General features: G+C 60.4%; 48 protein-coding genes, 1 tRNA gene and 6 pseudogenes (1 of these 55 running past the window's edge). 32 read left to right on the top strand and 23 right to left on the bottom strand.

Going from position 1 to position 57,671, the window contains the following annotated elements:
- The 11 genes from rfbF to IB262_RS11955 form a co-directional block, all read left to right on the top strand.
- A protein-coding gene (gene rfbF / locus IB262_RS12005) for a glucose-1-phosphate cytidylyltransferase (RefSeq protein WP_051659417.1) crosses the window boundary here: on the top strand, positions 1–321 show its 3' end. 504 nt of this gene lie to the left of the window's left edge; only the last 321 of its 825 coding nucleotides appear in the window; its start codon lies beyond the left edge, outside the window; the stop codon is at positions 319–321.
- 3 nt (positions 322–324) lie between these two features.
- Positions 325–1,482 carry a CDP-glucose 4,6-dehydratase gene (gene rfbG, locus IB262_RS12000; RefSeq protein WP_112772855.1) on the top strand — a complete coding sequence of 386 codons (1,158 nt, stop codon included), beginning with the start codon at positions 325–327 and terminating at the stop codon, positions 1,480–1,482.
- Positions 1,472–2,722 (top strand): aminotransferase class I/II-fold pyridoxal phosphate-dependent enzyme, encoded by a 1,251-nt coding sequence (locus IB262_RS11995; RefSeq protein ID WP_192493590.1) that lies wholly within the window; start codon positions 1,472–1,474, stop codon positions 2,720–2,722. The genes rfbG and IB262_RS11995 overlap by 11 nt, the downstream gene beginning before the upstream one ends.
- Before the next feature lie 2 nt (positions 2,723–2,724).
- The gene (locus tag IB262_RS11990; RefSeq protein ID WP_090427312.1) at positions 2,725–3,948 is read left to right on the top strand and encodes a class I SAM-dependent methyltransferase; all 1,224 of its coding nucleotides are present in this window, start codon (positions 2,725–2,727) and stop codon (positions 3,946–3,948) included.
- 93 nt (positions 3,949–4,041) lie between these two features.
- Positions 4,042–5,022 carry an NAD(P)-dependent oxidoreductase gene (locus IB262_RS11985; RefSeq protein WP_192493589.1) on the top strand — a complete coding sequence of 327 codons (981 nt, stop codon included), beginning with the start codon at positions 4,042–4,044 and terminating at the stop codon, positions 5,020–5,022.
- 14 nt (positions 5,023–5,036) lie between these two features.
- Positions 5,037–6,050 carry a glycosyltransferase family 2 protein gene (locus tag IB262_RS11980; protein WP_112772870.1) on the top strand — a complete coding sequence of 338 codons (1,014 nt, stop codon included), beginning with the start codon at positions 5,037–5,039 and terminating at the stop codon, positions 6,048–6,050.
- On the top strand, positions 6,022–6,459 hold the full coding sequence (locus IB262_RS11975; protein ID WP_162731905.1) for a GtrA family protein: 438 nt from the start codon (positions 6,022–6,024) through the stop codon (positions 6,457–6,459). Before IB262_RS11980 ends, IB262_RS11975 begins: the two co-directional genes overlap by 29 nt.
- Positions 6,460–6,570: 111 nt before the next feature.
- Positions 6,571–7,470: a sulfate adenylyltransferase subunit CysD gene (cysD, locus tag IB262_RS11970; RefSeq protein ID WP_112772859.1), complete on the top strand. Its 900-nt coding sequence runs from the start codon at positions 6,571–6,573 to the stop codon at positions 7,468–7,470.
- On the top strand, positions 7,470–9,359 hold the full coding sequence (gene cysN, locus IB262_RS11965) for a sulfate adenylyltransferase subunit CysN (RefSeq protein ID WP_112772860.1): 1,890 nt from the start codon (positions 7,470–7,472) through the stop codon (positions 9,357–9,359). Before cysD ends, cysN begins: the two co-directional genes overlap by 1 nt.
- Before the next feature lie 53 nt (positions 9,360–9,412).
- Positions 9,413–10,222 (top strand): 3'(2'),5'-bisphosphate nucleotidase CysQ, encoded by an 810-nt coding sequence (gene cysQ / locus IB262_RS11960; protein WP_112976840.1) that lies wholly within the window; start codon positions 9,413–9,415, stop codon positions 10,220–10,222.
- A gap of 75 nt (positions 10,223–10,297) precedes the next feature.
- Positions 10,298–11,671, top strand: a complete 1,374-nt coding sequence (locus tag IB262_RS11955) for an O-antigen ligase family protein (protein ID WP_034798297.1) — start codon at positions 10,298–10,300, stop codon at positions 11,669–11,671.
- On the opposite strand, the gene IB262_RS11950 is transcribed toward IB262_RS11955, so the two are convergent.
- The 4 genes from IB262_RS11950 to IB262_RS11935 form a co-directional block, all read right to left on the bottom strand.
- Positions 11,637–12,227: a sugar transferase gene (locus IB262_RS11950; protein ID WP_060520987.1), complete on the bottom strand. Its 591-nt coding sequence runs from the start codon at positions 12,225–12,227 to the stop codon at positions 11,637–11,639. The two genes, IB262_RS11955 and IB262_RS11950, sit on opposite strands and share 35 nt — an antisense overlap.
- Positions 12,228–12,305: 78 nt before the next feature.
- Positions 12,306–13,514: a DegT/DnrJ/EryC1/StrS aminotransferase family protein gene (locus IB262_RS11945; RefSeq protein ID WP_112772863.1), complete on the bottom strand. Its 1,209-nt coding sequence runs from the start codon at positions 13,512–13,514 to the stop codon at positions 12,306–12,308.
- A 37-nt stretch (positions 13,515–13,551) separates the two neighbouring features.
- Positions 13,552–14,235, bottom strand: coding sequence for a PIG-L deacetylase family protein (locus tag IB262_RS11940; protein WP_090427293.1), 684 nt, complete (start codon positions 14,233–14,235; stop codon positions 13,552–13,554).
- Positions 14,236–14,396: 161 nt separating this feature from the next.
- On the bottom strand, positions 14,397–15,716 hold the full coding sequence (locus IB262_RS11935) for a polysaccharide biosynthesis/export family protein (protein ID WP_090427291.1): 1,320 nt from the start codon (positions 15,714–15,716) through the stop codon (positions 14,397–14,399).
- A 310-nt stretch (positions 15,717–16,026) separates the two neighbouring features.
- On the opposite strand from IB262_RS11935, the gene IB262_RS11930 reads away from it, so the two are divergent.
- A complete protein-coding gene (locus IB262_RS11930; RefSeq protein ID WP_090427288.1) occupies positions 16,027–17,367 on the top strand; it encodes an oligosaccharide flippase family protein in 1,341 nt (446 codons plus the stop codon).
- Positions 17,368–17,744: 377 nt separating this feature from the next.
- Here the strand turns inward: IB262_RS11930 and IB262_RS11925 are convergent, their stop codons facing one another.
- Entirely contained in the window at positions 17,745–19,877 is a 2,133-nt protein-coding gene (locus tag IB262_RS11925) for an exopolysaccharide transport family protein (RefSeq protein ID WP_162728857.1), read from the bottom strand.
- A 315-nt stretch (positions 19,878–20,192) separates the two neighbouring features.
- Entirely contained in the window at positions 20,193–21,320 is a 1,128-nt protein-coding gene (locus tag IB262_RS11920; protein ID WP_146749593.1) for a pectate lyase, read from the bottom strand.
- 603 nt (positions 21,321–21,923) lie between these two features.
- Here IB262_RS11920 and IB262_RS11915 point away from each other — a divergent pair.
- The gene (locus IB262_RS11915) at positions 21,924–23,129 is read left to right on the top strand and encodes a glycosyltransferase family 4 protein (protein ID WP_143106254.1); all 1,206 of its coding nucleotides are present in this window, start codon (positions 21,924–21,926) and stop codon (positions 23,127–23,129) included.
- A 31-nt stretch (positions 23,130–23,160) separates the two neighbouring features.
- The gene (locus IB262_RS11910) at positions 23,161–24,006 is read left to right on the top strand and encodes a sulfotransferase (protein WP_192493588.1); all 846 of its coding nucleotides are present in this window, start codon (positions 23,161–23,163) and stop codon (positions 24,004–24,006) included.
- A 9-nt stretch (positions 24,007–24,015) separates the two neighbouring features.
- Here the strand turns inward: IB262_RS11910 and IB262_RS11905 are convergent, their stop codons facing one another.
- The 3 genes from IB262_RS11905 to IB262_RS11895 all read right to left on the bottom strand — a co-directional run bounded on the left by IB262_RS11905 (position 24,016) and on the right by IB262_RS11895 (position 27,468).
- The gene (locus IB262_RS11905; RefSeq protein WP_192493667.1) at positions 24,016–25,200 is read right to left on the bottom strand and encodes a TCR/Tet family MFS transporter; all 1,185 of its coding nucleotides are present in this window, start codon (positions 25,198–25,200) and stop codon (positions 24,016–24,018) included.
- Positions 25,201–25,717: 517 nt separating this feature from the next.
- On the bottom strand, positions 25,718–26,902 hold the full coding sequence (locus IB262_RS11900; protein ID WP_192493587.1) for a GGDEF domain-containing protein: 1,185 nt from the start codon (positions 26,900–26,902) through the stop codon (positions 25,718–25,720).
- 116 nt (positions 26,903–27,018) lie between these two features.
- On the bottom strand, positions 27,019–27,468 hold the full coding sequence (locus IB262_RS11895; protein ID WP_192493586.1) for a helix-turn-helix domain-containing protein: 450 nt from the start codon (positions 27,466–27,468) through the stop codon (positions 27,019–27,021).
- A gap of 95 nt (positions 27,469–27,563) precedes the next feature.
- Here IB262_RS11895 and IB262_RS11890 point away from each other — a divergent pair, with 95 nt between their 5' ends.
- The 5 genes and pseudogenes from IB262_RS11890 to IB262_RS35705 form a co-directional block, all read left to right on the top strand.
- On the top strand, positions 27,564–28,829 hold the full coding sequence (locus tag IB262_RS11890) for an MFS transporter (protein WP_192493585.1): 1,266 nt from the start codon (positions 27,564–27,566) through the stop codon (positions 28,827–28,829).
- 175 nt (positions 28,830–29,004) lie between these two features.
- Entirely contained in the window at positions 29,005–32,712 is a 3,708-nt protein-coding gene (locus tag IB262_RS11885; RefSeq protein ID WP_192493584.1) for a response regulator, read from the top strand.
- Positions 32,713–32,870: 158 nt separating this feature from the next.
- On the top strand, positions 32,871–34,916 hold the full coding sequence (locus tag IB262_RS11880) for a PAS domain S-box protein (RefSeq protein ID WP_167550719.1): 2,046 nt from the start codon (positions 32,871–32,873) through the stop codon (positions 34,914–34,916).
- Positions 34,913–35,056 carry a hypothetical protein gene (locus tag IB262_RS11875; protein ID WP_156553069.1) on the top strand — a complete coding sequence of 48 codons (144 nt, stop codon included), beginning with the start codon at positions 34,913–34,915 and terminating at the stop codon, positions 35,054–35,056. The genes IB262_RS11880 and IB262_RS11875 overlap by 4 nt, the downstream gene beginning before the upstream one ends.
- An 868-nt stretch (positions 35,057–35,924) precedes the next feature.
- Positions 35,925–36,158: pseudogene (locus IB262_RS35705) on the top strand (ATP-binding protein); the annotation flags it as partial.
- Here the strand turns inward: IB262_RS35705 and IB262_RS36460 are convergent.
- The 3 genes from IB262_RS36460 to IB262_RS11865 are packed head-to-tail and all read right to left on the bottom strand — an operon-like array spanning position 36,130 to position 37,083.
- Complete coding sequence (locus tag IB262_RS36460) at positions 36,130–36,255, bottom strand: hypothetical protein (RefSeq protein WP_257785209.1); 126 nt, start codon at positions 36,253–36,255, stop codon at positions 36,130–36,132. The pseudogene IB262_RS35705 and the gene IB262_RS36460 sit on opposite strands and share 29 nt — an antisense overlap.
- Before the next feature lie 21 nt (positions 36,256–36,276).
- Positions 36,277–36,780: a GNAT family N-acetyltransferase gene (locus IB262_RS11870; RefSeq protein WP_034798314.1), complete on the bottom strand. Its 504-nt coding sequence runs from the start codon at positions 36,778–36,780 to the stop codon at positions 36,277–36,279.
- 3 nt (positions 36,781–36,783) lie between these two features.
- Complete coding sequence (locus IB262_RS11865) at positions 36,784–37,083, bottom strand: DUF1778 domain-containing protein (protein ID WP_034798315.1); 300 nt, start codon at positions 37,081–37,083, stop codon at positions 36,784–36,786.
- Between the two features lie 158 nt (positions 37,084–37,241).
- Between IB262_RS11865 and IB262_RS11860 the strand changes: the two are divergent.
- Positions 37,242–37,424: pseudogene (locus IB262_RS11860) on the top strand (transposase family protein); the annotation flags it as partial.
- A gap of 65 nt (positions 37,425–37,489) precedes the next feature.
- Here IB262_RS11860 and IB262_RS11855 read toward each other — a convergent pair.
- Positions 37,490–37,723, bottom strand: a complete 234-nt coding sequence (locus IB262_RS11855) for a DUF6429 family protein (RefSeq protein WP_034798317.1) — start codon at positions 37,721–37,723, stop codon at positions 37,490–37,492.
- Positions 37,724–37,955: 232 nt separating this feature from the next.
- Between IB262_RS11855 and IB262_RS11850 the strand changes: the two genes are divergently transcribed.
- Together IB262_RS11850 and IB262_RS11845 are read left to right on the top strand one after the other, a co-directional pair.
- Positions 37,956–38,216, top strand: coding sequence for a hypothetical protein (locus IB262_RS11850; RefSeq protein ID WP_051659426.1), 261 nt, complete (start codon positions 37,956–37,958; stop codon positions 38,214–38,216).
- A 45-nt stretch (positions 38,217–38,261) separates the two neighbouring features.
- Positions 38,262–38,633, top strand: a complete 372-nt coding sequence (locus IB262_RS11845; protein ID WP_034798318.1) for a hypothetical protein — start codon at positions 38,262–38,264, stop codon at positions 38,631–38,633.
- A gap of 238 nt (positions 38,634–38,871) precedes the next feature.
- Here the strand turns inward: IB262_RS11845 and IB262_RS11840 are convergent, their stop codons facing one another.
- The 5 genes and pseudogenes from IB262_RS11840 to IB262_RS11820 all read right to left on the bottom strand — a co-directional run bounded on the left by IB262_RS11840 (position 38,872) and on the right by IB262_RS11820 (position 44,064).
- On the bottom strand, positions 38,872–39,084 hold the full coding sequence (locus tag IB262_RS11840; protein WP_034798320.1) for a hypothetical protein: 213 nt from the start codon (positions 39,082–39,084) through the stop codon (positions 38,872–38,874).
- Positions 39,081–40,235: a DUF2092 domain-containing protein gene (locus IB262_RS11835; RefSeq protein ID WP_034798322.1), complete on the bottom strand. Its 1,155-nt coding sequence runs from the start codon at positions 40,233–40,235 to the stop codon at positions 39,081–39,083. The genes IB262_RS11840 and IB262_RS11835 overlap by 4 nt, the downstream gene beginning before the upstream one ends.
- Positions 40,236–40,539: 304 nt before the next feature.
- Complete coding sequence (locus IB262_RS11830; RefSeq protein ID WP_034798324.1) at positions 40,540–40,962, bottom strand: hypothetical protein; 423 nt, start codon at positions 40,960–40,962, stop codon at positions 40,540–40,542.
- A gap of 219 nt (positions 40,963–41,181) precedes the next feature.
- A pseudogene (locus IB262_RS11825) lies at positions 41,182–41,988 on the bottom strand (aspartate-alanine antiporter); the annotation flags it as partial.
- Between the two features lie 445 nt (positions 41,989–42,433).
- A pseudogene (locus IB262_RS11820) lies at positions 42,434–44,064 on the bottom strand (SulP family inorganic anion transporter).
- Between the two features lie 519 nt (positions 44,065–44,583).
- On the opposite strand from IB262_RS11820, the gene IB262_RS11815 reads away from it, so the two are divergent.
- From IB262_RS11815 to IB262_RS11775, 9 genes are all read left to right on the top strand, one after another.
- A protein-coding gene (locus tag IB262_RS11815) for an IS630 family transposase (protein ID WP_192493583.1) occupies positions 44,584–45,644 on the top strand; the annotation gives its coding sequence in 2 pieces (ribosomal slippage) (positions 44,584–45,076 and positions 45,076–45,644; 1,062 coding nt in all).
- Between the two features lie 157 nt (positions 45,645–45,801).
- Entirely contained in the window at positions 45,802–46,332 is a 531-nt protein-coding gene (locus tag IB262_RS11810) for a carbonic anhydrase (RefSeq protein ID WP_051659427.1), read from the top strand.
- Complete coding sequence (locus IB262_RS11805; protein ID WP_060529438.1) at positions 46,320–46,730, top strand: hypothetical protein; 411 nt, start codon at positions 46,320–46,322, stop codon at positions 46,728–46,730. The genes IB262_RS11810 and IB262_RS11805 overlap by 13 nt, the downstream gene beginning before the upstream one ends.
- A gap of 328 nt (positions 46,731–47,058) precedes the next feature.
- Entirely contained in the window at positions 47,059–48,177 is a 1,119-nt protein-coding gene (locus tag IB262_RS11800; protein ID WP_034805409.1) for an IS110 family transposase, read from the top strand.
- A gap of 313 nt (positions 48,178–48,490) precedes the next feature.
- Positions 48,491–48,886: a transposase gene (locus IB262_RS11795; RefSeq protein WP_034804356.1), complete on the top strand. Its 396-nt coding sequence runs from the start codon at positions 48,491–48,493 to the stop codon at positions 48,884–48,886.
- Positions 48,887–49,110: 224 nt separating this feature from the next.
- On the top strand, positions 49,111–50,664 hold the full coding sequence (gene istA / locus IB262_RS11790; RefSeq protein ID WP_127891008.1) for an IS21 family transposase: 1,554 nt from the start codon (positions 49,111–49,113) through the stop codon (positions 50,662–50,664).
- 12 nt (positions 50,665–50,676) lie between these two features.
- A complete protein-coding gene (gene istB, locus IB262_RS11785; protein WP_192493582.1) occupies positions 50,677–51,453 on the top strand; it encodes an IS21-like element helper ATPase IstB in 777 nt (258 codons plus the stop codon).
- A 108-nt stretch (positions 51,454–51,561) separates the two neighbouring features.
- Entirely contained in the window at positions 51,562–51,855 is a 294-nt protein-coding gene (gene tnpB / locus IB262_RS11780) for an IS66 family insertion sequence element accessory protein TnpB (protein ID WP_192493581.1), read from the top strand.
- A 45-nt stretch (positions 51,856–51,900) separates the two neighbouring features.
- The gene (locus tag IB262_RS11775) at positions 51,901–53,592 is read left to right on the top strand and encodes an IS66 family transposase (RefSeq protein ID WP_348646904.1); all 1,692 of its coding nucleotides are present in this window, start codon (positions 51,901–51,903) and stop codon (positions 53,590–53,592) included.
- Positions 53,593–54,315: 723 nt separating this feature from the next.
- Here the strand turns inward: IB262_RS11775 and IB262_RS36685 are convergent.
- From IB262_RS36685 to IB262_RS11760, 4 genes and pseudogenes are all read right to left on the bottom strand, one after another.
- Positions 54,316–54,957: pseudogene (locus tag IB262_RS36685) on the bottom strand (recombinase family protein); the annotation flags it as partial.
- A gap of 44 nt (positions 54,958–55,001) precedes the next feature.
- Positions 55,002–55,301, bottom strand: a complete 300-nt coding sequence (locus tag IB262_RS36680; protein ID WP_348646903.1) for a recombinase family protein — start codon at positions 55,299–55,301, stop codon at positions 55,002–55,004.
- A complete protein-coding gene (locus tag IB262_RS11765) occupies positions 55,288–55,467 on the bottom strand; it encodes a hypothetical protein (RefSeq protein WP_034803546.1) in 180 nt (59 codons plus the stop codon). The genes IB262_RS36680 and IB262_RS11765 overlap by 14 nt, the downstream gene beginning before the upstream one ends.
- A 436-nt stretch (positions 55,468–55,903) precedes the next feature.
- Positions 55,904–57,042 (bottom strand): IS3 family transposase gene (locus tag IB262_RS11760; protein ID WP_167550716.1). Its coding sequence is split into 2 segments (ribosomal slippage): positions 55,904–56,784 and positions 56,784–57,042, totalling 1,140 coding nucleotides; the frame shifts between segments, so codons are not numbered across the junction.
- Between the two features lie 81 nt (positions 57,043–57,123).
- Here IB262_RS11760 and IB262_RS11755 point away from each other — a divergent pair.
- Positions 57,124–57,294, top strand: a pseudogene (locus IB262_RS11755) (transposase domain-containing protein); the annotation flags it as partial.
- A gap of 156 nt (positions 57,295–57,450) precedes the next feature.
- Here the strand turns inward: IB262_RS11755 and IB262_RS11750 are convergent.
- Positions 57,451–57,527 (bottom strand) — tRNA-Met (locus tag IB262_RS11750).
- Positions 57,528–57,671: the final 144 nt, after the last annotated feature.

Genomic DNA, 57,671 nt, shown 5'->3' with positions numbered 1-57,671 from the left:
CAGGTCGTCGAGTTCACCGAGAAGGTGCAGAAGAAGGAAACCTGGATCAACGGCGGCTTCTTCGTCTTTGAACCCGGCGTCCTCGACTACATTCCGAGCCTTTCCGAACCGCTCGAAATGTCGCCGCTGACCAATCTCGCCAGGGCCGGTCAACTGTTTGCCTACAAGCATCACGGCTTCTGGCATCCGATGGATACGATCCGCGATCGCGATTACCTGAACGGGCTGTGCGAAAGCGAAGATCCGCCGTGGCTGCACTTTGAACGCGATCACCTTTCCGCCGCGACAGCCGCACCCTCCACCCATCACGTACGGATGTAGGACATGGCTTTGATCACCAGCGAGGTCGACCTTGCCGAGGCGTTCCGTGGCCGAAAGATCCTGATCACGGGACACACCGGCTTCAAGGGAGGCTGGCTCTCGCTTTGGCTAAGGCGACTGGGCGCATCGGTGGTCGGCCTCTCGCTGCCACCGTCGATACCGTCCTTCTACCTGGCGACCGGCCTCGGCGACGTCATCGACGGCCATGAGGGCGACATCCGGTCTGCCGCCGACGTGGCGAGGGCAATCGGCGGACAGGATTTCGATCTCGTCATTCACATGGCCGCGCAGGCCGTGGTTCGCGCCTCCTTCGAGAACCCGGTCGACACCTATGCGACCAATGTCGTCGGCACCGCCATCGTGCTTGATGCGGCAAGGCGCATGAAATCCCTGAAGGGCGTGATCGTCGTCACCAGCGACAAGTGCTACGAGAACCGCGAATGGGTCTGGGGCTATCGGGAAAACGACCCGATGGGCGGGCGCGATCCTTATAGCTCATCGAAAGGCTGCGCTGAACTCGTCGCAGCGGCCTATCGATCCTCGTTCTTCAATGACCCCAACGGGCCTCAGCTCGTCAGCGTGCGCGCCGGCAACGTCATCGGCGGCGGCGACTGGGGTGCCGACAGGCTCGTGCCCGATCTGGTCCGGTCGGTGGAAGGCGGCAGCCCCGCGCGGCTGCGCAATCCGTCAAGCATCCGGCCGTGGCAGCATGTCTTCGAACCGCTTCGCGGTTACATGATGCTGGCGGCGCACCTGCTTCACGGCAGAACGCGCTTTGCCGGCGGCTGGAATTTCGGCCCCGACCAGGAAGCGACCGTCAATGTCGGAACGCTTGCCGACATGGTCGTTGCCCAATGGGGTGACACGCCGCCGAGATACATCGTCGAACCGCAGGTAAACGCGCCGGTGGAATCGACCATCCTGCGCCTCGACAGCACCAAGGCCCGCACGGAACTCGGCTGGAAGCCGGTGCTGCGCCTGCGCGACACCGTGGCCACGACTGTCGCCTGGTACCGCAAGCATCGGGAGGATCCGAGGAACATCCGGTCGTTCTCGGAGCATCAGATCGAGCAATACGCCGCCGCCTGGAAACAGGAAGTCGAACACGAAGCAAGACCATTGCCATTGCGCGACATCGGAGATTGGAAAGATGCGAGTTAATTACGGACAGTCCGTTTACGGTCAGGAAGAGATTGATGCCGTCGTGGCAGTCCTGCGCTCATCGACACAGATGGGCACGGCCGTCAGGACGATGCAGGAACGTGTCGCGATGCTCTTTGCGAAACGGCATGGCATCATGGTGAATTCAGGTTCGTCAGCGAACCATCTCGCCGTCGAAATCGCCGACCTTCCGAAGGGATCGGAGGTCATCACGCCCGCATTGACCTTTGCGACGACCGTCGCCCCGATCGTGCGCGCCGGTCTTATCCCGGCTTTCGTCGACGTCGTCGAAGGCACCTACAATATCGATGTCGATGCGATCGAGCGGATGATTACCAGAAAGACGAAGGCGGTGATGATCCCTTCGCTGATCGGGAACCTGCCCGATTGGGATCGCATTCGCGAAATCGCCGACGCGCACAAGCTGCTGGTTATCGAAGACAGCGCCGACACGCTGGGCGCGACGATCAGGGATACAAGCACCGGCGCGCGTTCCGATATCAGCACGACCAGCTTCTACGGCTCGCATGTCATTACCGCGGCGGGCAACGGAGGCATGGTCTGCGTCAACGACGACGAGCTGGCGCGCAAGGCGATGCTCTATCGCTCCTGGGGCCGCACATCCTCGCTCTTTGTCGAATCCGAGACCATCGAGAACCGCTTCAACATCGATCTCGACGGCTTCGACTATGACGCCAAGTTCGTGTTCGAGGTGCTGGGCTTCAACATTGAACCGTCCGAAATGGGCGCAGCGTTCGGGCTTGTCCAGCTCGATCGGCTGCAGCAAAACATCGATGCGCGCGAGCGCAACTTCGCCAAGCAGCGCGCCTTCTTCGAGACCTACGAGGACTGGTTCGTCCTGCCGGAGCAACTGCCGCTTTCGCGAACCGGGTGGCTGGCCTACCCGATGACCGTGCGCGCCGATGCGCCGTTCACCCGCCGGGAGATGCAGATCTTCCTGGAACAGCGCGACATCCAGACCCGTCCGGTGTTTACCGGAAACATCCTGCGCCAACCGGCGATGAGCGGCGTCCATAGCAAGGTCGAGCCGCGCGGCTATCCGGTCGCCGACGACGTGATGCGCGGCGGCATTCTGCTCGCCTGCCACCATGGCCTGACACAGGCGCACCTGGACCATATCCACCAGTCGTTCCGCGATTTCGCCACGCAATTCGCGAGCTCGGGCGCCAGCAAGCGCCGCCAGCAGCAAACAGCCTCCTTTGAGCAACCTGGAGCTTGAAAATGACACGCCTTTTGAGATGCCGCGCCTGCCTTGCAGCCGACCCACTGACGTTTCTCTGCATGGGCGATCACCCACCGGCAAACAGCTTCGTGCGCCCGGAAGATGTGCCCGAGAACCAGCCCATGTATCCGCTAGACTCGCAGGCCTGCCTGACCTGTGGATTGATCCAGGTCTCCGACCAGGTTCCCGACGGATTCTTTGAGCACTATCTCTACGTCCCATCGAGCGCTACATCCATGCATGACCATTTTGCTGGACTGGCCGGAATTTTGAAGAAGGCCGCCGGCGACGGGCTCATCGTCGACATCGGCTGCAATGACGGACTCCTGCTTTCGGCGTGCAACAAGGTGGGTGGAAAGACGCTCGGCGTCGACCCGGCGGCGAACCTGGCCGAGATCGCCCGCTCGCGCGGTGTCGACGTCGACGTCGGCTACTTTACCCATAGCGGCTCAGGCCGACTGATCAGTGAGTACGGTTCGGCAAAAGCGATCGTCACCACAAACACGTTCAACCACATCGGCGATCTTCATGACTTCATGGCTGGCGTCAAAGGCTGGCTGGCCGATGATGGCGTCTTCGTCATCGAAGTGCCCTGGGCGAAAAATCTTCTCGAAAACAACGAGTTCGACACGATCTATCACGAGCATGTATCCGAGTTCAGCCTACTATCGCTCGTCAAGCTCGGCGGGTACTTCGACCTTGACGTCGTCGATGTTCATCGTCTCGGCGTGCATGGAGGCTCGATGCGCGTTTTCCTCAAACACGCCGCCACAGCCACGCCCCCGACTGCGATCGTCAGCGAGATGCTTGCGGAAGAGCTCAAGGCAGGGATGCTCGAGGCGGATACCTATCTTGCCTTTGCCGAGCGCATCCGGAAGATCGGCGTCGACCTGATCGCCATGCTGGACCAGCTCAAGAAAGACGGCGTCACCGTCGCAGGTTACGGTGCACCTGCCAAGGGAAACACCTTGCTCAACTATTTTGGGATCGGCCCGGACAGGCTCGATTACCTGGTTGACCGGAATGCCTTGAAGCAGGGCCTATATTCGCCGGGCATGAAAATACCAATTCGCTCCCCGGACGTGTTGCGGGAGGATGCGCCCGGCGTGCTTCTGGTGCTCGCGTGGAATTTCTTCGATGAGATCCGCGCGCAGCAGGCGGACTTCGCCGCGCATGGCGGCCGCTTCCTCGTGCCGTTGCCGTACCCGGCCATGGTCAACTGAAAACGACGGAGGTGAGGCGTTTCCACCCGTCGCGGTGGAAGCGCACTCGACCGGGGCTTCAATCCGACTGTCCTGCGCAAATAGGAATGGGCGATGTCGAGGGTTCTGATTACGGGCGCTGCTGGCTTCATTGGTTCGCATTTGACGCGAACCTGCCTTGATGTCGGCCACGAAGTCCATGTCGTGGTTCGGCCCGGCTCCGACGACAGCCGACTGGACGCGCTCGATCAGTCGATTGAACGACACAACTTCGACCTCCAGTCGGAAGACGCCATGAAGTGTTGCCTGTCTAAGATCTCACCTGAGTTCGTCTTCCATCTCGCCGCACGCCCGAGGAGACGCGAGGAAGCGGAATTGAGCGACGCCAAGGCAGGCATCAAAGAACACTTCGCCGCTTTGTTGAACCTTCTCGGCGCCGCAAGCAGCGTTCCCCATCCGCCCTTGAAAATCATCCGGACCGGATCGATTGCCGAATACGGCACCGCGCCCAGACCCTATGAGGAAGAGAGCCGGGAAATGCCCGCCACCGCCTATGGTGCCGAACTCGCTGCTGCGACCCACCTCATCGGCGGATTGCAGAGACGCTTGCCCTTCCCCGTGATCACCACCAGGCTGGCTCTGGTCTATGGCCCAACGCAGTCGACCGAATTCATGATCCCTCTGTTCATCGAACGTTGCCTTGCCGGTCAGCCCTGCGTTGTCCACCATTCCGGCGACCGTCGCGATCTGCTTCATGTGAGCGACGTTGTCGACGCACTGCTTCGCATCGCCGACGCGCCGGTCAGCACGCGGCTTGTCAATGTCGCAAGTGGCATCGCACCAACCATGCGGGAGGTCGCTGAACTCATCGTCGAGCGGACGGGCGCCGACCCTGATCTCATCGAATATCGTCTGGGAGGAATGTCGGCGGGCGCAAACGAGCTGCGCGCATCGACGGCGCGCGCCAAGGACCTCTTCGGTTGGAGTGCGCGCATCGCCTTGCGCGAGGGAATAACCCGCACGGTCGAGTGGCACCGGCAGGCCCCCGCGCTGCCCAGTTCGAACGCCGGCCGTTGGTCTCGAGAAACGGCGTGAAGATGGTGGTGGCGATGAAGCAGAGACCCAAAATCTCGATCCTGGTGCCGGCTTTCAACGAAGAGTCCAATGTTCGGCGCGCCCATGAGGCGATCGTTGACGTGTTTCGAAGCCTGCCTGGCTACGACCGCGAGATCATCTTCATGGACAACCATTCCACCGACCGCACATTCCCCATTCTGACCGAGATCTCCCGCGAGGATCCGACCGTCCGGGTGATCCGTTTCAGCCGCAACATCGGCTATCAACGCTCGCTTCTCGTGGCTTACAAGTCTGCCACGGGCGACTGCTCGGTCCAGATCGACTGCGACCTACAGGATCCGCCCCATCTCATTCCGGGGATGCTGGAGCTTTGGCACCACGGACACCAGGTGGTTTACGGCATCCGTCGCACGCTCAAGGACGGATGGCTGACGACGCGCATCCGCCGTGCCTTCTACTGGTGTATCAATGCGCTCAGCGAGGACGACCTGCCGCTCAACGCCGGCGAATTCCGCCTTGTCGACCGACGCATCCTCGACGAACTGCGGAAGGTCGACGACACCTCGCCCTATCTGCGCGGACTCATCAGTGCGATGGGTTTCTCGCAGGTGGGCTTCGAGTATGACCGTGAGGCCCGTGTCGCGGGTGAAAGCAAGTTCCCATTCAAGGCCATGCTGTCGCTTGCGGTCGATGGGATCCTCAACCATTCGTTGACACCCTTGCGACTGGCCTCGATGGCAAGCCTGGTGATGGGCACAGCAACGCTGCTGCTGCTGTTCGGCTACCTCGTCGGCAAGCTTCTGTTCGGCCAGGACTGGCCGGCGGGCTTTGCAACGACAACGATCCTGCTTCTGATTTCGATCACCTTGAACGCGATTTTTCTCGGCATCATGGGTGAGTATGTGGGCCGTATCTTCATGCAGTCGAAACGCCGGCCCGCCCCGATTATCGAAGCGTCGCTCAATGACGACGAACACCGGCGGCCGGCTCCGGCGATGCCGGATTGGAGGCACGGCGATGTCGTTGCCGACAACAAAAGACGCTAGCTCCCGGCAGCGTGCCGGCGAAACGCTTGCACGGTTTGCGGCTGTGGGAGCCGTGACGACCCTGCTCGACATGGTGTTGTTCAACACGCTCTATTTCCTGGGGGCTCGGCCAACGCTGTCCAACCTCGTTTCCTATTCCTGCGGCATCGCGGTCAGCTACATGCTCAATCGCACCTGGACCTTCCGCGCTGCCCACAGCCATGTGCAGGCGGTGAAATTTGTCGCTGCCACCCTGACGGGTCTCTTGATATCGACGGGGATCGTCACCGGCCTTGCCCTAACGATCCCGGCACCGGTCGCCAAGGTGATCAGCGTCCCGATCGTCTTTGTCTGGAATTATCTGGCGTCGCGATTGTGGGTCTTTCGCGGCTCAGAGGCGCCAACTACGACCACAAGAACTAACGCCTAGAACAATAAGTATAGTTAAGATCTAAATTTAAAAAATACATAACCTTCCAAAAGGAACGCAATATATAATTGAGGGTTCAAGTTTTTTTGCAATATTGGAGCATTAGCACCGATGTCCTTAACTCATTTGCAGCGCCTGGAAGCCGAGGCGATCCACATATTCCGAGAGGTCGCCGCGACCTTTGCGAAGCCGGTCATGCTCTATTCGGTGGGCAAGGACTCCTCCGTCATGCTGCATCTGGCGATGAAGGCATTTTATCCCGGCAAGCCGCCTTTCCCGTTCCTCCACGTCGACACCACCTGGAAATTCCGAGAAATGATCGAGTTTCGCGACCGGACTGCGGCCGAACTCGGCATCGACCTGCTTGTTCATATTAATCGCGACGGCCTCGAGCAGCAGATTAACCCCTTCACCCACGGCTCCAACGTGCATACGCATGTGATGAAGACGATTGCGCTGCGCCAGGCACTCGACAAATACGGCTTCGATGCGGCCTTCGGGGGGGCGCGGCGGGACGAGGAAAAGAGCAGGGCAAAAGAGCGCATCTTCTCCTTCCGCAACGCTCAGCACGCCTGGGATCCGAAGAACCAGCGGCCCGAGCTCTGGAAGAGCTACAACACGCGCGTCGGCCCATCCGAATCCATTCGTGTCTTTCCCCTGTCCAACTGGACGGAACTCGACATCTGGCAATATATCCTCAAGGAAAACATCCCGATCGTGCCACTTTACTTCGCCGCACGCCGTCCGGTCGTCGAGCGGGACGGCATGCTGATCATGGTGGATGACGAGCGCATGCCGCTCCATGCGGACGAGAAGGTCGAGCAGCGCCTGGTGCGGTTTCGCACGCTTGGCTGCTACCCGCTCACCGCTGCGATCGAATCCAACGCCACGACACTCCAGGACATCGTCCGCGAAATGCTGACCGCCCGCACGTCGGAAAGGCACGGCCGCCTGATCGACGCGGACGAAACCGCGTCGATGGAGAAGAAGAAGCGGGAGGGGTACTTCTGATGACCGCCAGCATTCCCGCAACACCGGGCAGCGTGCTCGAATATCTGGCCAAACAGGAGAAGAAATCGCTTCTGCGTTTCATGACCTGTGGTTCGGTCGACGACGGCAAGTCGACGCTGATTGGCCGCCTGCTGTACGATAGCAAGCTGCTCTTCGACGACCAGCTCGCAGCACTTAAGCGCGAGACCAAACGCACCAGCGCAAACAACGGCGACATCGACTTCGCACTCCTGATCGACGGCCTGGAGGCAGAAAGAGAACAGGGCATCACCATCGACGTTGCCTATCGCTTCTTCGCTACCTCGCGCCGCAAGTTCATCGTGGCCGACGCGCCGGGGCACGAGGAGTATACCCGCAACATGGTCACTGCGGCGTCCACGGCGGCCCTTGCAGTCGTGCTCGTCGACAGCCGCAAGGGTATTCTTCAGCAGACGCGGCGCCATTCCTTCATCGCGTCCTTGCTCGGGGTGCGCCATGTCGTACTTGCCGTCAACAAGATCGACCTCGTCGGTTTTGACCGCAGGGTCTTCGACACGATCGTCGCCGACTACAGGGCCTTTGCCGAGAACCTCGGCTTCTCGACGATCACGCCGATCCCGATTTCGGCGCGCTTTGGCGACAACATGACGAGCCGTTCGCCAAACATGCCCTGGTATGGCGGTCCAACATTGCTGGAGCATCTCGAGACGGTGCCGATCGAGGAAGAGGCAGCCGAAGCGGAATTCCGTTTCCCGGTGCAACTGGTCCTTCGCCCAAATCTCGACTTTCGCGGCTTTGCCGGCCAGGTGGCATCGGGCAGCATAGCTGTCGGCGATCCGCTCGCGGTGGCAAAATCCGGCCAGCTCACCCGGGTCAAGGAAATCGTCACCTATGACGGCAAGCTTGCGCGCGCGGTCGAGGGCCAGTCTGTCACGCTCGTGCTGGAGGACGAACTTGATATCTCACGCGGCAACATGCTCGTGCCGCCGGAAAATCGGCCGCATGTCGCCGATCAGTTTATGGCGCACGTGATCTGGCTTCATCCGGATGCGATGCTTCCCGGACGCAGCTACATCCTGCGCACGGAAGTCGACAGCGTCAGCGCGACGATTACCAGCCTCAAACACCAGATCGACGTCAACACCTTCGCCGAGGAAGCGGCAAAATCGCTGCGCATGAACGAGATCGGCGTTTGCAATCTCTCCACCCAGGCGCCGATCGTCTTCGACAGCTACAAGGACAACCGGACCACCGGCAACTTCGTGCTGATCGATCGTTTCACCAACGCCACGGTCGGCGCTGGCATGATCGACTTTCCGCTGCGTCGCGCGCTCAACGTGCATTGGCAGGCCCTCGACATCAACAAGAAGGCCCGCTCCGCGCTCAATCATCAGACGCCGCGGGTGCTGTGGTTCACCGGTTTCTCCGGCTCGGGCAAATCGACGATCGCCAACACTGTCGAGAAAATGCTGCACGCCCGGGGCAAGCACACGTTCCTGCTTGACGGCGACAATGTCCGTCACGGCCTCAACCGCGATCTCGGCTTCACCGAAGAAGACCGCGTCGAGAACATCAGACGCGTGGCCGAAGTCGCGAAACTCATGACCGAAGCGGGCCTAATCGTGCTCGTTTCGTTCATCTCGCCGTTCCGCTCGGAGCGCCGCATGGCCCGCGAATTGTTCGGCCCGGGCGAATTCATCGAGATTTTTGTCGACACCCCGATCGAGGAATGCGCGCGCCGCGATCCCAAGGGCCTCTACAAGAAGGCGCTCGCCGGCGAGATCAGCAACTTTACGGGCATTAGTTCGCCTTACGAGCGCCCGGAGAGGCCGGAAATCCACCTGCACACCGTGGGCCGCGAAGTCACGGCGCTTGCAGGCGAAATCGAGGCCTACCTGGACAATCAATAACGACCAGTCCGGCGCGGCAGACGACGCTCCCAGCGGCAGTACGGAGAAAGATAATGATCGATACGCTCACGGCCGCAGCGATAGAGGCTGGCAAGGCCATTCTAGACGTCTATGCGCGTGATATCACGGTCGATGAAAAAGCCGACCGTTCGCCGGTCACCGAAGCGGACCGGCGTGCCGAAGAGATCATCCTTGCCATTTTGGCTCGAGCATTCCCCGATATCCCGGTGGTCGCCGAGGAAGCCGTCGCGGCAGGCTCAGTGCCCGAGATCGAGGGCCGGCGCTTCTTCCTCGTCGACCCGCTCGACGGAACGAAGGAATTTATCAACCGGCGAAGTGACTTCACCGTCAACATCGCCTTGATCAGCGACGGCGAGCCGGTGGCTGGCGTCGTCTTTGCGCCCGCTCGGCTCGTTGGCTATGTCGCAGAAGGGGGACGGGCGAAGAAGTTTCAGGTGACCGCCGACTTTGCCATCACCGGGACCACGGAAATACGGTGTCGAGAACGGCCTGAAAATCTGACCGCGGTTGCCAGCCGTTCGCACAGCGATGCCGAGACGGCGGATTTTCTGGAGCAGAACGCAATCCGCGACTGCACGTCGGTCGGCTCGTCGCTCAAATTTTGCCTGCTGGCCGAGGGGCTCGCCGATGTCTATCCCCGTTTCGGTCGCACGATGGAATGGGATACGGCCGCCGGTGATGCCGTGCTGCGCGCTGCCGGCGGGCGCGTCACGACGCTTGACGGGCAACCGTTCCGCTACGGAAAGCGGCGTCAGGCAAATGATTGCGATTTCGCCAATCCAGGGTTCATCGGCTGGGGGCGTGATTGCGGGCCGGAAGCCTGCGAAAAGGAAGCAGACTAAAGGGAGAAAGTCTAGAATGCCTGAAGACGACGTTCGAGCGCACGGCCTTGTGTTGGTTGAAGGTGACGGCATGCCATGAACATGTTCAACCATACCCTTTCGGCCGGATTGGCTGCTCGCCGCGAAGCCGCTCGCCGCGATGCGCCAGGCATCGTGCTCACCAAAAAGATCGAGTTCCTTCTGCTGGTCGGCGCCGTCTTTTTTTGCTCGATGAACTATTTTCGCTACGGCGATACGAACTTTACGGTCGCCGATTTCCTCGCCTTTCTTTGCTTCTGCTTTGCGCTACTCAACCGCAATATCGATCTTCAGCTCTTCGGGCGTGTTAGCAGCGGATTGTGGTGGCTGGGGCTGACAATGCTGGTCTCCGGCCTGCTGGTAAGCAGCATCGCGGGCCCGGATCCGATGCGCGGCATCGTCGTCGTCACCCAATATCTCTACGCTTATCTCTTTGTAGTGCTATTGTTCAGCGGTCGTACGCTCGATCAGCTCGTGCTGCTCGCGAAGACCTATGTGTTCTCGATCCTCGTCCTTTGTTTCCAGGGCATCTATCTCATCCATATTGATGGCCGCACGAACACGAACTTCGTCAGCGGCAACGGCCGCTTCAGCGGCCTTATGGAGCGTGAAAACGAGTGCGCGGCGGTGATAGCGCTCGCGGTCCCGATCCTGCTTGTGTTGATCACGACGAAGCGGCTCAACCGAATCTATGCCGTCTTTGCCCTATTTATCCTGATCTACGGGATCGTGCTGACCGGCTCCAACACTGGCCTCATCGCCCTTGTCTTCGGCATGAGCGTATTTGCTATCATCGGCGTCAACTGGAAGCGGCTGATCATCAACGTCGTCCTTTTGGCCGGCATCGTTCTCGCAGTCTTCACATCCGCCCGCGACTATCTTCCGGCCGCATTCCAGAAACGCGTGCTCGGAGCGCTCGAAAGCGGCGACATCGGCCAGGCCGGCACGTTCGATCATCGCGTCGATCTGATCTATGAAGCGATGAACATGACCGACAGCACCTTGCTGCTCGGCGTCGGCGCGGACCAGTACCGGATCGCGAGCGCCATTCACCAGCCGGTTCATAATCTCTATCTGCTCCTGTGGACGGAAGGCGGGCTGATCTCGGCGGTGGGTCTTCTGGTGATGCTGCTTTCGGCCTTCGGTCCGGCGCTGGCCGTGGCGCGGCTTCCCGGCGGGCGACCGTTTGCAGGCTGCATCGTCGCCAACGTCTCCATGCTGCTGTTGGTCGCGAATGCCGTGCCGCACGCCTATAGCCGCTTCTGGCCCTTCCCGCTCGTCTTGCCCGTGGCCCTTGCCTGCGCCTACATCGCGCTCTCAGCTTCGGCAAAAGCGACGTCGGACGCCTTTGCCCAACCCGAACCGGCGCCACAACCCGAACTGCGGCAGAAGGATCTTATCGCTCAGGCACGCTCTGGCGTGCCGCGCTGAGCCGGCGTTCGCTGATCCGATCCCCGAGGATCATCACCAGAACAGTTTCGGCGATGATCTTGAGATCGACCCAGGCTGATCGGTTGGCAATGTACCAGAGATCAAGATCGAGCTTGTCGTCGTTCGAAAGAATGGCGTTGCCGCTGATCTGAGCCCAGCCGGTGAGCCCCGGCCGAACGCTGCAGCGACGAACCCCGCGCTCGCCCAGCGCGTCGATCGTCTCCGGAAGGATCGGCCGCGGGCCGATGAGGCTCATGTCGCCGATAAGGATGTTCCAGAACTCGGGCAACTCGTCCAGGCGCGTCCGGCGAAGCAGAAGCCCGAACCGTCCCGTGCGCTCGGCGTCGCTGAGGGGGCGGCCTTCGGCGTCTCGCGCATCCGACATCGACCGAAACTTCATCATGCGAAACGGACGCCGGTCGAGCCCCGCCCGGGTCTGGTAAAACAACACGGGCCGCCCAAGCCAGATGGCGACCGCAATCCCGACCACCAGCATGATCGGCAGGCTCAAGAGGCCCGCGACCAACGCAAAGACGATGTCAAAGCACCGCTTCATCTTCAACTCCCATGCACCGGTCGGCACATGGCCGGGCAACCGCGTCGCGGCTGCTCGACCGTTTCCGAAATCGCGGTTCTATGCCCGCGCTTCCATTTCAAGCACCGGCGCGCGTTGACCCAGAGCGGGAAGAGACGCTTCGGTGACGACGGCATGCAGGAAGCGGGCGGCCTTGGTCATCGCCTCTTCGCTCTGCGCCGGATCGACGAGAAGCGCGATACTGGTTTCGCCCAGCCTTCGTGCGACCGGGAGCCGCTCGGACGGCGAAAGCCCAAGATCGGTAAAGCACTTCTCCAGATAGACCTCCGAGCAGCTTCCGGAAAAACACGGCACACCTGCCGCGTTCATCGCCGCGACAATCCAGTCGCGATCGTGCCCGGGCTTCAATGCCTCCGGCCGAACGAAAGCGTAGTAGCGGTAGTACGCGTGGCGATATCCCTTCGGCAACGTCGGTACGCGCAACGCTGCAAGCTCTAGGGCCACCTCGTCGAGGATCGCAGCGTTGCGAGACCTTGTCGCGTGCCATGCCGGAAGGCGCTCCAATTGCCTCGAGCCGAGAACGGCCGACAGCGATGTCATGCGCCAGTTCGTGCCGATCGTTTCATGCAGCCATCGGAAACCCGGCGGATGCTCTCGCAGGAACGCCGCGTCATAGGATTTGCCGTGGTCCTTACGGCTCCAGGCCTTCTTCCACAGTGCCTCGTCGTCAAGAGCGATCAGGCCACCCTCGCCGCCGGTCGTGATGATCTTGTCCTGGCAAAAGGAGAACGCGGCGATATCGCCGAAACTTCCGACCGGCTTGCCGTCAATCTCCGCGCCGTGGGCCTGCGCGCAATCCTCGATCACCCAAAGTCCGGCCTGTCTGGCAAGGGCCATGATTTCCTGCATGTCGCAGGGAAAGCCTGCCAGGTGGACCGCGATGATGCCCTTTGTCCGGTTGGTGATCTTCGGTGCGATCGTTGCGGCGCTGATGTTCTGGCTGTTCTCGTCGACATCGGCAAAGACGGGAACGCCGCCGCAAAACGAAACGCACGACGCCGAGGCGACGAAACTGCGCGGCGTCACGATCACCTCGTCGCCGGGTTCGAGACCGAGCGCGAAAAGCGCCAGCTCCAGCGCAAGCGTACCGTTCGCAAGCGCGATGGCGTGCTTGCGCCCGAGTGCACGGGCATAGGCTTCCTCGAAGGCTGCAACGTGCGGCCCGGTCCAGGCATTCACCTTGCCCGACCTTAACACCGCGGCAACATCCGCAATCTGTTCCTCGTCATATACCGGCCACGTCGCCACAGCTTGCTCCCTCGCTCAACTGAAAACTCCGGAAATATCAGATGACCTGCCGCACCATCACGAAGGCCTCGGCGGCCGATTTCAGCACGGTTGCGCCGCGCAATGTGGCGAGCGCGTTCAAGGTCTCGAGGCTGCGCTCATGCGGCGCCGCCCGAACCTGGGACTTGAACGCCTTCATCGCCGCAAGCTTTCGATCGATATGGTCGCTGATGTCGACAAACACATTCGGTGCGAAGCCCGGCGTCACATAAGGCGCGTTCCAGTTTGTCTCCGACAACGTCTCGTAAGCCAGGATCACCTTGGGATAGCCGGGCTGATGCGGCCTTGCGGCCACCATCGACGACAGGAAGATCAACTGATGATCGACATGCATGTCGCCGACAAAGGGGATGATCAGCGTTTGCGGCGCGATGGAGCGCACCAGCTCGAACAGCGCAGCGTTAAGCGCCGAATGGGAGGTTTCGGAAAGGGCTGCGGCGGGGAAACCCAGCCAGCGCGTTTCCTTGACCCCGAGAATCCGATGCGCCTCATGGGCTTCGGCTTGAACGGCTTCCACCGAGGCGCGATCATAGGCCGGTGGTTTTCCCTCTGTGACAACAGCCACGAAGACGTCGCTTCCTTGCGCCGCCAGCCGCGCCATCGTTCCGCCGGCGCCCAGAACCTCGTCGTCGGGATGCGGTGCGATGACCAGCGTTCGTCCGAGCGTTTCCATCAGGCTCATCCTGCTGCCCTCGCCAACACCCCGATCGCCGCCGATCTCAGAACCGTTTCCCGACAATGACGGTCATCCTCGTCGTCAAAGCCCGACGTCAGCCCACATGCAAACTCGCCCCTCACGCAACTCTCCATCTATGCACGGCCGAAGCCCCTATTATTCCGAAGCTACAGGCCGGCGATCGATACGAAGATGACATCGCCAGGCAGCACAGCCGTAACTTTTGTGGCCTCGATGCTCTGCCGGGTCTTGGCCTCGCCGCGACCGGTCTCCCGATCGATCTTGTAGAGAAACGATACCTGTTCGTTCTTGCTCGAATCGACCTCGGCAGCAGCCATCAGGACCATCTGTTCCTTGGTTGACTGACGCTGCGTTTCGAGCTTCTTGAGCGTGGCCTCGCGCTCCTGGAGCAAGGTCAGGATCTCCTTCTCGCGGTTTGCCTTCAAGGTTTCGAGCTGCAGCTTCAGGTTCGCGAGCTCGCGGTTGGAGCGCCCGATCTCGGAGATAAGCTCCAGCAATCGCGATTTTTCGCTCGAAGTCGCCATTTTCACCCGTGAAAGCTCCGATTCCGTATTCAGCTCCCGTTTCCTGAGCGCGAGCGTCCTCGCCTCAACCTGTTCGTTGAGGGCGACGACCTCCTCCTGCTGCTCCTTGAGCTTGTCGAGGATCGTGAGACTCGCCTCCGTCTGCATGATGCTCTGGTTGAGGATCTCCATCTGGTTCTTTGTCGACAGCAGGTCCGTCTTCAGGATCTTCTCCTCGATCGCGACCACGGGACCGACCGAAACTTCATCGACATACATCTTGACGCTTTCCGGAATATCCTTGAGGTCGACCTTCTCGGAACCGCGTAATTGCGCGTAAAGCCGGGCGGTGTAGACCGCCTCTCGCACGATCTCAACATCCGTTTCCTCGATCGTGCCGCGCAGCTTCGCCTGGGCGATGATGCGGTCAGCCGGATTGCTCATCGCCGTCTGTGGTCCACCGGCAAGGCCGACGGCCTGCTCGACCGTCAGTCCCGGATAATAGGCGAAGGAGCCAGGTGTGCGCACTTCGCCAAGGATCAGCACAGGGCGAACCGTTACGATAGAAAGCGACAGCTTCGGATCGGTCAGCAACTGGCGGGACAGATATTCGCTGCGCAAGGCGTCAACCGCCTCAGGAATGGTTCGCCCCTCGATCTTGAACGCGCCGATCAAGGGAAATGCGGCCGCTCCATCGGTCGCAATCGTCAGCGACGTCGGCAACTCGGCATCATCCAATATGTCGAAGGACAGCACGTCCCCGACCGAAACCCGGTAGGCGGCGGGCGCCGCCTGGGTCGTGGGCACGGCGCTCGCTGTTGCGGCGCCCGATGCGGTGGCGCTGGGCGTACTGGCGGTCGATGCGCCGGCAGCGTGAAGGGGACCCGTCAGCAACAACGTCGCCGTCGCGACGAAAGCGATATGACTGACGATGCGAAAGATTGTTTGAGCCGGAAACTTCATGCTTCCCTCTAATGAATAAATCCGAACTTCACGGTGGTTCAACCGCACCAAAAGAAGCGGAAATTAAACTCCAGCAATGGATGAATTTATTTTACGAGACCTCTGTAATTTCTTTCGGTCACTATGATATGCTTCAAAAACAGGTTCCACTGCACAATTTTTAATTGCATATGGATAAGTAATTAAATTTTCCCAGAAACAGGGAAACAAATTTTCCTCGCAGTGCGAGAACACTAAAACACATATTAGCATTCTTCCATGAAACAGACGTAATTGCAACCTCGAAGCAGGATGTAATTTTGTGATATTATTGGAATCACTACTAAAAAAGACAAGAAAGTATCGTTTAGCCTGGCAAGCCGAGGCGGACCTCCACGGACGGCTCAAGAACATAGCGCACCTGCTGACCGGCAACTTCGCCAGCGCCTTCATCGGACTGGCCGGCTTTGCCCTGACGGCGCGTGCGCTCGGCCCTGCCGACTATGGGCTCCTGGCCCTGTCCTTCGCCTACACTCGCGGCATCGAGCGCTTCGTCAGCTTCCGTTCCTGGCAGCCGCTCATCAAATACGGGGCGAAGGCCCTTCAGGTCGGCGAGACCGACGACCTCAAGGCATTGTTCAAATTCGGCCTGCTGATCGATCTCGCCACCGCCCTTGCGGGATGGGGGCTGGCGGTGCTGATCGTGCTATTTGCCGGACCGCTTTTCGGCATTTCCGAAGAGATGAGCCGCTTCGTGCTGATCTACTGCGCGGTCCTGCCATTCCAGGTAACCGGCATGCCGACGGCGGTGATGCGGCTTTATGGCCGCTTCAAGATTGTCGCCTATGGGCAGGTCGCGGCCAGCATCCTCAGGGCCCTCCTGTGCCTTGCCGGCGTCTATCTCGGATGGGGGCTGTTCGAGTTCATGCTGCTGTGGATGGCGTCGCAGATCTGCAGCAGCCTGAACAGGACCGTCTGGGCTTTCCGCGAGTTGCGCAAGCAGGGGCTGACCGGCGTCATGTGGGTTCCGCTCGGCGATATCCGGACCCGCTTCCCCGGTTTCTGGAGCTTCTCGCTGTGGACCAACATGGCGCTTATCATCCAAGCCTGCGCCTTCGAATTCGACACGCTTCTTGTCGGTTACCTCGCTGATCCCGGGTCTGCCGGCCTCTACCATATCGCCAAGCGGGTGGCGAAAATCGCGCAGCAGGCGGGCGAGCAGGTTCAGGCCGTGCTCTATCCGGATCTTTCGCGCGTCTGGGCAACCGAGGGGATAGACGAATTTAGAAAGACCGTCAGCCAGACAGCATGGCTGCTCTTCGCCTTCGGCGTCTGCGCCCTCGTCGGCGCGTACCTGACCATTGAATGGGTGCTGCGCGTGACGGCCGGCCCGGGTTTCGAGGCGGCCGCCACTCTCGTCATGGTGCAGTTCGTCGCCGTCATCATGTTTCTTTGCGGCAGAACCCTTTATTCGGCCCTTCTCGCTATGGGACACGAAAAGATCCTGCTGCAAAGCGCGCTTCTTGGGGGCGTCCTCTTCCTCTTCACGGCAATCGCCCTCATCCCACGTGTCGGTGCCGTGGGCGCGAACGTTGCGCATATCGTGATGTCCGGCGTCTGGTTCGTGCAGATGGCGATCGCCTATCGCCGCAAGCTGGACACTAAGCGGTGACCTTGGGTAATCGGGTTTCCGTTTGCCGGGCTCAGCGTCAGTCAGCCTGACCCGCCCCCTATCGACGCGAGCGAACTCATGTGTCGCACTGACCTTCGACGAGTTTACGCCGACCCTAGGGAACAAGAACTTTGCCAAAGCGGCTGCACCGATCGTTCGGACGCAGACGTTAGCGACGATCACCGCACACCGAAAGCTGCTTCGGCACGAAGCCAGGCCAACGCGCGCTCGAACGAGCCGGCAACGGACGCGACTGTCGAACATCAAGGCTTTCGCAGTTTGACGATGGGCCGATCAACAGACCGTCTGAGGCGACTTTGGCCGTCGGCGCTCGCCAGTTGCGAAACGCCCCTTCCCGACCGGATTGACGGCGGCGCCTACTCCGACCGGTCGCAGTAGTTCATGACGCTGCCGAGAATAACCGCGTGGTTCAGCGACAACCGTTGCTGAACATTGGCGAGCTGGCGATCCGTCGTGCCGCCCGAGCGGCAGACCAGAATGACGGAATCGACGTGCGACGCGAGCCAGATCACGCCTTCGTTTTCTTCGACGGCCGGCGCGTCGACGATGATGAGATCGTAGCTGTCGCGCAGTTCGGCACAAAGGACATCGAGGTTCATCAGGCCGGGCCGCACCGAAATGAACTCAAGGTGGGGATAGGCCGGCGACGTCGCGATCCGGCTCTTGATATCGACTTTGCCTTCTAGCGGCGCCGTGATGGCGGTATCCTTGGTGTTGGCACCCGCAATGTTCGGCGCGCTCTGCGCCGACATGTCAAGGTCGATGACGATCGGGCGCAGTCCGTCGACCTTTGCCATTGTCGCCATGCCGAGCGCAACCGTAGTCTTGCCGTCTCCAAGCGCCGGCGAGCACAACATCACCACCTTGCCGCCCGCCTCATGGTCGATCGTAAGCCAGGCCATGCATAGCGTGCGCATGGCGGTCGCCGCCGGCGACTCCGGATTGTTCAGCATGTAGTGATAAAAGGCCGACGCATTCCGCAAGCGCTTGCGCATATCGGGCACACTGGCAAGGTTCGGACGGTTGAGCAGTTGCTCGGCGTCGCGCGGCAGGTACAGCCTGCTCTCCAGGGAGTCCGAAATGATCACCCCGACGACCGCGAGCAGAACGGCCCCGATGCTGCCGGCGACGATCACTAGCGTGTTATTCGGGAACGTCGGTTTCGTCGGCACTTCCGCATAGGACGCGATCCGTGCGGTCGGCTTGTACTCGCCTCTTTCGGGGTTGAGCGCGCCCAGCCTGAGCACGATCTGGTCATAGATCGCCTGTTCCGACTGAAGGTCGCGGGCAAGTTCACGCCGACGGATTTCGGCAAGGTTGCGCCCCTGGACCTTGTCCTGCAGCGCGCTCAGTTCCGTCTGGAATTTTTGGGCGCGCACCGTTGCCACCTTGGCATTGTTTGCCAGTTCGTGCACGAGGCGCTGCGCCTCGTTGCCGATCATGGTGCGCACGGACTCAAGCTCGTTTGTGGCGTCGAGGACCAGCGGGTGGTTCTTGCCGAACTTGGCGCCGAGCTGCGCACGCGTGCGCTCGAGCCGCGCCTCTTCAGCACGCAACTGATCAAGCTGCGTCGAGATCAGCGCACCGCCGGCCAATTCCTTGCCGTCAGCAGACACCAACTGCTTGGCCTCGTTGTATTTCGCAACCGCGCCCGCTTCCTCGACGCGCAAGGTCACATATTGCTCGTTCAGCTGTAGCATGCGGGCTCTTAGAACATCATCCTGCGGATCGAAGGTCAGGTCGCTGTCGCGGGCAAAGGCGGCGATATCGCGCTCCATGCCAGCAATTCGGGTGGCGCTGTTGGCCATCTCGCCGCGCAAGTACGCAACCGTGTTGTTCGTGGCCTCTTCGGTCTTTTTCGCCGTCCAGGAGAGATATTGCTCGGCGAGCGCATCGGCGATCGTGGCCGCTTTCAAGGGGTTCGATTGCACCACGCGGATCGTCAGCGCGAGGCTTTCCCCGGTACGGGTGACGACATAGGAGTTCAGCAGCGTCGAGATGGCGCGGTTGCGCTGCACGTTTTCCGAGATCAGCCGCTCCTTCTGGGTACTTTCTTCCGGCGTGCCGAAAATGAACTCGGAGATGTTGGCGAAGAACGACTGCAGGAACGTCTCATGATCGCTGCGGATTTCAGGCAGGTAAGTGTTGAAATCGGGATCGTTGACCAGGTTGAGCGCATCGACGACGACGCCCACGAAGACGCGCGAGCGGATCACGTCCAGCTCCGTTTCCATCACCGACCGGTCGCGTTCGAGCTTGCGCAATTCGACCTGCGCCTCGTAGGGGCGGACGTCGTTGCGGTCGAAAACGATGGCCGAAGCTGCGGTATAGGAGCGCGGCAGCAATGCGGCCGTTAACAGCGTCGCAAGCAACGCAGATCCCAGCAGCGAGAAGAAGACGACGCGATACCGGCGGAAAAGCTCGAACAGATCGCGGATGCCATATCCGCGCGGCGCAACGCGCGCCTCCCGATACTGAACCGCAGGCATTTGGCCTCGCCCTGGAGGCGCTTCGACTTTGCGATCGATGGTCAGCATGAGAGCCCTAACATATAAATTTGATAGAAATACCTGACGTGAAAGAAGTATAAGCACGCCCGCACATAAACCGCGCGGCAATCGACAACGCCACGCAGGTAAAATACTGACATAGAAATAACATTCAAATTTAGAAAACTATATTATACGACGTCCGGAAGAGCAATAGTTGGTTGCTATCGAACCACGGAACGATTTGACCTGCACGGTTGACAGACATTCTCGGGCACTTCCGGGCCGCCGCAGAAGAGAACCCGTGGGCCACCTCTACTTCGGGTAGCGACCGGCAATCCGCTCCTGCGACAACCATTCCATGAATTGATCGAAGCGCATGCTCCCATCGGTCGAGGCAGGCTCCCAGGCGTCATTCACGCCGACGACGCCGCCAAATTTTTCCTCCACGCTATCGGCCATTCCATCGAAGTCCTCGTCGCCATACGCATGTGCCTCTTTAATCGCGGGGATCTCGCCAGGCGCAACCACCATGCGCCCTGCTCCCCTCTCGCCTTGTGCACCCATATCCTTGATCCAGGCGACATCGAGATCGTCGCGGGGAAACGCACCGGACTGGCCACGAACCTCTTCATATGCCTCACCGGCTGCAAGGAGCGTATCAACCGCCAAGGGGCAAGGCGGACGGTTCACCACGAATTGGTCTGTTCCCGGCGAAAGCAATTGAAGCGACTTGGATGGCGGCGCCCACAACACATTGCCGCTCTCGTAGATCTGAGGCTGGCCGGCGCTTTCGACGTTCTGCCATTTGATTGCGTAGGTTTTGTCGACAGTGCTCGGACCTGCCTTGAAGTAGTTGCCGACATAAGAAATCGGCGTGCCGCCGGGATACTGCGAGAACACCTCTCCCCACTCGGAACGTGCATTGAAAAACACGTTGTTGACGATCTCGATGCAGGATTTTCCGTAGTGGTTGTTGTCGGGGTTCCGGTCATTGTTGGAGATGCAGGCATTTCGCCAGAAGGTAATGTTCTGCGGGACTCTCGGATCGGCGCCGAGCAGGGTGCACTTGCTGTGCTTGTTCAGCCCCTCGGCAAAGATGGAATTCGCGATGGTGATGTCGGTCGTGTTGGAATAGGTGCTGACGTTCTCGTCGGTCGCCCAGGACATCGATGTATGGTCGAAATAGACGCGCTGGCTGTTTTCGATCACCGCCGCGTGGACGTTTTTGACGGAGTTCGGCAGCCGCGGCCGAATGCGCAGATGCCGGACGATCACGTCGTGCGTCTGTTTGGCAACAAGCGGGGTATGCCTTAGTTCGTCATTCGTCTGGTCGATGGTCAGCAAAATGCCACCGCCCGGCGCTGTCTGCCCGAGGATCGAGACCGAGTTGCTATCATCACCGATCACGAGCGAGGATTTGAGCCGGATGATGCCGGACACGCGAAACACGCAATTTCGAGCTCCAGTCGCCTCGATGCATTCGCGCAGCGTGCCCGGGCCGGAATCCTCAAGGCTCGTCACCTGGATGATGCGGCCGCCGCGGCCACCCTGCGCCATCTTGCCGTGCCCTTCGGCACCGGGAAACGCGACCATCTGCGGCTCGCTGGCGGAAGCCGCGACACCCAAGAAGGCGGAAAGCAGGGCAAGCGTGCGCGCACCATGCTGAAAAGCCTTTGCGCGTCGAGTCTGTTGCTGGAAAGACCGAGAACCGAAATGGCCGGCCGGCTGCGGCGCACCTGGCGATGTGCGCGGCATGAAAATTTCAATCGGCATATAGTTACTCCCAAAGCCTTTTGGCGAGGCCCCGCTCCAGAAGCTTGAAAACGCTCGTGCAGGGCAATTCATTCCGCCCTATATCGTCAATCAAAAGAATATTTTTCGCGCAATTCGGGGCGAAGCTTTCCACTTTTGTTATAGTTCGTCAATTCGATTTATTTGCATCACCCGAATTAGGTATATAACTCGCGCTTTTGACCTCTCGAAGTAGCATTGAGACGGTGCTACAGTCTTGCGATATTTAGTTTACTTTCGGGACCTCGTTTCGTGTCTCAAAAAGCCATTACCGTCGGATTTCCATTTTCGGGTGACGATATCGGGGGGAGCCATATTTCCGCGCTCAACCTCATATCGTCGTTCGACAGGGACCGGATAACCCCCATCGTCTTCGTGCATCATCCGCGCAAGGCGCTTTCCAGATATATGGACGAAAACAAGATCGACTATGTCACGATCGAGGACATCGACATCCTCTCGCCGCAACGGGATCGTCCTTTCGCGACGCGATCCTTCTCGGCGCTGCGTTATCCGATCTCGATGGTGAAGATCATCAATCTCCTGAGACGGCACAACATCGACATCGTGCACACCAACGACGGCGCGATCCATACCACCTGGGCGCTTCCAACCTACTTGGCCGGCGCCAAACTTCTGTGGCACCACCGCGGCGACCCCCGCGCCCGGGCGGTCAACATGCTTGCGCCGCTTCTTGCCAAGCACGTGGTCACGGTTTCGCGATTTGCGCAGCCGGCAAAGCCGTTGCTCCCGCTTGAGGGGCGTATCTCGGTACTGCACAGCCCCTTCCGGCATCCGGATCAGGTCCCCGATCGGGAGGAAAGCAGGCTCGCGCTGGTGCGCGAACTCGGCCTGCCGGAGGAGACGCGGTTCGTCGGCTACTTCGGGCTTCTCAACGAGCGCAAGCGCCCTCTCCGTTTCGTCGAGGCGGTGCACGCCTTTCACCGCAGCAATCCGGATTTCCCGATAGCCGGCCTGCTTTTCGGCGCACCCGAACAGGCAGGGCCGCGGCTCGACCTTGAGACAGCAGAACGCGCGCGCGCTCTCGGGATCGCCGACAAGATCCACCTCATGGGATTTCGCCATCCGGTCGCGCCCTATATGTGCGCCGTCGACATTCTCCTCGTGCCGGCCATGAGCGAGCCGTTCGGCAGAACGCTCATCGAAGCCATGATGTACGGCACCCCGGTCGTCGCCACCAATCACGGAGGAAATCCCGAAGCGATCGAGAACGACGTGACCGGTTTTCTCGTCGAGCCGGAAAACCCAGAGGCTTTCGTCGCCCCGATGGAGCGCCTGCTGAAAGACCGTAACGAGTGGCAGCGCATCAGCGAAACGGCGCGCACCTCGACGCTTGCCGCCTATGGCATCAAGCCCCATGTCGACGGCATCGTCAGCATTTATCAGCGAATTCTCGGAAGACGGCCGTCCGACATCTCGGCACACGCCGCGCACTGAGCCCACCGACAGCGGAAAGAAAGAGAACGACATGCAGCTCTCGGATATCGATTTCCTGATCATCGGCGCCGCCAAGAGCGCGACCACCTGGCTACAGCAGTCGCTGCAGCAGAACCCTTCCGTCTATATGCCGGATCCCGAGCTCCACTTCTTCAGCCGCAACTTCGAAAAGGGCGACGGCTGGTATCTTGGGCAATTCGAGCCCAAACCTGAACAGACCATCGTCGGCGAGAAATCCAATTCCTACCTCGACGAGCCGGAAGCAGCTGCCCGCATCAAGAAGGCGCTGCCGAGCGCACGGCTGATCGCGCAGCTGCGCAATCCCGTCGACCGCGCCTATTCCGACTACTGCATGCTTTATCGCCGCGGGGAAGTCGGCACCGACATCACCCGGTATCTCGATCCACGCCAGGCAAAGGGAGGACGTTTCCTGGTCGGCGGTCTCTATTGCCGCCAGCTCGAAGCCTATCTCGATCTGTTTCCAGCCGAAAACCTGCAGGTTCTCCTCTATGAGCATATGCGCCAGAACCCGCAGGCGCATCTCGACGCGGTCAGAGGCTTTCTGCAGCTGTCGTCGCCGCTTTATCCGGTCGTCAACAAAGTCAAGGACAAGACGGTGCCTGTCGTGCCGCCGAAGCTGCGCCGACTTCTTCAGCCGCTAAAGCCGATCGCGGCACCGTTCCGCAGCAACCCCATCGTGAAGGGCCTGCGCTCGATGGTCGCCCGCGAACTCGACTATGTGCCGCTTCCGACGGATCTGCGCAACCGGCTGGTCGAATTCTACGCGCCGGAAACCGAAAGGCTCGGCGCGCTTCTGAAGCAGGACCTTTCAGGCTGGCTGCAGGCGGCCGCCGATAGCGCGCGACCAGCGGCCTGATGCAGGCGCCTAGCCCTCGGCGCGCCGCCCAAATCGTAAGAACAGAACGAGCGGTACGGCCACCAGATAGACGGCGACGACCGACAGCCAGATGGCGCCTGGCCATTCCTGCCTGAAGACGAAATAGAAGCTCGAGAATCCGAGCGGACTGGCAATCGATGCCAGGCTTACCGCCGACGCCAGCACGCCCTGAAACTGGCCTTGCTGGGTCTCATCGACCTGTCGAGTTGCAAAGGACTGCAAGGCCGGCGCGCCGATGCCGCCAAGAACGAATACCGGCATGATGGCGAAGATCATCCAGCCTTCCGTCGCGAATGCCATGACGACCAAGCCAACGCACGCGCCGGCAACACCTGTCAGGATCGTCGCGCGTTCGCCGAGCCTTCTCACCGCTGGCCCTGGGAGGAAAACCTGGGCAAGGGCCTGGCAGACCCCAAAGGCGCCGAGTGAAAGACCGATCCACAGCCCGTTCCAGTGAAAGGCATCGCTGCCCCACAGCGCCCAGCAGGTGCTGCAGGCCTCGCCGGTCGCACTGAAGGTGAGGAACAGAACGACGATTGGCATCAAGCCCTTGGACGAGAAAGCCCAGCGGAGCGGACGGAGCGGATTGAGCGCGGCCAGGTCGATCTTCTCCCGGCCGGGAATGCGCGATTCCGGCAAGACGAAGAGCGCCAGCAGCAAATTGCAGGCGTTGAGGATAGCGGCTGCAATAAAGGGCAGCCGCAAGCCGTGGTCGCCGAGGATGCCGCCCAGCACCGGGCCGACGATAAAGCCGATGCCGAACATGGCGTTGAACAGGCCGAAACGGCGGGCGCGTTTCTCCTCCGGCGATATGTCGGTGATATAGGCGGTCGCCACCGCCAGGTTGGCGCTTGTTAGGCCGGCGATCGCGCGGCCTGCGAAAAGCATCCAGAGATTGGAAGCGAAAGCCAAAAACAGGTAGTTGATGGCGGCTCCGCCAAGAGAAAGCAGCAAGACGGGCCGCCGGCCGATGCGGTCGCTGAGGGCACCGAGCACCGGTGCAAACACGAACTGCATCACTGCATAAAGGGCCGCCATTGTGCCGATGAGCGGCGCGACGTCGTCCGTCTGCGCGACCACCTTCAGCAGCGACGGCAGAATGGGAAAGATCAGCCCGATGCCGACGGCATCGAGGATAATGGCAGCAAAAATGACGATAAGTGGTTTCTTCATTGTGAGGGGTGTGGTCATGACACGCTCCGGTAGACGCGAGCGTGCGGCACCGACAGGCGCCAATGGCTCACGAGCAGGGGCTGACGAAATGTCAGTATCTGGTTTCTGGGAGACGCTGGCCGATCCGCGCCGAAATAGGCGGGATGGCATGTACTCGACCGCCTGGACGCCAATTCGTCCACCTGTTTACTCCGCCACTGAGCGGATCAAGGGAAGCGGTCGCTTTTCGCGACGGGCAATATCTACGTCAGATTGCCGTGCGCCGCAATCCCTACCTCCGCGCACGCCTATAAGATGAGATTTAAACTCCACTATTGCGCTTGGCTCTGCGGCCCGCTATCCCGGTGCCCAGCGCCGGGCACCGGCCGGCTCATCGCCCGTGGCCCGCCGAACCAAATCATGGAGAAGTCGACCCTCGGCCGATCGCGTCATCGCCGTTCCATGTTGATGGAAGGGCACCGGTCCTTTCGCTGATTTGGAGGCCAGGAGGCCGCACTTTTCCCGGCACGGCCGCCACCTAGGCAACCTGCGCGTCGGGCTCTGCGTCCGTGGCCAGCACGACCGTATTCCTACCCATGCGCTTGGCTTCATAAAGCGCGTCGTCTGCTTTCTGCAGCAGTCGCTCAAGCGTCGTATCCGCGGCGATCGCCGACGCTGTCCCGAGGCTCGCGGTCACGCAGCCATCGGTCAGGCCGCGATGCGGTATGCGCAACCCTTCGATTGCAGACCTGATCCTCTCTGCCATCGCCAAAGCCTGCAGCGGCTCCCGTCCAGGCGCCAGCACCAGTATCTCCTCGCCGCCGAAACGGAAGACGAAGGCGGCCTCGTCGACCGCGGCGTGGATGCATTGCGAGACGGCGCGGATGCAGGCGTCACCTTCAATGTGGCCATGAACGTCGTTGAACCGCTTGAAGTGATCGATATCGAGCAGAATCGCCGAAATTGCGGTCTCCCCCGGCGCTTCGTTCCACAGCATGCCGCCGATCCGCACCAGCGACCGGCGGTTCAATAGCCCCGTCAGTTCATCCCGTTCCGCGTTGCGTTCGAGATGCTGGCAGAGGAGGCTGCCCCTCAACTGATTGAGAAAATTCTGCCGGTCCTTCTGTTCCAGAAAATAGGCACTCACCGCCAGGAAGATCGACAGCGTCAGATAGAAAGTAATGATGCCGGAATAAGTTACGTCGTCGAAGGCGCCGGTCATATGCGTCGTGGTGAAGTGCGACGCGCACATCAGCGCAAGCCCCGAAAGAACGGCAAAGAACCGCGGCCGGAGTGCGATGACGAAGAACAGGAAGGCAGCGGAATTGCCGTTCTGGTAGACGAAAAGGTAAGGGCTGGTGCTCTGCGTGGCCACGGCCATCGGCAGGGTCACGCCCAGCACCGCAATCGCCACCGCCAGGACATCGTAAAGACGGACATCCGGCCAGCGCCGCGCCGCCAGGATGCAGGCGATAACGAAGGGCGTGAACACCAGGAAGCGAACGGTGAACAACCCGGTGAAGACATCCGGCAACATGGTGTGGTCGCCGAAATAGACGAGATCGTAGATAAAGATACCGATCACGCCCCAGATTGCGGCGAGCCGCACGCGCTCTGCCGCATAGTCCTTGCGGAAGAGCTCTTCTATTTCGGGCGAAAAATGCAGATAGCGAAAGCCTCGCGCGATCTGGCCCTCTACCTGGTCTAGCGTCACAACGCCCATCGCCTATTTCCCCAACAGCGGAAAGACTCGGCACAGACTAGCAGAGAAAGCTGAATATCCGTCTAAAGTTAGTACGGTTCACTGGTCCGGGGCGCGCGGGCCGGCCTGAGACGACATCACGCCTCGGGAACCTTGATCAGCACTGTCCCTGCCGCATCGATCGGCCGGCCATCCTGCGTGCGGATATCGAGCTTAACCGGCAGGCCCGTTTCCTTCTCGACCAGCAAAGAATGCTCCTCGCCGGGTTGGAACAAGTGCCTTTCGCCGAACTGCCGCAAGGCGACCATGACCGGAAAGATATCGCGGCCCTTCGCCGTCAACTGGTACTCGACCCTCGTTTTCGCCTCGCCTGCCGGAACCGTTTCGAGAATGCCGCGCTCGACAAGCGTTCTCAGGCGGTCCGTCAAGATGTTCTTGGCAATGCCAAGGCTCTTCTGAAAATCGCTGAAGCGGCGGACGTCATCGAACGCATCGCGCACGATCAGCAGCGACCACCAGTCACCGATCGCATCCAGTGATCGCGCGCTGGGGCAATAGTCTTCCTTCAGCCGTCTGCGGGCCACCATGCATGATCTCCATTTGGATTTTTGGTTGCATTATGAAACCAAAATGATATCCATTCCTTGGTTTCATTATTAAACCAAAACAAGGAACACGTCCAATGGATGGTAAAATTGCTGCAGCGCCGGCTGGCGCTGCAAACGAAGTCTCGTGCCCGGAAGGCAGCGCCCGCCCGGCATCGCGGCTGACGCGTCCGATGATGACGCTCTTTGCCTTCGCCGCTGGCCTCGCAGTCGCCAACGCCTATTTCGCCCACCCTTTGCTCGACGTGATGGCCGCCGATCTCGATCTGTCGGAAACCGGCGCCGGCCTGATCGTCGGCGCGACCCAGCTCGGCTACGCGCTCGGCCTGATCCTGCTTGTTCCCCTCGGAGACCTTTTCGATCGCCGCAAGATCATCATCTTTCAGTCGCTGCTGTCGGTCGCAGCCCTTGGCTTCGTCGCCCTTTCAGCCAGTGTCGAAATGCTCATGGTCTCCATCGCCGCAGTTGGCATGCTTGCTGTCCTCACGCAGGCGCTGGTGGCCTATGCGGCCAGCCTCTCTCATCAGGCGGAACGGGGTCGGGTGGTCGGATTTGTCACCAGCGGCATCGTCATCGGCATTCTTTCGGCTCGCGCCGTCGCCGGATTTCTGACCGATCTGGCCGGCTGGCGGGCGGTCTATATTGTATCCTCTGTGCTCACCTTTTTGATCGCTCTGTTGCTTTACAAGCTGCTGCCGGATCAGCAGCGGGAAACGAGCAAGCTCAGCTATCTCCGCCTCGTCGCCTCCACCTTCACGCTAATCGCCCAGGAGCCGGTTCTGCGCGTCCGTGGCATCATCGCCATGCTGATCTTCGCCAATGTGACGACGCTGCTCACCCCGCTTGTCCTGCCGCTGAGCGTGCCGCCCTTTTCACTGTCGCATACCCAGGTCGGCCTCTTTGGGCTGGCAGGGATTGCCGGAGCACTTGCTGCCTCTCGCGCCGGACACTGGGCCGATCTCGGATTTGGCCAGCGCACGACCGGTATCTCGCTGGCGTTGATGCTCGCCGCGTGGTTGCCGATTGCGCTGCTGGACCAATCGCTCCTGTGGCTCGTTGCCGGCGTCCTCGTCCTCGACTTCGGCCTTCAGGCCGTGCACGTGACGAACCAGGCACTTATCTATCGCGTCCGTCCGGAAGCTCAGAACCGGCTCACAGCCGCCTACATGCTCTTTTATTCGCTCGGCAGTGCGCTCGGATCGTCCTTTTCTACCATCGCCTATGCCTATGGCGGATGGCATGGCGTCTGCCTGATGGGCGCGGCACTCAGCCTCATAACCCTACTGTTCTGGTTGATGACGGAACCCGCAGGTCCACAAGGCGGCGCGATGCTGAACGGCTAGTTCGCCACCACCCGCACTGCGCATGGCCGCCCTCGGCGGCAGGCGGTCATGCTCGGCCCGCCAGCCCTCCTCCGCTTCGCCAGACGTCTCGACATCACTCTCGCCGACCCTACGGAAACCTTCCCCAAACCGGGCGTTTACGTTGCTTGAGCGTCATCTATCGGGGATCAACGCCATGTCAGACGCCGAAAACACGTCCGACAACGAGGTAGCAGCCAAGGCAAAGGCGTGGCCGGCATCTCACGACGAGATGCAGTCGCTGATCGACGACTTTGACTGGTCGCCGACCCCTCTCGGACCGGTGGAGAATTGGTCGCCGACGCTGAAGATCATGATCCCCTTCCTCCTGCGCAACCGGTTTCCGCTCCTGCTGTGGTGGGGGCCGCAGTATGTCTCGATCTACAACGAGGCCTATCGCCCTGTGCTCGGCGCAAAACACCCCTGGGCGCTCGGCAAACCGGTCAGCGAATGCTGGAGCGAGATCTGGCATGTCCTGAAGCCGCTGATCGACACGCCCTTCAATGGCGGTCCCGCCACCTGGAACGATGACATCGAGCTCGAAATCAATCGGCACGGCTTCCTGGAAGAAACCCATTTCACCATCGCCTACAGCCCCGTGCCGGACGAAACCGCAGAAAACGGGATCGGCGGCGTGCTCGCCACTGTCACCGAAATTACCGAGAAGGTGATCGGCGAGCGCCGTATCGTCGTCCTTCGGGACCTTGCGTCTCGCTCGGGCGATGCACGATCGCCCGACGAGGCCTGCGCGATCGCAACGGAAACATTCAAGACGCACGAACGAGACGTGCCCTTCGCCCTTCTCTACCTCGTGGAGCCCGGCCGCAAACGAGCAAGGCTTTCCGGATTGGCAGGCCTTAAGCCGAATCACGCGCTGTGCCCGGCAGAGGTAGAGTTGGCGCTAAAGGACAGTTCTGCAGGTTGGCATTTCGGTGCCGACCTGAAACCCAGCCTTGTCGATGATCTCGGACGCCGTTTCCCGGCCTCCGCGAGCAAAAACCACCCCAACCTGCCGCATACGGCAGCCGTGCTTCCGTTGCCCGCGGCCAATGCCCGCGATGCCGCCGGTTTTCTCGTGGTCGGCATCAATCCTCGCCTGAAGCTAGACGAGCACTACCACGATTTCTTGCATCTCATGCGAGCGCAGATCGCCAGCGCCATCGCCAATGCCCAGTCCTATGAGGACGAGCGTAAACGTTCCGAGGCACTCGCGGAGATAGACCGGGCGAAAACCGTCTTCTTCTCCAATGTCAGCCATGAGTTCCGCACGCCGATCACGCTGATGCTCGGTCACATCGAGGACCTGCTGGCCCGTAACGGAGAGCGTCCGGACGATCACGACCGTCTGCTCATTGCCCATCGCAACTCGCTGCGCCTGCTCAAGCTGGTCAACATGTTGCTTGAATTCTCGCGCATCGAAGCCGGGCGCCTGCAAGCACGCTTCGAGCCGACGAACCTTGCGACGACGACGGCAGAGCTTGCCAGCGCCTTTCGCTCGGCGATGGAAATGGCTGGGCTGAACCTGACCGTCGATACGCCGCCGCTGCCAGAACCGGCCTATGTCGATCGCGAGATGTGGGAGAAAATCGTCCTCAACCTCCTCTCCAATGCCCTCAAATTCACGCTCAGGGGCGATGTCGCCGTCAAACTCGCGGACGATGGCGACAATTTCGTCCTGACGGTCCGCGATACCGGCATCGGCATTCCTGCCAACGAGATGCCCCGCCTTTTTGAGCGCTTCCATCGCGTCGAAGGCGCAAGGGGTCGCAGCCAGGAGGGCTCAGGCATCGGGCTCGCCTTCGTCCAGGAATTGGTGAAACTTCATGGTGGAACGGTCTCGGCCGAAAGTCGCCTCGACGAAGGCACGACCATTAGCGTGGCAATCCCCAAAGGTAGTCGCGCTCCTGCGCAGCACCGCAACGGCAATGGCGAGGATCGCTCATCGACGACCGTCGGCGCAGCGCCGTTCGTGGAGGAGGCGCTGCGATGGCTGCCGGATCATCCGTCCTCGGATGCGGGTCTGCCGGAGGTCGACCCGGCGCCGCATTCGCCGGAAAAACGAAATGGCAGCCGCCGAACCCTGCTGGTCGTCGATGACAACGCCGATATGCGCGACTATCTACGCCGCCTTCTCAGCGCGCAATACGATCTCAAGATCGTCGGCAACGGCGAAGAGGCACTCGCCGCCGTCGGGTCGCAAAAGCCGGACCTGATCCTCACGGACATCATGATGCCAGGCTTCGATGGGATCGAACTGCTCAGGCGCCTGCGCACGGACGCGCGTACCAACACCGTGCCGGCCATCGTTCTGTCGGCGCGAGCCGGTGAGGAGAGCCGTATCGAGGGCATGCAGGCGGGCGCCGACGACTACTTGATCAAGCCCTTCAGCGCACGCGAGCTCTTGGCCCGGATCGAGGCGCACCTGAAGATTTCGCAGTATCGCGTGGAAGCCGCGGAGACCCTGCGCGCGAGCGAAGAGCGTTTCCGGGCTTTGGTGACCGCGAGTTCGGATATCGTATACCGGATGGGCCCCGACTGGCGCGAGATGCGGTTTCTGCAAGGCAAGGACTTCGTTGCCGACACGGACGAGCCGAGCGACAGCTGGCTCGAAACCTACATACCGGCCGAAGATCAGCCGCTGATGCTCGCGTGCATCGGCGATGCCATCGACAACAAGGCCACGTTCGAAATGGAACACCGGGTCATCCGCCGCGACGGCAGCCTCGGCTGGAGCCATTCGCGCGCCATACCGATGCTCGACGGCAAAGGGGACATAGTCGAGTGGTTCGGTGCGGCGCGTGACATCACCGAACGCAAGCGGGCTGAAGAGACCCGGAAACGTCTGCTCAGCGAGCTCAGCCATCGGGTGAAGAACATGCTCGCGTCGGTCCAGGCGATCGCCCAGCATACGTTGCGCTCGGCCAAGAACCCCGCCGACTTTGCCGCAAGCTTCAGCGGACGCCTGCAGTCAATGTCGCGCATGCACTCGCTTCTGACCCGAACGGCTTGGGAAGGGGCTGACCTCGGCGACATCATTCGCGATCAGCTCTTGTGGGGAACTGCCGACGCGCGCCGGGTCACGACCACCGGACCACCGGTGCGATTCGATGCACAGACGGCAACGCATGTGGCGATGGTCCTGCACGAACTCGGAGCCAACGCAGTAAAACACGGTGCGCTTTCCTTAAGCGATGGGACGGTGTCGATCGAATGGAGCGTAAGCGGCGATGCACTTTGTCTCAACTGGACAGAACAGGGCGGACCACCACTCAAGATGCCGCTCGGTCCAGGCTTCGGCACCAGCCTGATCGAGAAAGTCGCGACGGGAGGCGGCGGAAGCGCCCACCTGACGACCGAGGCAGATGGCATGCGCTGGGAAGTGCGGCTGCCGCTCGAGGCCCATGTTCCGCCGAGTACCCTGTCCGACTTGGAGGAGCCTGTGAGAGAAGCGCCGGCGGCCAACGCCCCGGCCGCGTCGACGAAACTGAAGGGAAAGCGAATATTGGTGGTTGAGGATGAAGCGCTGATCGCCTTCGAAATTGCCGCGATTCTCGAGGAAGAGGATGCTGAGGTCGCCGGCCCGGCCGCGACACCCGGCGATGCGCTACGTCTGATCGACGAGATGACGCTGGATGCCGCGCTGCTCGACGCCAATTTGCGCGGCCAACCGGTTGACGCGATCGCCGCTGCGTTGGCCGACAAGAAAGTCCCCTTCGTCTTCGTATCCGGCTACGGTCGCGAGGCTCTGCCCCCGGGCTTTGCCGACACCGCTCTGCTGGCAAAGCCGTTCAACCCTCGACAATTGCTCGAGGCCGCTGCCCTGCTCGTCGCCGAGCCCAAGTCCATCCTTCGTTTTCGGCACTGAGGGACCGCGCTTGATCGAGCCTTCTTTCCTTCGGAAACCGTTGCATTTCGGCTCGCTTGCGTTAGCTTTTCAGAACGCGCCGCAAAGCGGCGGCGGCCTTTCGCAACGTGTGGCCATCACCGATGCGGTTCCACTTCGGGTTCGTGGGAGCGATCAATATGCTGGTCGACAATAGTAGCGCGAACGCCTCCGAACAGTCCAATCGCGAGAGCGAGGCGCGGTTCCGCGAGATCTTCGAAAACGCCGGCGTCGCGGTGTGGGAGCAAGACTTCTCCGCAGTCTGCGATCTGCTGGATCAGCTTCGCTCGGATGGCGTCGAGGATCTGCGCGCCCACCTGAAGGCTCACCCCAGCCGCCTGGACGAAGCAATCGCGCAGGTGCGTATCGTCGACGTCAATCCTTTCACCGTGGAACTGTTCGAGGCCACCGAGAAGGACGAGTTGCTGCGTTCACTCTCGAACGTTTTTCTGCCGGAGACGACGCCGATCTTCCTAGAAGAACTGATGGCGCTCTGGCAGGGCCAGAGGCGCTTCGGCAGCGAAGCCGTCGTGCAGACGCTGCGCGGGCGGCGGCTGGATGTGGTCTTCACTGTCACGTTTGAAGGCGCACGCTGCGAACGCACCTATGTCAGCATCCTCGATATTTCCCAGCGCAAAGCCGCCGAGCGTCGCTTGCGGGCGGTCGACCGGATAGCCAAGGCAATCGCCAGCAACCTTGATCTCGATCACATAGTTCAGACGGTGACCGACGCCGCCACCGAGCTTGCCGGGGCGAAGTTCGGCGCCTTCTTCTACAATCTCGCCGACCCGGACGGCGAGCGTTACACGCTTTACACCCTGTCAGGCGTACCGCGCGCGGCCTTCGAAAATTTCCAGTTGCCCCGCAACACCGCCGTGTTCGAGCCTACCTTTCGCGGTCTCGGCATCGTGCGCTCCGACGACATCCGAACCGACCCGCGCTACGGACAGTCCGCACCACATTTCGGCATGCCGGAGGGGCACCTGCCAGTGGCAAGCTACCTCGCGGTTCCCGTGGTTTCACGGTCCGGTGATGTTCACGGCGGGCTCTTCTTTGGCCATGATCTCCCTGGTGTCTTTACCGCCGAGACCGAGGCGACGGTTACCTCGATCGCCGCACATGCTGCGATCGCCATCGACAACGCCCATCTGCTCAAGGCAGCGGAACATGAGCTGGCGATCCGCCGCGCGACGGAACGCGCGGCCCAGCAACTGGCGGCGATCGTCGAATCCTCGGAAGATGCGATCCTGTCGATAGATCTGGACGGCATCATCACCAGTTGGAACATCGGCGCCGAGCGCCTTTACGGCTACACGGTAGAAGAAGCGGTCGGCAGCCCGGTCACGCTGTTGATCCCGGAGGAACGCCTCGGCGAAGAACTGGAGATCCTGTCAAAGGTTCGTGCCGGCCAGCGCGTCGACCACTTCGAAACCTTCAGGCAGCGCAAGGATGGCGGGCTCATCCCGATATCGCTGCGGATCTCGCCGATCCGCGACAATGCCGGCGAGGTCATCGGCGCGTCGAAGATTGCCCGCGACATCAGCGAGCGCCGGCAGGCCGAGCAGCAGAAGGACCTGCTGATCCAGGAGATGGCGCACCGGGTGAAGAACCTGTTCATGGTTTCGAGTAGCGTCGTGTCGCTGAGTGCCAAGGCCGCCGCATCCGCCGAAGAGCTGGCGTCTGCCGTCGTCGCGCGGTTAGGGTCGCTGGCGCGCGCACACGTGCTCACCTTGCCGACGCCCGATCGTGATGGCGCAAGCGAAGGCCGAGCGAACCTGCAGGCGCTGCTTTCGACATTGCTTTCGCCCTATGACGGCGAAACGCCACAGGGACTTCGCCGGGTCACGGCGCGAGGCTGCGATTTTGGCATCTCGCGCGCTGCGATTACCGGCTTTTCGCTGGTCGTGCACGAGTTCGCCACCAACGCCGCTAAGTACGGCGCCCTCTCGACCGCCACCGGTTCCCTCGACATCGAATGCATCGATCGCGGCGAGACCCTGGAACTCAAATGGACCGAACAGGGCGGGCCTCAGGTAACCCAGACCGAGACCGAGGGCTTCGGCACCAAGCTCGCCAAGCTGACGATCGAAAGGCAGTTCGGTGGCGAAATTCTCCGCCAGTGGCACTCGGAAGGCCTGATCATACGCCTGATCGTCCCCAAGGACCGCCTGCAGCCGCCGGAGTGAGGAGCGCCTTTCAGGCGGCAAGCGCCATCGACGGCCGTGTGCACGTCATTCCGGCTTGCGGCCACTACGTTCCACTGGAGCGGCCGTCGGCGCTGAATGCCATCCTTGCGGGCGTGACCGGCTCTTTTGCCCTTGCCTGATCTGCGTTATCTTTTCCTGGCGGATTAAACGCCAAAAAGCCCGCCGGATTTCTCCAGGCGGGCTTTTTTGTGATTTGGTTGCGGGGCAGGATCTAATCTTCACTTGCTCCCGAGCAAGTGAAGCCGACGTCGATCATAACTTGCAATCGACGCCAGCAAAGATGGTGGCGGGAGGGCACAACCATCGTTACTGGCGATCGAGTGGTGGCGGACATTTGCGTGTCGACGTGGCACCACACGCGCAGGAAGCGGCACCCGAAGGATGCAGTTTTCTTTCAGGCTTATTCCGAGCAGCTGTGTAGGCATTTATGATGAGCCTCGTCGCCAAATCCAATCACGCATGGCATGAACTGATTATTGGGTCCCTCACTTCTCACAGCCAAGTGGTCGTTGTTCGACACAAGGTAGGCCAACGGGCGCATCAGCTTGAACGGGAAATGCACGGGTGGCGATTGCAGACTGGCAATTACCAACGGCCGGCCTGCGTTCCGCGTGGCTGCCTCGATTAGCCACACCGTAAGTTCGTCGTTGTCCACACTGTCGGGAGCCAGACGAAGGACACGTTTGCCCTTTTCAATCCGCTCCACGGCCCCCCAGCTTGGATGACCAAATTGGTCATTCGACACGTGCCTTCGCGCTCGCCGTAGATTTCGCTCATGCGCCGGTGGACTTCTGCTGACGTGCAATCGCTTTGAAGGGCAGATAAGCGCCCGTTCCGTTCGGCAACCTTGCCGAAGAAGGGAATAAGTGGCAACGGCCATACCTGTTGGTTTTCACGCGGAACTGAGCCGGTTAGGCGCCTAATTTCCATTGAGGATTGAGCCATGTGAACCTTCCCTCAACGCGGAGAGCCACGAGGGCAACGGAGTCCACCAACCTCAGCTTCAGCGAATGGGCCACGGTCTTCGGTGACGCCAAGATAACCGCTTTGCTCGACCGCCTGACCACCGTCGCCATATCATGGAAGCCGCAAAACGACAGCTTCCGCTTCAAGGCTAGGTCGGCCGCCGCCGCACAGAAAAGAGGAAAAAAGCTCAGTTCCGCGTGGAAACCAACCGGCTTATCCTTACCTTTCATAAGAAGACGTTCACCGGCTGGGTGATCCCAAGCTCGACCCGCGGTATGAAGCGGTGCGTGTGTTTGCTGCGGAAGTCATCTGATTGATCCTTCGCGGTGAGATATTCCTCTTCTTGATTCATCGATATTCTATTCTGCTTGGCTCACGCCTCGGCCAGCGACGCCGCGACATCGGCAATCGAGCGGAAGAGGACAAGTGGATCGTCCTTCGACGGCAAGAAGCCACGCCGTTGCCAGAAACCGGCAGCTTCATCATCCACGGCATTGACCATCAGCGCTCGCCCGCCCACCAGACCGGCCGCCTGGACGCAACGCTGCAGCGCGTGTTTGACGAGACCCGTCCCAATCCCCTGCCCCGCCCATCCGGTATCGGTGGCAAGCTGGCCAAGAAGAAGGCACGGAACCGGATTGGGCGGCTGGCCTGTGCGAATCGAGCGCGGCATGACCGACGGCACCACGGCCGTCGGCGCCAGACCATAATAGCCGACGACGCGCCCCGCCTCATGGACGACCAAAATGGCGGTGAAGCCCTTCTGCTGATTGGAAAGCGCGCGCGTCTTCAGCCAGTGATCGAGCGTCGGCTTGCCGCAAGAGAATTCAGACACATCATGCGCGGCGGTAAGCGGTTCGGGAGTGGATAACGCCACGACTTACCGCTTCGGCTCGTAGCCGGCTTCCCATGGTGCGGGCCGTTTCGCCAACTCGACCATTTCGGGAGCAGGCGCTGCCGGGGCGGCGAGAACCTCCATGAACGCATCGAAGCCTTCCGGGCTCATACGGATCAGGCTTTGCTCCATCACGACCTCCTCGGCCGCGCGCACGGCGGCATCGCGCACGAAGTCGGTGCGCGAGCGGCCGCGCAGCGACGCCGCACGATCGATCATCGCGACATCCGCTTCCGGCAGTCGCATCGAGATGGGGTGTTCCTTGCGTTCCGCTGTGGTGGCCATGAGTCGTCTCCTTTGAAGGCAAGATAGTGGATTGTATTGTAATTAGCAATACAATAGTATCATCCCCATGTTGAGCGATCACGAAACAGCGGCGTCGACACGACCGACCATCGGTTCGGGCGCGCGTAGGTTATTTCGCTATGCCCTCGCGCGCGGCTGTGATCAGTGATCATGGCACGGAGTTCACTTCGAACGCCATGCTGGCCTGGAGCGAAGAGAAAGGCGTCGCCTGGCACTTCATCGCTCCCGGCAAGCCCATGCAAACCGGCATCTGTGAAGCCTTTAATTCAAAGATGAGGGACGAACTCCTGAACGAGACACTGTTTTTCGGCCTCGATCACCGCACGGCCATCCGCACCGTCTTATTGACGTCAATAAAGACAGTCAGTGCCACCGCAAGGGACGGCTATTGCGGCGGCCGCGTAAACAACTTCCGGAACAACGCTTCTGAATGCTCCAAACCTTCATCGGTGAGGATCAAAGACTTCGACTTGTTGACCGGGTCGCCGATCATGCCCTTCTTGTGAAGCCGATCCGTTGCTGCCCAGTCGAATCCCTTCCAGGCGCACCGCTCGTTATGCAGCGTCAGCCATAACAGCGCCAAAACGGCATCGTCGATCTTGTCCTCGTCGATCTCCATGAACCCACATTACCACGCGCGCCGGCCAAAATCCTGCGGCCCTGCTCGGATGGATACGATACGCTGCCCGTCCCGCCCATTGCAGCCGCAAACGGATGAGTGGCTGGGGTCACAGCAGGACAACAGGTCGCCCCTGTGTGTGCGGATTAAACGCCAAAAGCCCGCCGGATTTCTCCATGCGGGCTTTCTTTTGATTTGGTTGCGGGGTCACCGCTTCAATCGGAGGACCAGGATGGACAAGAGTTCTCGCGCAGTAGAAGATTTGCAGGGTTTGGCGGCAGTGACACGCCGCTTTCCGTCACGATCGCTGGAAATCAGGAGGCTGCTGCTCAGGGACGAGAACTTTCGCGGGATCTGCGCCGACCTGGCGGCAGTCGAAGACGCCCTTGCGTGCGTTGACAGACTACCTCTCCATCTGCGTGACGAACGTCGAGCCGAGTTCGAAGGCATGATTGAAAGCCTGGCTTCAGAGATTGAGCAAAGCTTGCGATAGCTGCAAGGCCAAGCTGACCGGCCGACGGGAACGCGAGGACCGCAAATGACCAGCATCAGCGGCGGCATTACCGGCACCGGACCATATTGGACACAGCCCCAGCCCATCTACCAGATTGAGCTGCATCCCTCGCTGCTTCGAGAGATCGAAGGGCGCAATGATAGCGGTGCATTCAAGGGCTACCTGGTGCAAATCTTCGACGACGTATCGTCCCCGCCGTCAGGGATTCTGGAAATCGCTCTGAACCCCAACGCAAAATGCGCTTGCGCAATCTATGAGGCCAAACGCTTGAGCCGGCCGCTGTCACGCCGATCATCCAACGCAGCGACAAAGCCAATCTGGTTTGAGGCAAGGACCCCGCAGCAGGCCGCAAACATTTTCTACCAGGCGATAGTCGACCAGGCTCATGACATCTAGCTTCGCTCGGTTTGAATGAGGCCGCAGACGCGCTCCATCTCTTTGTTTCCAAGCATTTCCCGAGGGAACCCCGCTTCGCACGTCTCCTGAAAATGCGCGCTATGCTGCGCCCGCCGCCCGTGACGGCAAGACTGTCGGAGACGAGCTGGCCGACCTTGAGACTTTCCGGAACGACCGTTGTCGACGTCCGGACTGCTGCCCCAGATCGGCCAGATCTGCCGAGCGGCCATACGCCCTTCTAGCAATTATAGACACCGGTGGCACAACGTCGGGTCGTGCGCCGCGCGGCCCCGGCCACGCTGACCGGGGTGAGCGGCCGGCCGACTTTGGCAACGGCATCCGAAGTGAAGGTTGGGATCGCCAGCATTGGCGCCTCCTTCGCCAGATCGCCGACACCAAGTAAGGCTGCCCAAACAAGACAGATGATTCCTGCGCGCTTAAGGACGGTCATTTCTTGTCTCCTACCATGAAGTTCTCTGGCAATTCACCCAGGCTGTGTTTGAGGTCGTTCACATCGATCTTTTCGGCATTCGTCGCATTCTTGAAGCCGAAATCACCGGGCGCAACGGCATCCCCGGATTTCCAATCCCTGATCTGGACGCTGTACTCAGGCCCGCCCTTCACCTGCCCGGAGGTTATGACCAGCCGGCAGGGATAGGGCTGTGCACCGTGAGCGATCCAGATCTGGAAATCGACATCGTCCTTGCGGAAGGCGAGAGAATCGCACTCCGTGCCATTGATGACACCGCTTCCCAGGTCCTTGGAATCATACACCCCTTCCATCAACGCGTCATATGCGCCGGTCAACAACAGGTCGGCGGCCGGCAAGGGCAAATCATACTTGTCCTTCAGCTCGTCGATCAGATGATCGACCGTGCCTGGAATTTCGACCTGCGTGTACTTGTTGAGGTTCTTGCCCAAGAGGGTCAGCGTCTTTCCATCGAAGAGCGCCTCGCTATCGACAAAACCGCCCGAACGGGTCGTGTGCACCTTGTCGGGCCGACTGAGGGTCACCGTCCCCGAGCTTGCCAGTCCGAGTTTCTGATCGCTGTTGGTAACGACCTGGAAATTGGAATCATAGGCGAACGACAGGGCATTCTGAGACGCTAGGTAGTCGGTCATGGCCTTGAGCAGTTTCTTGGCTTCGGCCGAGTCGGTGATCCGGACGAGCTCGACGCGACGGTTGAGAGCCCGGCCGTTGGCGGTTTCATTGCTGGCGATCGGCCGGGCCTGCCCAACGCCTCCCGCCGTCAGCCTGGCGGCATCGATGCCGCGTTCGACGAGAGCCGCCTTGATGACCTCTGCACGCTCGGTGGACAGGCGCAGGTTGGTCTCCTCATTCCCGCTGGAATCGGTATGGCCGACAATTCGCAAGCCCCACTCCGGGAAGTTCTTGAGCGCCGTCGCGATGTCATCAAGAAGCCCTTCCGCTCCAGGTCGCAGTGTCGCATTCGATATGGCGAAGCGCAAACCGTGAACATCGTACTGTTCTCTTGTCTGCAGCGCCTGTTCCATCGCTTCTCTGCTGTATTGCCTGGGTGGATCCTGCATGGTCTGAGCGAAGCTGGGGGCGGCCGCCAAAAGGGCAATCGTCAGGAGCATTGGTCTGACCATCCCGCGGTGCCACGACGTGACCCCGCCGGCTGTGTGCCCGATCCCTTTGTTTCCCTTGTGTTCGTGCATCTTTGTGGATGTGCTGAGCATCGAATGAATCCTTCTCCCAAACGTGTGAATTTGACTATCGCGCACTGCTTGTTGTTTCGAACAACATCTACGTCTGACTGTAGATACCTCGTCGGACATCTTGCGCCGACGCGAGCCGAGGCTGTGACTCGCGCAGCGAGAGCGGGTCGCATCACTTTGCGAACCGCAGTTGGCAGATCTGCTTCATGCCGAAAGGAGTGGCCTACTTGCCTTTCAGCGCGTTGAATGTATCCACATAACCGCGTCCGACCGCGCGGACGCCGCGACCAATGTCGTCATAAGCATCGTCGGGAAGATTGGCGAAGGAAACGCGTACGCTCCAGTTCGGCGCATCGAAGCGGTAGGAGTGGGTGAGCAACCCGTTGGAGATGCGACGCGCAAGTTTTGCCGCCCCGCCAGCATCGTTGGTGGCGATGCGCTCCGAGAGCGCGGAAAGCAATCGTCCACCCGGATAGGCGTGGTACTCCTCCGCCGGCGCGACTGCGGCGATCGCCGCCTCCAGCGCTGCCCGTTCGCCGCGGTTGGCGGCCCAGGCGTCTGCCAGTGTCGTGATCTCGCGCCAGTCGTCCGCACGACCCGAATGGACGAGCAGAAACTGATCAACATGTGCGGTCTTGTTTGGCATCACGCGCTCCCAACTCAGTTTCGAATAGGCTGCCCGCAGCCGCCGGTCGGCGGTTCTCACTCAGTGCTACAATTCCGGTCGCAACAAGGGACTGATACAGTTCGATAGCCGGCTTCAGATATCGTCGTTCCGGACTTCAAAAGACGCGACAGCAGACGCGCCGGCAGAGCGTTTCCCATTCAAACGAGATCGCAGAAACGCACTATCTCTTTGTTTTCACGCATGGATCACGGTCGTTGCCGTCGCATCCTCGATCTTTCCCCCGCGACGAATACGCTCGATGAAGACCCGCTGCTCGGGGATCATGGATTCGGCTTCATGTGCCGTCTTGCCGACGACCGGCCCGCCCTCTCGGACCCGATAGGCGCGCAGCTCGTAGTGATGCCAAGCGGTTCCCGCTCCGCCCACTTCCTTCTTGCCGCCCTGCTCCGCCTCGTAGCGTTTGCATTCCGCTTCCAGGTCGATACCCATGAGCGCGGGACCGATCAGGGCCAGCACGATGGCCGATCCGATCGTGCCGAAAATATAGGTGACCGCATAGGCGACCGGCATCGCGTCCAGCAACCGCTTGGTCTCTTCCGGTGCCAGACCGAGACGATTGATCGCGTCCGTTCCCAATCCCATCGACGCGGAAATGGTCTGGGATCCGGCATAGAGGCCAAGCGCAGAACCGACATCGTATCCGGCGATCTTGGCGGCGATATAGGGGGCACCGAGGCAAAAGACGCAGACAACCGCTGCGAATAATGCCTGCGGAAGACCGTCCTTGGCGATGCCCCGCACGAACTGCGGCCCGACGCCATAGCCGATCGCAAACAGGAACATCAGAAAGAACGTGGCCTTGAGCGGTGGCGATATGGTGATCCCGAGCTGCCCGATGATGACGGCCGCAATCAGCGTGGCGGTCACCGCACCAAGGCCGAGGCCTTTGTACGTGAACGAACCGAAGTAATATCCAAGCGCCAGTGAGAGAAATATTGCAATTTCGGGATAAGTACGAAGCGTGCTTACGAACCAGTCAACCATAGTTCTTCCCCCATCAACTCGGAAATCGGGAACCAGATCTGACTATTATCAAGTATAGATTATAGAAACCGATAGGATTGCCCGCGGCTGACCTCTCCTGACCAGAAAACCCGATCGATCCTGCCCTCTAGGTTCCTTTCATTGAGACTTGGTACAAATTCTCATCGCTATTTTGGCGAGAATACACCCTTCCTCACTCGTTGCAATGTGTTATTTAGCATAAAATAATATTATATCTGAAGTTTAAACCAGGATCATCGAGCGCGAAAGAAAACAGAATATTCTTGTATTGTTTTCACACACTTGAAGTACAATCGATGCGCCATGTCTCCCCGGGCTGGATCGGAAGATGCACTCCCTCGTTGCAGCTGCGTTCCACGCGTTGCTGCCCGAAAACAAGAAGACCGAAAGCGCGAAAACCTGCAGTCAGGCACTCTGCGAAACGTCAGGTCGGTGCCACACCCTCTGCGGGCGGTGGCGGCGCGGCCGCGAGGCTATCCTGGTAGCGGCGGATCCCGGCGCGCGTGTTGAAAAACATGCGGTCGGGGCCAAGCTGGTTGGCAAACCCTGATGTCCTGATATAGGCGAGCACATCCGGGTTGAGGCCTGCGAGCCAGAGCTTGATGCCCACCCGCGCCAGGCTTCGTTCGCCTTCGACGATCATCTGAAGTGCCGAGTATTCGATGTCGAAAACGCGGCTGAGGTCCAGCATCAGCACGCGCGGTTTTTGTTCATTGGCCAGCGCGCGAATTCGGTCGCCGACCTGCTGGGCGTTGACGAAGAAGAGCCTCCCTTCCGGGCGCAGGATCAACAGACCTTCGAAGGTTTCGTCATCCGGATGCTCTGCCGAAAGCGGCCGCAGGACGTCTTCGCCGCGTTTCCGGCCGACGACATGGACGCGCGGGTTTGCCGCCTGGCTCGCGAGGCCAACAAGCGACAGGGTAATCGCCACGAGAATGCCCTGGAGCGTGCCGAACAAAAGCACGCCGAGGAAGGCGGCAAGCGCCCAGCGAAACTCCATCCGGCGCACCTTGCGGATCGAGGCGAACTCGGTCGGGCTGATCAGGCCAACGGAATAGACGATGACGATGGCCGCGAGCACGGCCTGCGGCAGAAGACCGAGCAACGGTGCAAGAACGAGCATTGTCGCCGCCGCGGTCGCCGCCGTGACAAGCGAGGCCTTTTGCGTGCGCCCGCCGACTGCGCGCACCACCGCCGTCTGCGATGTCCCGCCGCCGGCCGGCATCGCGCCGAAAAGCCCGCCAGCCAGATTGGCAGCGCCGGTCGCCACAAGCTCGCGGTTTGGCCGGATAGGCGGTTCACCCGCAACCGCGAAAGCCCGACCAGCAGCAATCGTCTCGGTGAAGCTCATCAGGGCAATGCCACACGCACCAGGGATGAGCTGCAGGATCATGTTGATATCAGGCAACACCAGCGAAGGCAGAGCCTGGGGAATGTGCCCAACAGTGGCGACGCCGGCAGGGCCGAGACCCGCCATCCACGAAACGGCTATGCCCGCGGCGACGATAGCGAGCGGAGCCGGGGAATGCGGCCAACGGCTTTCAAGGAGGAGCAGGAGCACCAGCGCCGTAACTCCGACCGCGAATGTGACGAGCGACGTTTCGGGCAGATGCTGGACGAGGTTCACCGGAAGAAACCTTCCTTGGTAAAATGCAGCCTGAACAGTTTCGGCACCTGGTCCAGCACGATGACCAGACCGATCCCGGCCTTGAAGCCCGTAAGCACCGGCGACGAAATGAAATTGGCTACGAAACCCAGACGCAGGGCTGAAGCGGCGATCAAAAGCAGGCCTGTCAGCGCTGTCAGCGTTGCAGCCGCAACGAGCAGCCGGTCCGGGTTCCCGTCGGGCACGACCAGCGCAAGCTCGCTCGCAGTCAGGATCGCAAGGGTGGTCGTCGAACTGACGCTGAGCACCCGCGAGGTGCCGAGCAGGGCATAAACGATCATCGGCACGAAGGCGGTGTAGAGACCGACGCTGACGGGAAGGCCGGCAACGGTCGCATAGGCCATGGCCTTCGGCAACACCACTGCCGCGGCCGTCAGGCCGGCGATCATATCCAGGCGCAGTGTGCCGGAAGATGACGGGATGGGTTGGTCGGCATGCGTTAACGACACCATGATGCTGCCCTCTCACGGATGCGTGCCTGGTCGGAGCGGCCGAACCCTGCCCAACGAGCCCAGGCTCGTATGCTCCCCATGCCGGAGATCCCCCGGCCACACAATCTGAACACCGTCTTCGCCTTGCGTCCAGCGGAATTCCGCGCTTCGATTGCCGCGGCCGGCCCGAAGATGAGGGCCGAGCGCATTTCCTCGTGTCAGCGGGCGAGCCTTGCAGCTGCCCACCGCCCGCGGCGATGCCTTGCGGTGCGCAATGCGTTGCTTGAGGATTTTGGCTTGAGCGTTACTCCGCGGGCCCATGTTGAGGACGATTTGTCGTCGGGCGCACTTGGAAGAATCATGATTTGGCCAACTACGGAATCCCGTGGATCTAATACGCCGGCTCGCTGACCTCGACTCTTTGGCCTTCCCAAAGCGCGGTGAATCTGAATCTCTGGTGCAAACCGGCGGTCTGCGATGCGATCAGGGATTTCATTACGTGACGATTTTGATGGAGAAGGTCTGCGGCGACTGGCGCGGCAGACGAAGGACGCAGCCCAGGCACGACGTCTGTTGGCACTCGCGTCGATCTACGATGGAGGCTCGCGTTCCGATGCCGCCCGCCTCGGCAACGTCACGCTCCAAATTGTCCGGGACTGGGTCATGCGGTTCAACGAACGCGGTCCCCAAGGCCTGATCAATGGCAAGGCTCCCGGCCCGCAGTCGCGCTTGAACGATCAGCAGCGTGCGGCCCTGGCGCAGACCATCGAGCGTGGGCCGACACCCTATCTCGACGGCGTTGTTCGCTGGCGTGTGTGCGACCTGGCTCAATGGCTTTGGGAAGAGTTTCGCGTTTCGGTAAGCGAGCAAACGCTGAGCCGCGAAGTACGGGCCATGGGCTATCGCAAGCTGGCTGCCCGGCCCAAACATCACGCTCAAGACCCTCAAGCCATTGAGGATTTTAAAAAAGTTTCCCCGCTGCAGTGGCACAGATTGCCGCCGGAGCAGCCCGAGGAAAACGGATAGAGATTTGGTTCGAGGATGAGGCCCGTATCGGGCAAAAGAACAAGATCACGCGCCGTTGGGCCAGGCGCGGAACACGGCCTTCAGCACCGCACGATCAGCGCACAAGGTCGGCCTACATCTTCGGCGCAATCTGCCCGAAGCTCGGCAAGGCGGCGGCGCTGGTCATGCCATGGTGCGACACCTACGCAATGACCCAGCATCTGGCCGAAATCGCCCGGCACGTCGATCGCGACGCGCACGCTATTCTCATCATGGACCAGGCAGGCTGGCACATGTCCAACAATCTCGTCGTGCCCGAAAACATCACCATCCTGCCATTGCCGCCGAAGTCGCCGGAGCTCAACCCGGTCGAAAACCTCTGGCACTTCATGCGCGACAACTGGCTCTCAAACCGCATCTTCAAATCTTACGACGACATCGTCGATCATTGCTGCGATGCCTGGCGAATGCTCGAAAGCCAGCCCTGGCGCATCATGTCTATCGGTCGCAGAGAGTGGGCCAATGAGTTTTGATCAGTGAGGGGCCGTATAATTCATCAAGCGCCGGTATTGGCCGTATGACACGCTCGGCTTGCTTTAGAGGTGCACCGACGCGTGAAAGTGTTAATGTCGAAAATCACCGATTTGCATTGCCGCCCCTGGTTCGATCATTGTCGAAGGAGACTGCAAGATGGCAAAGAAGCTGCTCGGAGGCGCCTCGAAGGAGGATCCGACCTGGTTGGCCGAAGTGACATACCGGTTCGCGTTCGATGCTGTGTATAGGCCCTTACCACCGGATGCGAACGCCGCCCGGTCGAGACTTGAGTCTGGAAACCGGGCCTTCGCTGCGCTCCTTGACCGGATGACCACATCGCCACCCGCAAAGCTGAACATCGCCGTGGACCCGCATGATGTCGGCCTTCTTCCTGGGCGTAGCGCGGCACCCAAACAACAGCCGTTTGCGGCAGTTGTCGGCTGTGCCGATGCGCGGGTTCCGGTCGAGCTGATCTTTTCCGAAGGCCCGAACGACCTGTTTGTCGTCAGGGTGGCCGGCAATGGTCTGGGTGACGACGTCACGGCCAGTCTGAGCTATGCGGTTGATCACCTCAAGGATAGCCTGCGCACGATAGTCGTCCTCGGCCACAGTGGATGCGGGGCAGTTTCGGCGGCCGTCGACGTCTATCTTGAGCTCTTGAGCCAGCAAAATACATGCAGATCATGACGCAGAAGGATCTGCGTCAGATCCTGGACAGCATACTGATCGTCATCCAGCTTGGCGCAACCTGGCTGGAGCGGGTGTATGGGACAGAGGTCGTACGCCGGCCGGGATATCGGACCACACTGATTGAGGTTGCGATCGCGCTGAACGCGGCGCTGACCGGATATGGCATGCGCTCGCGTCTTAACTTGGCCGCCGGCGGCGAAATTGAAGTCGTCTACGGCGTCTATCTCCTGGAGGAGCGGCTTGTGTGGTCGCCAAGAGGAGAGAACCCGGATTGGTTTCATTTGTCCGCCGCACCAAAAGACCCGGATGAGTTCGTCATATTGTGCGACCTCCTGATGTCGTGTCCTCGGGTAATAGATTTGCTTGATACCACTCCAAAAGCAGGGCCGCACTAGAAGTGCGTGTGCGTGTGCGTGTGCGCGGGTGCCTGGACTGCCGATCTGCGATTGTCTCAATCTCAACAATGGATTGAGGGATGCGATGGCGCGTCGGCGCATTGGTTAGGAATAGTTCGGCTTTGCCCTTGGCGCTGCCGGCATTCATCTTCTGAATGGTACCCCTCCGGTGATGGCCGCCTTGCTGAGTTAGGCTGAGGGCTGCAAGTCCTAGTGCAAACACTAGACCGTATGTTCGTCGCGTGAAGGCGGCTCGCCCCGATTATGCTGCGTGCGGGGATTGCTCTGGATGGGCCAGAGCGGAGCCCCAAGCTTAGCGAGGGCGAACATGAAGGAAAATAACGCAATATTCGTCGGGCTGGACGTTTCAAAACTGAAGATTTCCGTCGCGGCGGCGGAGGGAGAGCGCAGTGGCGAGGTCCGTTTTCTGGGCGACATTTCCTCAGAGCCCGCATCAGTGGCCGCGTTGGTCCGCAAGCTCTCCAAGCCCGCACGTACACTTCACTTTTGTTACGAGGCGGGTCCTACAGGTTACGGTCTCTACCGCCAGATCGTGGAATTGGGACATGAATGCGCTGTAGTGGCTCCGTCCCTTATTCCCAAGCGCCCAGGCGACAGGGTGAAGACAAATCGTCGGGATGCAATGAGCTTGGCACGGCTGCATCGTGCGGGCGAATTGACGCCGGTCTGGGTTCCTGACGAAAGCCACGAGGCTATGCGCGATCTGGTGCGTGCACGCGATGCGGCCCAAGAAGTGCTGAAGCAATTGCGCCAACAGCTCCAGTCCTTTTTACTTCGTCACGGCCGCATTTATACAGGGCGCAAGCCGTGGACACGGGCGCATGCCCGCTGGCTGGCGGACCAGGCCTTCGAACATCACGCCCATCACATTCTGCTCGCGGAATATTGCCAGGCTATTGACGACGCCACAGTGCGCCTGGATCGGTTGAACAAGCTTGTCACTGACACCGCGGCATCCTGGTCTATGGCTCCGGTGGTGGCTGCCTACCAAGCAATGCGCGGCGTGGCGTTCATGACAGCGGTCACCTTCGTGGTCGAAATCGGCGATGTACGTCGTTTCGACAACCCTCGTCAGCTAATGGCATATCTAGGCTTGGTGCCGTCAGAAAGCTCGACGGGCGAACGCATCAAACGTGGCGGGATCACCAAAGCGGGCAACATCCGGGCGCGCCGCGCACTCATAGAAGGGGCTTGGACATATCGCTACCCGGCGCGTGTGAGCCCGACGATCCAGGCTCGGCTTGTAGGCCTGCCGAAGGTGGTCCGGGACATAGCGTGGAAGGGACAGGTGCGGCTTTGCACGCGTTATCGCCGGCTAATCAGCGCCGGCAAGGCAAAGACAGTCGCGGTAACCGCTATCGCGCGGGAAATGGCGGCTTTCCTATGGGCGATTGGACAAGAGGTTGCGCCGCTCGGGAAGTTTTAGACCGGTAGTCAGCCCAAAGTAGGCGCGCCAAAACCATCTGTTTGTTGAACAAAGTTGGAGGCAGGGCCCCGGTGGGGAACCCTCGATACTCCTATGTGGCAGAGACATCCAGGCCCGACACTAGACAGAGGCAGCCCCAGACGAACATACGGAAATGCGGTATCCAGCCCGCGAATGAGAGTATGCCAGCCGTCGTCGAAGCGCCCTGTCTCCTGCTTTGTTCAATAACTCAGAGCATTTGCCTTTCGTCGCCAGACGAAAAGGGGAAGCCATGCCCGGCTGACTTGCAAATGAACATAAGAGGAGTAGTCCTATGACGAAGCATCAGATTGAGGTCATTACGTCGGTCGAGCGGCGTCGGCGCTGGTCTCGGGAACAGAAGGAGCGGCTGGTCGCGGCGACGCTTGAGCCAGGCGCAAGTGTTTCAGAGATCGCTCACTCGGCTGGCATCCATGTGAGCCAGCTCTTCCGCTGGCGCAAGGAGCTCTGCCAAATCTCTGCGCCGTCCGTCCCGCGCCTCGTTCCGGTGGAGGTCGTCGAAGCGCTGCCAGCGCCGGCGATCCCGGCCGAGCCGCCGCCGGTCTGCCGGGCGCGCAAGAAGGCAAGCATCGTCACGATCGAGCTTGGCGGTGGGCGTCGCCTCCGGGTCGAGAGCGACATCGATACCGATGCGCTCGGCCGGATTCTTGATGTGCTGGAGCGGCGATGATCCCGGTCCCGAGCGGTGTAAAGGTCTGGCTGGCGACGGGCTATACCGACATGTGCGGGTTTCACAAAGTACGGGACAAGGATTTCAGTAAGTCGCGGACACCGATTTCAGAAAGTCCGGGACAGCGATTTCACTAAGTCGCGGACAGCATCGCGACAGATTTAGATCGATTTTCGTGAGCGCCGATCTGGCACTTTGCCCTCGTGTTTTTGAGCGAGGAATTGATGCCCAGACGGAAGCTAGCGAGACATACCGACGTGAAGGACATCCGATCGATCCTGCGGCTGACGTTCGAGCAGGGATTGTCGATACGCGCCGTTTCCGAACGGCTGAAGATGAGCAAGACGTCGGTTTCGACGTATCTGCTGCGAGCGCGGGAAGCTGGGCTTGCGGTCTGGCCTCTTCCACCTGGCCTGGACGAGGACGACGTTCTGGAGCAACGACTATTCCGCCGAATGGGGCGACCTCCGCGCGATACCGACGAACCGAATTGGCCAAAGGTGGCCAGCGAACTGAAGCGTAAGGGCGTGACGCTCAATCTGCTATGGCAGGAATACCGGGAAGCCCATCCGGATGGCTATGGCTATACGTGGTTTTGCTGCCGGTTTGCCGATCACGAAAGCCGGGCCAAGCCCACCTATCGCAGCCGTCACGTTGGTGGCGTGGCGATGGAATGCGACTATGCCGGCCATACGATCCCGATCATCGATCCGTCTACCGGCGAGATCCGCGAAGCGCAGATCTATGTGGCGGTGCTAAGCGCGTCACAACTGACGTTCTCTTATGCCAGCTTCAGCCAAAAGCTGCCCGATTGGATCGAAGCGAACCAACGGGCTTTCAGTTACTTCGGTGGCGTGACGAAGACCACTATCTGCGACAACCTCAAGTCTGCGGTGGCCAAGGCTCTTTGGTTTGAACCGACGTTGAATGCGACATTTGCGGCCTTCGCCGATCACTACGATACGACATTATTGCCGGCACGCCCGAGGCGTCCTCGAGATAAACCCTCCGCCGAAGGGTCGGTTTTAATCGTCGAGAGGTGGGTTCTGGCCAGACTTCGAAACGAACGTTTCTTCAGCCTTGTCGATCTCAATATCCGCATCAGCGCTCTTATCGAGGACCTCAATAGTAGAACGATGCGCCGATATGGCAAATCGCGGCGCGCTTTGTTTGATGAAGTCGAGCGCTCCGAGCTCAAGCCGCTGCCTTCAACGCCGTTTGAATATGCGGAATGGAAGGTCGCGAAGGTCCATCCCGATTACCATGTCGAGGTCGACAAGACGTTCTATTCCGTGCCGCACGGTCTCATCGGAAGACGGGTCGATATCAGGCTGACGTATCGGGCAGTCGAGATCTTCTTGGACCACAAGCGTGTTGCCAGCCATATCCGAAGCTCGCAGCGCTCCGGCCACATCACCGTCAATGAACATATGCCCAAGGCTCACCAACGCTATGCAAACACGACACCCCACACATTGCGCAAGGAAGCAGCAAAGGTCGGGACCAATACGGCGATTTTTATCGAACGTTTGCTATGCGACCGGCCGCATCCCGAGCAAGGCTACCGATCTGCTCAAGGCGTTCTTTCCCTGGCGCGCCGTTACGAATCCGAGCGGCTGGAACTGGCTTGCGAGCGAGCGCTGGTCATCAACGCACTAAGCTATTCGTCTGTCGCCAACATTCTCAAATCTGGTCTCGATCAGGCTCCAACCATGAGCGAGGCTGTGAAGCCGGCGCCGCCGCACGGCAATATCCGCGGCAAAACCTACTACCAATGAAGAGGACATCAGATGCTGACACATCCAACCCTGGACCAGATGAGTGCGCTTGGCCTCGCCGGGATGGCGACCGCCTATCGCGAGCTCATCGAGCAGGCTCATGGAAACGATCTTAGCTTCGACGAACGGCTGGGTCTGATGCTCGACCGCGAGATCGCGGTGAGAACAGACCGACGGCTGACAAACAGGCTCGCCACAGCAAAGCTTCGTTTTGCCAATGCCTCGATCGAAGACATCGATTTTGGATCTCACCGCGGTCTTGACCGCCGGAACGTCTTGTCTCTGGCACAAGGTGCATGGCTGAAGGCAAACGAGAACCTGATCCTGACCGGCCAAACAGGCACCGGAAAGACGTGGATTGCCTGTGCTTTCGCGCGACAGGCCGCCCGCCTCGACTATTCGGTGCTCTACGTTCGAATGCCGCGACTGTTTGAGGACCTCGCACTCGCCAGGCTGGATGGACGCTTTCCGCGCCTCGTCGACAAGCTTGCGCGCGTTCACTTGCTGGTGCTGGATGACTGGGGGACCCACACCCTGAACGATCGACAGCGCCTCGACCTGCTAGAAATCTTCGAGGAACGATATCGGCGGAAATCGACCTTGATCACGGCTCAGCTTCCCGTGGCGGCTTGGCATGAGATGATTGGAGAGGCCACTTTAGCTGATGCGATTTTGGACCGTATTGTTCACAACGCACACCGCATAACGCTCGAAGGCGACAGCATGCGGAAACGAAAAATGCCGACGCTCTTGACCGGCGGCGAAATAACCGAAATCAATCACCCGTAACAGCAACAAGGCAACCGGAATTCGATCGCACCCGTTGTCCGCGACTTAGCGAAACGCTTGTCCGCGACTTGCTGAAATGACTGTCCCGATTTACCGAAATCCGCAGACATGCGCAGAGGCTTTCCCGGCCTGTCGCTGATGGTGCAGGAAACGTTGAAGCGCGATCCGATGAGCGGCCATCTCTTCGTCTTCCGGGGCCGGAGCGGCGGCCTGATCAAGGTGATCTGGCACGACGGCCAGGGTGCCTGCCTCTTTACGAAGAAGCTCGAGCGCGGGCGGTTCATATGGCCGTCAGCGGCCGACGGCACGGTGGTGATTACGCCGGCGCAGCTCGGTTACTTGCTCGAAGGCATCGACTGGCGAATGCCGCAAAAAACCTGGCGTCCGAGCTCGGCGGGATGAGCAAAACCGCTGGTCTGGCGGGAGCGAATATGATTCCATCCCGCCATGACCGATGCGGCCGATCAGCTTCCCGACGACCTTGCCAGTGCGCACGCGATGATCCTCGCCGAGCGTGCGGCTCGCCGTGAGGCGGAAGCGCTTGCCGCCCGCGCCCAGGCGGTGAACTCGCACTCGGATGCGCTGATCGCCCGGCTCCGGCTCGAGATCGAGAAGCTGAAGCGCGACATCCATGGCAGCCGCTCGGAGCGCAAGGCCCGGCTCCTCGAGCAGATGGAATTGCAGCTCGAGGAGCTGGAGGCCAACGCCAGCGAAGACGAACTGGCGGCCGAGATGGCGGCACGGTCCTCGGCGGTCAGGGCCTTCGAGCGCAAGCGTCCGTCCAGGAAGCCGTTTCCCGAGCATCTGCCGCGCGAGCGCGTCGTCATCGCCGCGCCGGCGAGCTGCCCGTGCTGCGGTTCTGGCAAGCTGGCAAAGCTTGGCGAGGACATCACCGAGACGCTGGAGGTGATTCCGCGTCAGTGGAAGGTGATCCAGACGGTGCGCGAGAAGTTCTCCTGCCGCGAATGCGAGAAGATCACCCAGCCGCCCGCGCCCTTCCATGTGACGCCGCGCGGCTTCGCCGGGCCGAATCTCTTGGCCATGATCCTGTTCGAGAAGTTCGCCCAGCACCAGCCGCTGAACCGGCAAAGCGAACGCTATGCCCGCGAGGGCATCGACCTCAGCCTGTCGACACTGGCCGACCAGGTCGGGGCTTGTGCCGCGGCGCTGAAGCCGCTGCATGCGCTGATCGAGGCGCATGTGCTTGCCGCAGAACGGCTGCATGGTGACGACACCACCGTGCCGATCCTGGCGAAGGGCAAGACCGATACCGGTCGCATCTGGACCTATGTCAGGGAAGACCGGCCGTTCGGCGGACAATCACCGCCGGCCGCACTCTACTATGCCTCGCGCGACCGGCGGCAGGAGCATCCCGAGCGTCATCTGAAGAGCTTCACCGGCATTCTGCAGGCCGACGCCTATGGCGGCTACAACCCGCTGTTCAAGGTGGATCGCGATCCCGGTCCGCTGACGCAGGCGCTGTGCTGGGCGCATTCGCGCCGCAAGTTCTTCGTGCTTGCCGACATAGCCACCAATGCGAAGCGCGGCAAGAACGCCGCGCCGATCTCACCGATCGCGCTCGAGGCGGTCAAACGCATCGACGCCCTATTCGATATCGAGCGTGAGATCAACGGACTGGCCGCCGACGAACGCCTGCAACGACGTCGCCGCGACAGTCAGCCACTCGCCACAGAACTCCAAAAGTGGCTGCGGGCCGAGCGGGCAAAGCTGTCGCGCAGTTCTCCGGTTGCCGAGCCGATCGACTATATTCTGAAGCGCTGGGAGGGCTTCACGTCTTTCCTCGGTGACGGCCGGATTTGCCTAACCAACAACGCCGCCGAACGGGCGCTGCGTGGCTTCGCCGGACCTGAGTCATTGTGCACTCCCTCTCTAAGTGTCTGTAAACATTGGAAGCGTCTCCGTGTCAGTGGTGCGACACGGGCGACCCTTTCGGGCTATCGCGGCCTGAACCGTCGCGGAAGTAAGGTCGCTGGCGCGGATTTGATACGGCGCGCCGGGAACCACCTGCTCGGCAGACAACACGTTCGTCTTGATAAGGTGGCGTATTCTGTGGTTCGTCACGCCCAAAGTCGCCGCCGCCTCTGTCATGGTAAGCCATTCGCCCTCTTTATCGGCTGATTTGTACGCGTGAATGGCACGGACCCGCCTTACGGAAGCGACACGGTGTGCGGTCCAGGTTTTTCCTTGACCCGTGGGCATACCCATTCGATTGAGCGACGCGGCGATATGTTCATCGGGCCAGCGTCCTGCCATGCTCCGCATCACTGCCAAAGCATCTTCCGTTGTGGCGCAACCGTGTTCACCGCTCTGAGGCTTGCGCACTCTCAGTTCCGAGTGCTGACCGCCTTTCCAGTGGATTGTCAGCACCACGTCGCGCACTTCATCGTCAACATCGACAACAATGTCGGCGATCAATGTACGCAGCAGTTGCTGGCGCACGCGCATGGTGACATCCGGCGACTCCCAGGCCGCCTGCAGATTGTCGGCGAGGTTTGCGAAAGTGCCTGTGTCAACTTCGATGGTTGAAGGACTATCTGCAGGCTTGCGCACTTCCAGATCACGGACGCGGCGTAGCGCCGTTTCCCAATTCTTCTCAAGCTGTGCAGCAATCAGGCGGTTGTCTGGATCGCATGCCGCATAGCGGCGCTCGGCGAGGCTTGCCTCGTAGCGGGCCTGCCGCAGTTCCAGATCGTGAATGTGGCGCTGTTCTTCCTGTCGCTCCCGGTGCATCCGCTCTGCTTCAAAAGTCGCCTCGATCGCTAGTGGTTCTACCGCGCGCAACAACTCGCGCGCAACCGCCGCATCGACCTTCGAGCCGCCGAACGTCATGCAACGGGGCAAGCCCATCATCAGGTTCTGTTTATAGCAGCGATAGACAGGATTTTGTGGATTTCCCGTATAGGCAACACTCAGTCGCCGTCCACACCGTCCGCAAGTCAGGAGACCCGACAACAACGCTTTGCCGCCGCGGCCCGATTTGGTTCCGCCCGAACGGCCATAATTGTTGAGCGCCAGTTGCTGTTGGTTGCGCTCGTACTCTTCCCAACTGATGTAACCTTCGTGATGGTCCCGGATCATCACTTCCCAGGTGCCGGCCGGCTTGCCGTGCCCGTAGCTGCGCCGCGCCCTCCCATCGACGATGGCTGTCCGCTTCTCGCTCTTTCCATAGACGTAGACGCCGGCATAGAAGGGGTTCTTCAGGATGCCGATGACATTCCGGTAACGGACTGGCGTCCAGACAAAGTTGGTCATGCGACCTTCGTCCGACGGCCGCGGGAAGTGGATATTGTCCCGTGTCATCGACAATAGCACCTGGCGTGCGCTTCCAAGCTCACGGAAGCGTGCGAAGATGGACCGGATCACGTCCTGCAGCCGCAAATCCGGATCAAGCCCGAGCCCCGCCTCTCGATGCCAAATGTACCCGAACGGAACGGAAAGTCGCAGTTCGCCACGGCGCGCCTTCGATCTGGCGGCATCGAGCATCCGGGCTCTCAGCACGCCCAGTTCGAACTCGCTGATACTGCCCTTCATTCCCAGCAGCAGCCGATCGTTGGGTCGACACGGATTGTAGACGCCGTCATGGTCAATGACGCGGGGACAAGACGGTCGAAACCAGGGCGCGCGACAGTTCCGTTGGCAGAGCGCCCGAGGTCGTCGTCGATGGTCTCGATGTCGCTGAAGCCGTGTTGTCGCGCAACGTCAACAAGATCATACTGCCGTCGCTGGCTTTCCAGATTTGTCATGACCTGCGATTGCGAGGACTGCCGTACGTAGACGATGGCTTTGCGCGCGAGCAGCGCTGTCGGAATCAAATCAGTGTTGCTCATCGTTGAGCTCCTCGACGACGAGGCCTGCGGCCTGCATCAGCAGGCAAGCCAGCGTTGAAATCGCCTTCGTGCGATCCTTGTCGCTCAGTCCGTCGAGCATCCGGGTTTTGAATATCAGGTCGAGCTGCCGGCCCGACGCCGGCACCAGCGTATTGCGGGATCTCATCATGGTCCTCCTGAGTGATTCTACGTCCACTTCGGAAGGGTGCCGCTTTGGTGCCGCCAGAGACCAGCCTGTTCAATTCGATTAGCGTCGCAAGATCGACGCGTGGCGTTCCCATGGTCATGCCGCGGCAGACCAAGGGATCGATCATCCACCCTGAGATCGCGATGACGACACCTGTCGGCCCCAGAACCTTCAAAAACCGGCCTGTCGCTCGTTCTTCAACACGGCGAATGGAAACCCTCTGGCCAAAATAAGGATGCCAGCGATAAACAACCTCAACTTCATCGCCGACATGGGCAGAATGAACGGGGCATTGCCCTCGGCAGAAAGGCATGGCTCTTCGCCGGCTCCGATCGCGGCGCTGATCGCGCCGCCAGAGGTGGCTCGGTTTGTCTGAACAGTTTCGGGCGTTTTTCTAAGTGGATTTCCGCCTCGATTATGCTGCCACCATCATTGGTGCCAGCGCGTTGAAGTAGGCCTGATCCGGTGTCTGCCGGTCAAGGGATGAATGTGGGCGTCGGCTATTGTAAAAGCTGAGATATCGGCCAATGCCGACGCGGGCCCCGGACACGGTCTTGTAGGCGTGGAGGTAGACCTCCTCATATTTGATCGAACGCCAGATCCGTTCAACGAACACGTTGTCCCGCCACGCACCCTTGCCATCCATCGAGATGGCGATTTCGGCCCTCTTCAGCACCGCCGTGAAGTCTATGGATGTGAACTGCGATCCCTGGTCCGTATTGAAGATGTCGGGTTTGCCATAACGGACCAGAGCTTCCTCGACTGCTTCGATACAGAAGGCCGCTTCCATCGTAATCGACAGCCGCCATGAGAGAACCCTCCGGCTGAACCAGTCCACGACGGCGCAGAGATAGACGAAGCCGCGAGCCATCGGAATATATGTCAGGTCCATCGCCCAGACCTGGTTGGGCCGGGTGACCGCCAACTTGCGCAGGAGGTAGGGATAGATTTTGTGTCCAGGCGCTGGTTTGGAGGTGTTCGGCCGACGGTAGATCGCTTCGATGCCCATCTTTTTCATCAGCGTGGCGACGTGCAGCCGCCCAGCCTCCAGCCCTTCTCCCTTCAAGAGCCCTTGCAACATCCGACTTCCGGCAAACGGGTAGTCGAGATGCAATTCGTCAATCCGGCGCATCAGGGCCAAATCCCCGTCAGACATCGGACGAGGCAGATAATAGACGCTGCCCCGGCTGAAGCCGAGAAGCTTCGCCTGGCGCACGACCGACAGTTTATGCTCGCGGTCGATCATTTCTTTCCGCCCAGCAATCCCGCCTTGCCGAGCGCACCGGATAAAAAATCGTTCTCCAGTGTCAGTTCGCCGATCTTGGCATGAAGGGTTTTGACATCGACGGTTGGTCCCGCCGGTTCCGCCTTGGTTTCATCGCCAAAAACGCCTGTCGCCCCCTCAAGGAGCTGGTCTTTCCACTGTTTGATCTGGTTGGCGTGCACATCGAACTGCTGGGATAATTCCACCAGCGTCTGCTCGCCTCGGATGGCGGCAAGTGCCACCTTCGCCTTGAAAGCCGGGCTATGGTTCCGGCGCGGTCGTCTCGTCATGGCATCTCCTGTTCCCGGCATCTAAGCCGAAGTCAGGCAGAAATTCCACTTATCCCCGCTGTTCAGATTTCCCGAGCCACCTCTGCCTTCATGGCAACGCTGATCACGAGCGCCAAGCTCAATGACGTCGATCCGCAGGCCTGGCTTGCCGACGTCCTCGCTCGTGTCGCGGACACGCCGATCACTAAGCTCGAGCAATTGCTCCCGTGGAATTGGCAGCCACCGAAGTCCCTACAACATCAGGCTGCCTAACCTGCGGCCCTGGCCGGATGGTTACGCAGCACGAGTATCTGGAACGGCTGCGGGCCGGCGAGATTGACACGGAGCAGAAACAAAAAAAGCTCCTCGACGCTTACGCGGAGGAGCTTTCGTTGAAACGACTTGAATGGCAAAATATTCAAGTGTCGGTGGTTGCGGGGGCAGGATTTGAACCTGCGGCCTTCAGGTTATGAGCCTGACGAGCTACCGGGCTGCTCCACCCCGCGTCCAGCGCAAATCCCTGTGGGATTTGGCGCGGTAGCGTAAACCGCTTGGCGGTTTATGCTTTTTCCGGTCCGGGTTTTGCGAAGCAAAATCCCGTTGTGTGTTTCGATTTTACCTACGCAAAAAGGCCGCTTGGTGGCGGCCCT

It is taken from the genome of Ensifer sp. ENS02 (genome assembly GCF_014851885.1).
GTDB lineage: Bacteria > Pseudomonadota > Alphaproteobacteria > Rhizobiales > Rhizobiaceae > Ensifer > Ensifer adhaerens.
This window is presented reverse-complemented; position numbering and strand designations above follow the sequence as displayed.

Coding starts and splice junctions, on each gene's coding strand:
- rfbG (WP_112772855.1), top strand. CDS start 325: ATGGCTTTGATCACCAGCGAGGTCGACCTTGCCGAGGCGTTCCGTGGC.
- IB262_RS11995 (WP_192493590.1), top strand. CDS start 1,472: ATGCGAGTTAATTACGGACAGTCCGTTTACGGTCAGGAAGAGATTGAT.
- IB262_RS11990 (WP_090427312.1), top strand. CDS start 2,725: ATGACACGCCTTTTGAGATGCCGCGCCTGCCTTGCAGCCGACCCACTG.
- IB262_RS11985 (WP_192493589.1), top strand. CDS start 4,042: ATGTCGAGGGTTCTGATTACGGGCGCTGCTGGCTTCATTGGTTCGCAT.
- IB262_RS11980 (WP_112772870.1), top strand. CDS start 5,037: ATGAAGCAGAGACCCAAAATCTCGATCCTGGTGCCGGCTTTCAACGAA.
- IB262_RS11975 (WP_162731905.1), top strand. CDS start 6,022: ATGTCGTTGCCGACAACAAAAGACGCTAGCTCCCGGCAGCGTGCCGGC.
- cysD (WP_112772859.1), top strand. CDS start 6,571: ATGTCCTTAACTCATTTGCAGCGCCTGGAAGCCGAGGCGATCCACATA.
- cysN (WP_112772860.1), top strand. CDS start 7,470: ATGACCGCCAGCATTCCCGCAACACCGGGCAGCGTGCTCGAATATCTG.
- cysQ (WP_112976840.1), top strand. CDS start 9,413: ATGATCGATACGCTCACGGCCGCAGCGATAGAGGCTGGCAAGGCCATT.
- IB262_RS11955 (WP_034798297.1), top strand. CDS start 10,298: ATGAACATGTTCAACCATACCCTTTCGGCCGGATTGGCTGCTCGCCGC.
- IB262_RS11950 (WP_060520987.1), bottom strand. CDS start 12,227: ATGAAGCGGTGCTTTGACATCGTCTTTGCGTTGGTCGCGGGCCTCTTG.
- IB262_RS11940 (WP_090427293.1), bottom strand. CDS start 14,235: ATGAGCCTGATGGAAACGCTCGGACGAACGCTGGTCATCGCACCGCAT.
- IB262_RS11935 (WP_090427291.1), bottom strand. CDS start 15,716: ATGAAGTTTCCGGCTCAAACAATCTTTCGCATCGTCAGTCATATCGCT.
- IB262_RS11925 (WP_162728857.1), bottom strand. CDS start 19,877: ATGCCTGCGGTTCAGTATCGGGAGGCGCGCGTTGCGCCGCGCGGATAT.
- IB262_RS11910 (WP_192493588.1), top strand. CDS start 23,161: ATGCAGCTCTCGGATATCGATTTCCTGATCATCGGCGCCGCCAAGAGC.
- IB262_RS11905 (WP_192493667.1), bottom strand. CDS start 25,200: ATGAAGAAACCACTTATCGTCATTTTTGCTGCCATTATCCTCGATGCC.
- IB262_RS11900 (WP_192493587.1), bottom strand. CDS start 26,902: ATGGGCGTTGTGACGCTAGACCAGGTAGAGGGCCAGATCGCGCGAGGC.
- IB262_RS11895 (WP_192493586.1), bottom strand. CDS start 27,468: ATGGTGGCCCGCAGACGGCTGAAGGAAGACTATTGCCCCAGCGCGCGA.
- IB262_RS11890 (WP_192493585.1), top strand. CDS start 27,564: ATGGATGGTAAAATTGCTGCAGCGCCGGCTGGCGCTGCAAACGAAGTC.
- IB262_RS11885 (WP_192493584.1), top strand. CDS start 29,005: ATGTCAGACGCCGAAAACACGTCCGACAACGAGGTAGCAGCCAAGGCA.
- IB262_RS11880 (WP_167550719.1), top strand. CDS start 32,871: ATGCTGGTCGACAATAGTAGCGCGAACGCCTCCGAACAGTCCAATCGC.
- IB262_RS36460 (WP_257785209.1), bottom strand. CDS start 36,255: ATGAATCAAGAAGAGGAATATCTCACCGCGAAGGATCAATCAGATGAC.
- IB262_RS11865 (WP_034798315.1), bottom strand. CDS start 37,083: ATGGCCACCACAGCGGAACGCAAGGAACACCCCATCTCGATGCGACTG.
- IB262_RS11855 (WP_034798317.1), bottom strand. CDS start 37,723: ATGGAGATCGACGAGGACAAGATCGACGATGCCGTTTTGGCGCTGTTA.
- IB262_RS11850 (WP_051659426.1), top strand. CDS start 37,956: ATGGACAAGAGTTCTCGCGCAGTAGAAGATTTGCAGGGTTTGGCGGCA.
- IB262_RS11845 (WP_034798318.1), top strand. CDS start 38,262: ATGACCAGCATCAGCGGCGGCATTACCGGCACCGGACCATATTGGACA.
- IB262_RS11840 (WP_034798320.1), bottom strand. CDS start 39,084: ATGACCGTCCTTAAGCGCGCAGGAATCATCTGTCTTGTTTGGGCAGCC.
- IB262_RS11835 (WP_034798322.1), bottom strand. CDS start 40,235: ATGCTCCTGACGATTGCCCTTTTGGCGGCCGCCCCCAGCTTCGCTCAG.
- IB262_RS11830 (WP_034798324.1), bottom strand. CDS start 40,962: ATGCCAAACAAGACCGCACATGTTGATCAGTTTCTGCTCGTCCATTCG.
- IB262_RS11810 (WP_051659427.1), top strand. CDS start 45,802: ATGGCAAAGAAGCTGCTCGGAGGCGCCTCGAAGGAGGATCCGACCTGG.
- IB262_RS11805 (WP_060529438.1), top strand. CDS start 46,320: ATGCAGATCATGACGCAGAAGGATCTGCGTCAGATCCTGGACAGCATA.
- IB262_RS11800 (WP_034805409.1), top strand. CDS start 47,059: ATGAAGGAAAATAACGCAATATTCGTCGGGCTGGACGTTTCAAAACTG.
- IB262_RS11795 (WP_034804356.1), top strand. CDS start 48,491: ATGACGAAGCATCAGATTGAGGTCATTACGTCGGTCGAGCGGCGTCGG.
- istA (WP_127891008.1), top strand. CDS start 49,111: ATGCCCAGACGGAAGCTAGCGAGACATACCGACGTGAAGGACATCCGA.
- istB (WP_192493582.1), top strand. CDS start 50,677: ATGCTGACACATCCAACCCTGGACCAGATGAGTGCGCTTGGCCTCGCC.
- tnpB (WP_192493581.1), top strand. CDS start 51,562: ATGCGCAGAGGCTTTCCCGGCCTGTCGCTGATGGTGCAGGAAACGTTG.
- IB262_RS11775 (WP_348646904.1), top strand. CDS start 51,901: ATGACCGATGCGGCCGATCAGCTTCCCGACGACCTTGCCAGTGCGCAC.
- IB262_RS36680 (WP_348646903.1), bottom strand. CDS start 55,301: ATGAGCAACACTGATTTGATTCCGACAGCGCTGCTCGCGCGCAAAGCC.
- IB262_RS11765 (WP_034803546.1), bottom strand. CDS start 55,467: ATGAGATCCCGCAATACGCTGGTGCCGGCGTCGGGCCGGCAGCTCGAC.